This is a genomic window from Flaviaestuariibacter flavus (assembly GCF_004337505.1).
Lineage (GTDB): Bacteria > Bacteroidota > Bacteroidia > Chitinophagales > Chitinophagaceae > Flavisolibacter > Flavisolibacter flavus.
Map to the genome: position 1 here is coordinate 55947 of NZ_SJZI01000042.1, position 54799 is coordinate 110745.

Consider the following 54799-nt stretch of genomic DNA (forward strand, 5'->3'; position numbering starts at 1 on the left):
ATACAATGCCTTCAACCGGGAGATGGCCCTGTCCCTGCAGGCGCGCCTCGACGAATGCGCCGACGCGGCCATCCGATGCGTGTACCTGACGGGTGCGGGCAAGGCTTTCAGTGCGGGCCAGGATCTCGACGAGGTGGTAGCACCCGATGGCCCGGATATCATCAAGATCCTCGGCGAGCATTACAATCCTATCGTGCGCCGCCTCCGCCGCCTCGAGAAGCCGGTGGTAGCCGCGGTGAATGGTGTGGCCGCCGGCGCCGGCGCCAACATCGCCCTTTGCTGCGACGTGGTGGTGGCCGCCCGCTCCGCTTCCTTTATCCAGGCCTTTTCGAAGATCGGGCTCATCCCCGACAGCGGCGGCACCTACTTCCTGCCACGGCTGGTCGGCCTCCAGAAAGCATCGGCGCTTTTCATGCTGGGGGATAAGGTGGGAGCGGAGGAAGCCGAGCGCATGGGCATGTGCTACAAGGTGCTCGACGATGCCGGCTTTGCCGAAGAATCGCTGAAGATTGCGCAGACGCTGGCGGCCATGCCCACGCGTGGGCTCGCGCTGACGAAGCAGGCGCTCAACAACTCGCTGAGCAATCACTACGACGACCAGCTGCACGACGAAGAATTGCTGCAGGAAAAAGCTGGCGCCACCTACGATTACAAGGAAGGCGTGCAGGCATTCCTGGAAAAAAGAAAACCCGTTTTCAAAGGAGAATAGGGGAAGAGTGAAAGAACGCAGATTTTTTATGATCTGTTATGATGAAGGCCGATATCGGTACCAACATCCGCATAAATCATAACCGATCTGCGTATTCCACTTCGGTGGAATCAGCGTTCCGTCTCTCCCCGCATCTAAACGATTATCATGACAAATGAACTCGCCCGACAGGTAGTGGACCAGATGATGCGCAACGACCGCTTCAGCCAGTGGCTGGGCATCGAGGTGCTGGAGACGGGCCCGGGCTATAGCCGCATCCGCATGACCCTGCGCGAAGAGATGCTGAACGGCTTCGGGGTGGTGCATGGCGGCATCGCGTTCTCACTGTCCGACAGCGCCTTCGCATTTGCCTGCAACAATCGCAACAACCTATCGATGGCGCTTGATACCAGCATCAACTTCCTCAAGCCGCTGCAACCCGGCGACGTGCTCACCGCCGAAGCACGCGAGGTGCACAACGGCCGCAGCACCGGGCTTTACATTATCACCGTCACCAACCAGGAAGGCACACAGGTGGCGCTTTTCAAGGGCACCTGCTTCCGTACCGGCAAGCCGCTGGTGACGCCGGAGAATTCAATTTAGACACGCGGGAAACGCGGAATCATTGATAAAACGCAGAAGGCATCGCGCAAGCGATGCCTTCTGCGTCATTGTGAGCGAAGCAAACTCCTTAAGCAACGCACGCCTTAATAGGCCGCAGCAGGAGGAAGCGTCTTTCCATTTCTCCGTTCGCGGGCGACACGCTTGCCACGGAAGAAAAGATAGAGGTTCAAGAAGAGCATGACGCCCAGGTAGAAGGCGAAGCCGCCGATCTTGGTACTCAGCTCCTCGAGCAGCACGCGGCCGGTGGTGAGCTCGGGCCCGATCTCCATGATGTGCAGGGCGAAGCCGATATTGAGCAGGTAAAAACCCGTTTCGAAAAGCTTATTGGTCGCCAGCGCAATCTCGGCGCGGCCATTGAAAATATCCATCATAAACACCCGCGCATTTTTGAAAAGCGTGTAGGCCACATACCAGGTAAGCAGGATGACGATAGGCAGGTAGATCAGGTAGGCAGTAAAATTATACGAGTTCATATATCAGGATTTTAGTTCCATCATTTCGGGGCGCTTGCGGAAGAGAAACAGCACGCCCATATTGCAGAAGTGGATGCAGCCGAGGGTGAGCAGGATGCGCGCCGTCATCAGGGTCACCGATACGAGCAACTCGGTCCGGTTGTGCACGGTTTCCCAGTTGCGCAGCATGAGGGCGGCATAACCCAGGTTGAGCAGGTAGTAGCCGGTAAGGAGCAGCCGGTTGACCGCTTCCGCCAGGGCTTCGTCGTTGCGGAAGAGCGCCAGGAGGTAGAAACGGCCGTTTTTGTAAAAGCGCCATCCCACGTGTACCGTTACCCAGTAGGTAATCGTGAGGTACATCAGGTAAGCGATCGGGTTCATTTCCTGCGTTTGTAAAACAAAGCTATATCTGGAATTTTATATTTTCAAAAAATATTGAAAGTTTGATAAAATAATTTTCATTTGTCGCTTCATGCACTGGCTAATTTGCCTCTTCAACCCCGTCATTTGCAGGAAACCCTTTTCGCACTTTTTCAGCAGCACCCCGGCTGGGCCGTTGCCATCTCCTTGCTGGTCAGCACCTTAGTGGCGGTGCTGGGTTTGGTACCGAGCGTATTCGTTACCGCCGCGAACCTCGCGTTTTTCGGGTTTGGCGGCGGCCTGGCGGTATCCTTTGCCGGTGAGGCAGTGGGCGCGGTGATTTCCTTCCTGCTTTACCGGCGGGGCTTCCGGCAGCGTACCGCTGCCGCGCTTACGCGCTTCCCGCGGCTGGAGCGTTTAACCGCCGCACAGGGACGTGAAGCTTTTGGTCTCGTGTTGTCGCTGCGCCTGCTTCCTTTTGTGCCGTCGGGCCTGGTGACCTTCGCTGCGGCGGTGGGCCGTATTTCTACGGGATCCTTCATCCTGGCCAGCACCATCGGCAAAGCGCCGGCGCTGGTGCTTGAAGCCTACTCGGTTTACGAGGTCGGACGCTTCTCTGGCACCGGCAAGGTCATCCTGGTACTTGCTGCACTCGCGCTTCTTTTCTTCGTCATCCGGAAAACTTTCGCCCAGCCTTCGAAACCTTAAGAACCTCAAATACCTTTTTCAATGATCTACGAATTCAACGGCATCCGCCCCGTGATCCATGAGTCGGCTTTTATTCATCCACAGGCGACCGTCACCGGCGACGTACAGATCGGGCGCGACGTATATATCGGTCCGGGCGCGGCCATCCGGGGCGACTGGGGCCGCATCGTGATCGAAGACGGCTGCAACGTGCAGGAAAACTGTACCGTGCATATGTTTCCCGGGGTAACCGTCCTGCTGAAAGAGGGCGCCCACATCGGGCACGGCGCCATCATCCACGGCGCTACGGTTGGCCGTAACTGTTTGGTGGGGATGAACGCTGTGCTGATGGATGAGGTAGAGCTTGGCGATGAATGCATCGTAGGCGCGCTCGCCTTTCTCAAGCAGGGCGAGAAGATCCCGCGGCGCTCGCTGGTGGCAGGCAACCCGGCACGCATCATCCGCGAAGTTTCCGATGAGCAGATCGCCTGGAAGTCGGAAGGGACGCGGCTTTACCAGCAGCTGCCCCGCTGGTGCCACGACAGCCTGAAGCCCTGTGAGCCGCTCCGCCAATGGGTGGAGCAGGAACCGCTCGTCCGTAGCGAGTACAAACCCTTCAAAAAATAAATGGATGGACGGCGAGGAAACGCCGCTGAATTCTATCTAAATTAGAGTTCGTTAACACCAATTATTTAATTCAAAACCGCTGATAATGAACAAAACTTTACGCACCGGCGTTATCGCCGCCGTGCTGGCTGGCACCGCTTTCACCGCCAAAGCCCAGAACGAGCGCTTCGCATACGCCATCACCGATGCAACAAAGGACGGCTTCAACTGGAGCGTGCTGCGCAAGATCGACCTGAACACCGGTGAGTATGGACCGGTTCTGTTCAACGGCCTTGAAGGCAACGTTACCGTCTACGACGCCGCTACCAAAAAGCCCCTGACCCTCACGCCCGATGCCCGCTACGGCAACGCGCTCAACATCCCCTTCAGCACCGGCGTTGCCGCCGCGGCCTACGACCCGCAGCACGACCGCATCTGGTTCACCCCGATGTTCATCGACCAGCTGCGTTATATTGATCTGAAGACGATGAAGGTGCACTACGTTGCCGACAAAGCCTTTACCGGGCTCGGCAGCATGCACAATGCCGAAGGCAAGTGCATCACCCGTATGGTAATCACCCCCGACGGCACCGGCTACGCCATCTCCAACGACGGTAATACGTTTCTGCGCTTCACTACCGGCAAGAAAACGGAGATCCAGAACCTCGGCGCGCTGGTGGATGATCCCGCCAACGGAACCGTGTCGGTACACAACCGCTGCTCTTCTTTCGGTGGCGACATGATCGCCGACAACGAAGGCAACCTGTACGTTGTTTCCGCCCGCAACATGGTGTTCAAGGTGTCTACCGAAAACCGCGTGGCTACGCTGCTCGGTTCCATCCAGGGCCTGCCCGCCTCCTTCACCACTAACGGTGCCGTGGTAAACGCCGATGGCAACCTCGTAGTGACCAGCGCCGTTGACGGCAGCGGCTCTTATGTAGTGAGTCCCAAAGACTGGAGCGCACAGATCCTCAAGAACGGTGCTTTCCACAGCTCCGACCTCGCCAACAGCAACTACCTCGCTACCCGCCGCAACCCCAGCGTCATCGAAACGATCACGGGTGTGAAGTCGAACCTCTCCGACAACATCCAGGTGTATCCCAACCCGGTTACCCGCAATCGCTTCTCGATGCAGTTTACCAAGGTGCCTTCCGGCGATTACACGCTGCAGATCACCGATGCCAACGGAAAGACCATCCAGACGCGCCGCGTAAGCGTAACGATGGACAGCCAGGTGCAGGACGTAGCCCTGTCGGCCGCCAGTGCCCGCGGTGTTTACCTGGTACGCCTCGTAGACAACAATGCGAAGAGCGTTTACGAGCAGAAAGTGCTCGTTCAGTAAATAGCGACAAGCCAATTGCTTATATCGAAAGGCCTCCTTCACCGGGGGCCTTTCTTTTTGGTCTGCTTTTATAAGGTACTTTTGACGATTCAAACCCCTGATGATTGGAGAAGAGCAACTTTGTAGACCAGATCCGCATTTTCGCGCGCAGCGGCCACGGTGGCGCCGGCTATAAGCATTTCCGCCGCGACAAGCTGACCGCGATGGGCGGCCCCGACGGCGGCGACGGCGGCCGTGGCGGGCACATCATCCTGCGCGGCAACCGCAATCTGTGGACCCTGCTGCACCTGCGCTATTATAAGAACGTATTGGCCGAAAACGGCGAGCGCGGCGGCGACGCCAACCGTACCGGGCGCGATGGCGAGGACATCATCATCGAGGTGCCGCTGGGTACCATCGCCCGCGACGAAGAAACCGGTGAGAAGGAAGTCGAGATCCTCGAAGACGGCCAGGAGGTCGTGTGGCTTCCCGGCGGAAAAGGCGGCCTCGGCAACTGGCAGTTCAAAAGCCCCACCAACCAGGCGCCGGAGCATGCGCAGCCCGGCCTGCCCGGTATCGAGGGCTGGAAGGTGCTCGAGCTGAAGGTGCTGGCCGACGTGGGCCTCGTAGGCTTCCCGAATGCCGGCAAGTCGACCCTGCTCTCGGCGATCACGGCCGCCAAGCCCAAGATCGCCGACTATGCATTCACCACCATCACCCCCAACCTGGGCATGGTGGAGTACCGCGACGGCAAGAGCTTCTGTATCGCCGACCTGCCGGGGATCATCGAAGGCGCCGCCGAAGGCCGTGGCCTCGGGCATCGCTTCCTGCGGCACATTGAGCGTAACTCGATCCTGCTGTTCCTCATCCCCGCCGACAGCAAGGACCACCGTGAGGAGTTCAACATCCTGGTGCGTGAGCTGGAAGAATACAACCCCGAGCTGCTGCACAAAAGCTTCATCATAGCCATCAGCAAGAGCGATATGCTCGACCAGGAGTTGAAAGATGCCATTGCAGCCGAGCTGCCCGGCGATGTGCCGCACCTGTTCATTTCCTCGGTGACCAACCAGGGCCTGCAGGAGCTGAAAGACCTGATGTGGACCACGCTCAACAAACAAGCATAAGAAAAGCGCCTCCGGGCGCTTTTTTATTTCTTAAGAAGATTTTTGCAAGGTGATCCCGGTCAGGGCGCGCTGCGGCCATCCGTAGCACTGCGCCGGTGGAAGCCGCGCTTTTCGTGCAGGCGGGTGAAAATATGATTGATGCTGCTGCGCAGCTCGTCGAGGTGCGCGGGCGCCGAGCGGGCGTGTACGGCACGGCGGAACTCTTCGTTTTTCTGAAGGTAGAGTTCGTATAATGAAAAGAATTCGATTCGTTGCAGGCGGTCGTTCATGAGGGGGACTTTGATCTTAATTATCCAAAGGCCATACCTGTTTTTGCCAAAGGCCCGGAGCTTAGACCGCCGCTTCCGTTTTATCGGCGGGAGCGGAAAAAGCGTCGCTGCATTCGAAAGCGGGTCTTCCCGGCCACGGCCAGCCCTGAAAAATGGGAATTTTCGACCCCAATGGGAGCCGGGATTTTGTCTAACGTCCGTGGATCAATCAATAAACAAAGTGAAACTATGGCAGAGCTTAAGGTATCCTTCCCAGCCCGTTCTAAGGGTTTCCTAATAATAAATATCGCCTGTTTGACTTTTCGGGGGTGCTGGTACGTTAATTTTGTCCCTGCCAACTGAACCCCCTTAACGTATGATTTCCAAGTTCAATCAGATTTTTGACAACCACATCGCCCTTCGGGATCGTACCACCGGTTTCCGCATTTTCGTTACGATCCTGATCCTCTTTCACATCCTGGTGCTGATGATCGGCATCCCGATGAGCGGCCTGCTGCACATTGCGGCGCGCTGACATCCCGTGAAACAAATTCTTTCGAAAGGCAGGTGTATTCCTGCCTTTTTTCGTGCCCTTCGTTAAAAACGTCTTTGCCGCTCCGCCCGGCAATAACCGAACATTAAGTAGGTTTGCCCACCTTAAATGTTTTGCATATGAAGAAAATCTTTATGGCCGTATTGCTCCTGGTCTCCGTCAGCTTCCGCGCGGCGGCCGACGAGGGCATGTGGCTCCCGATGCTGCTGGGCCAGCAGGTTTACAACGACATGGTGAAGAAAGGCCTCAAGCTCACCAAGGAACAACTGTACAACGTCAACAAGGCGTCGCTGAAAGACGCGATCCTGATCTTCGGCAACGGCTGCACCGGCGAGATCGTGAGCAACCAGGGCCTCGTGTTTACCAACCACCACTGCGGCTACAGCGTCATTGCCGGCGCCTCCACCGTGGAGCACAACTTCCTGCGCGACGGCTTCTACGCCAAAAACTTCGGCGAAGAGATCCCGGGTGCCTCGCAGAACCTCACCGTGCAGACCCTGCTCCGCATCGACGACGTGACCGCGCGCGTGCTCGACTCGCTCAAAGGCCTCACCGGCCAGGAGCGCCTCACCCGCCAGGCCGCCGTCATCGCCACCATCAACCGCGAGATGAGCGACACTGCCAGCTTCATTGAAACGCGCATCTCGCCGTTGTTCAAGAACAACCAGTTCCTGGCCTTCCGCTACCAGCGCTACAACGACGTGCGCCTCGTAGGCGCGCCCCCCGAGAGCCTCGGTAAATTCGGCGGCGACACGGACAACTGGGAGTGGCCCCGCCATACCTGCGACTATTCCATCTTCCGTATTTATACAGGCAAGGACGGCAAGCCCGCCCGCTACAGTGCCGACAACGTGCCGATGAAACCCAAGTGGTACCTGCCCGTGTCGCTCAAAGGTGTAAAGGAAGGCGACTTCGCCATGACCTGGGGCTACCCCGGTTCTACCAACCGCTACGAGAGCGCCCTTGGCGTGAAGCTCGCCACCGACATCAACAACCCCACGCTGGTAAAGCTCCGCGACATGCGCCTCAAGTACATGTTCGAGGAGATGAAAAAAGACCCGGCCATCAAGCTGCAGCTGGCTTCCGACTATGCTTCCATTGCCAACTACTGGAAGTTTTACGACGGTGAAACAAAGCAGTTGCTGAAATACGATGTTTACGGACAGAAAAGCAAGAGCGAAGCAGCCTTCACGAAGTGGGCCGCTTCGAAGCCGGAGTACGCCAACATTTTCCGTGACCTTGAAACGGCATACAGCGAATGGCGCCCTTACGCCATGCACCGCCAGTACATCAACGAAGGCATCCTCGGCTCGCCCCTGCTCGCATTCGCCGCTTCGCTGCAGGGCCTTGAAACCCAGCTGGTGAAGCCCGGAACTTCTTCGGCCGACATCCAGAAGTCCGTTGCCGCCGCCGACCGCGCGCGCAAGAGTTTCCTCGCCGCGCACAACCGCACCTCCGACCGCAACATCGTAGCCGCCGTGCTCATGATGTACCAGCAGGATATCCCGAAGGACCAGCAGCCGCCGAGCCTTTTCGAATCGATCCGCAGCGAGTACGGAAAGCTCGATAACCCCGCTACCTACGACAAGTATGCGACGGCCGTGTTCAGCAACACGATGATCCTCGACGACGCAAAGTGGGCCGCCTTTGTGCGCAACCCGGATGCCACCGTGCTGCAGCAGGACCTCGCCTACAACCTCGCCACCACCTTCACGAAGAACTACAGCGCGAAGTACCTCCCGCGGTTCCAGCAGTTCACCGCGAAGAACAACGAGTGGGGCCGCCTCTACCTCAAAGGCATTATGGAGCAGAATCCCGCCAAAGCGAAAATGATGTACCCCGATGCCACCTTCACCATGCGTGTGAGCTACGGCAAGGTAGGCTCCTACTCGCCCCGCGATGCCGTGAAGTACGACTACGTGACCACCGCCCGCGGCCTGATGGAGAAGTATGTGCCCGGCGACTACGAGTTTGACCTGCCGAAGGAAGTGGTGGAGAAAGCAAAAGCCAAAGACTGGGGCCAGTATGGCGATGCACGCACCGGCTCGCTTGTAACCTGCTTCATCACCACCAACGATATCACCGGTGGCAACTCGGGCTCGCCCGTTATCAACGGCAACGGTGAGCTCATCGGCCTTGCCTTCGACGGCAACTACGAAGCCCTGAGCCATAAGCTCGCCTTCGACAAAGACCTCAACCGCACCATCTGCGTCGACATCCGCTACGTGCTCTGGTGCGTGGATAAGATCGGCGGTGCGTCGAATATCGTGAAGGAGCTTTCTATCCGTAAGTAGAAAGATTCAGGAAAGCTGTTTCAGGCCCCCGGCGGAAGCGTCGGGGGCTTTTTTTGACCCGGCGCTCCGGCAGCATGGCATCTTTTTTCCTGCTCATTGGTTATACGCACATGGCCAGCACTCCACTCATCATCCTCGCCGGCGCCACCGGCCACCTCGGCCGCCGCATCGCCCACCACCTGCGGGTGCGCGGTGCCTCTGTGCGCGCACTGGTGCGGACCGGTTTCGACCCCTTCGTGATTGGGGAGCTGAAGCACAAGGGCGTTACCGTAGTGATCGTTGACTATAACGACACCGGCGCCTTGGCCGCGCTCTGCGCCGGCGGCCACTGCCTGGTGTCGGCGCTTTCGGGCCTCGAAGACACCATCGTAGGCACGCAGACGCAGCTCCTGCAGGCCGCGCTGGCGGCACAGGTGCCGCGCTTCATTCCTTCCGACTACTGCATCGACTACAACCCGCTGCCCGGCGGGCGCAACCGCAACCTCGACCTGCGCCGCCGCTTCGCCGACCGCCTCAACGCAGCCCCCATCAAGGCTACCGGCATCCTCAACGGTATGTTCACCGACCTGCTTACCGGCCCCGCGCCGGTGATCCTCGACCGCTTTCACCGCGTGCTCTATTGGGGCAGCGCCACACAGCAGCTCGACTTCACCACCATGGAAAACACCGCCGAGTTCACTGCCGCTGCCGCCCTCGACCCCGACGCGCCGCGCTACCTGCGGATTGCCGGTGAAGTGGCCACGGCGCAGGACCTTGCCCGCGATGCCGCGGCGGCCAAAGGACATCCCTTTAAGCTATTCCGCGCCGGCTCCCTCGGTACCCTGCGCGCCCTCATCGCCGTCACCAGAAGGCTGGCGCCGCAAAAGACCGAGGTATTCCCTGCCTGGCAGGGCATGCAATACCTCCACGATATGTTCGAAGGCCGCGTAAAGCTGGGGCCGCTCGACAATGGCCGCTACCCCGGTGTACGCTGGACGGGCGTGACCGACGTGCTGCGGAAGGCAGGTGCCTGAGCTGCGGGGTGCCGGAATATACCGGTCCGTAATGCCGGGAAAAGCGGCTACTGCCGGCCGGGGTTGCCCACAGCGGTATGCCGTAACTTTATTGTGCGCTAACCGAACGTTATGGCAAAGCAGACACTGAATGAAAACGGCCGTTTTCTAGTCGGTGAAGAGGTGGGACTTGCCCTGGTTGCCGGTGGCATCCTTGCCTGTCTTTCTGTAGCCGGACTGATCGCTTACATCTATTCGCGCACGCTTCCCGGATTGTATATGACCCTGGTAATGGGCTTCTTTGCCATTCCCTTTCTGAAGAAAGGCATTCAAAACCGTGTGAGCATCCGCGTGGATCGCAGCGGTTTTTATTATTACGGTGAGCAACTGTTTACGTGGGACGTATTTCACCGCGCGCTGGTGGTGCAGGAAGATGTGTTCGGCTCCCTGCAGGACCACTTTTACCTCGTGCTCGAATATGAAAAGCCGGAAGGCCTTATTCGCCGCCGCATTCGGCTGACCAACACGCAAAACAAATCGGAGGAAGAAGTGATCGGAGCCATCCGTTTTTACAGCAGCAAGGCAAAGGGCGAAGAGCAGGCCTGAATCACGCCGGGGGCAGCGCCGCCGGCGATAAAAAAAGCCCTCCTTGCGGAGGGCTTCCCTATGAAAAGTAACCGTAAACTCTTTGGTGAGGTGTCTGTTGTTCTATTCGTCTATTGGTAACACGGTCTGCGCAATCCCTTTCCTAAAGTAGGTTGGCAGGCCAAGCGCTTACCAACTAACCCATAGTCTAATTATTGTATCTGTACATCGAAGCGTCCTTCGGTAACATTGATCGGGTCGGTTTTCCCGTTGATCTCTTTTGCGGTAAACGAGAAGGTCCCCGCTAAAATATGGTTGGCCTTGTCTACCCGGGTGATGTTGACGCTGCCGGTATTGGTTGACGAGGTGATGTATTCGTACTTAGGGGTCATGTTGCGCTCTACATAGTAGGCGTAGGCGCCGCTATGGTTGGGCATCTTGGCCGTATTGGCGTTGAGCACGTAGGTGCCGGGCCTGGTGATGTCTTTCAGAAAGATCTCGAACTCTGTTTCGCGGGGCGTGCTGCCGAGGTCACGGGCATGTATGACGTAGTCGTCTCCGCCGGCGAAGGAAGCTTCTACCGGTGGGGCAGAAGGCATGACCGATTTGCGGGGTGCCCACAATGTGCCGTTAACGGAAGCGCCGAAAGTGTTTTCGCCGCTATCAGTCGCGGCTGGCAGCTCGGATACTTTTTTGCTGCAGGAGGCAAGAAGGAGGGTGGCCGCGGCCATCGCGAACAGGTTTTTCATGGGCTTTGTCGGTTTGCCGCCTTTGTGCAAAAACAATGCAGTGTTTGCCGCCAACGCTTAGCTTTAACAAAAAGGAACGTTATGCCCGGAGCCCGCATCCGCACCATCCGCCTGTCGCCTCTCAATGTGCCGCTGAAAGAGCCCTTTGTGATCTCGCTCGGCCCGATCAACGCCGTCGAAAACGTCGTAGTACAGGTGGAAACCGACGATGGCCGAACCGGCTGGGGCGAATGCAGCCCCTACCGCACCATCAACGGCGAGAGTATTCACACCTGCCTTGCCGTTGGCCGCGAAATCGCGCAGGTGCTGCTCGGTCATGATGCCGACGATATTGTAGATGCGGTGCGCAAAATGGATCACCTTATCTATGCCAACACAAGCATCAAAAGTGCTTTTGATATGGCCCTGCATGACCTCGCCGCGCAGTATGCGGGCCTTCCGTTGTATGCTTACCTCGGCGGCAACCGCGAAAAAGAATTGCACACCGACATGACCGTTTCCATCGGTACGCCGGAGAAGATGGCCGCCGATGCGGCGCGCTTCGTGGCGGACGGGTTTCCTTATATCAAGGTGAAGCTCGGCCAGGAGCTGGAGCGCGACGTGGCCCGCATCCGTGCCATCCGCGCCGTGGTGCCGCACGAGATGCCCCTGCGCATCGATGCCAACCAGGGCTGGGCTAATGCCGACAATGCCATCGCGGTGCTGAAAGCGCTCGCGCCTTTCGGTATCGAGCATTGCGAGGAGCCCATCCCGCGCTGGCAGTTCATGGACCTGCACCGTGTTTCTACGGAAAGCCCCATACCCATCATGGCGGATGAAAGCTGCGGCGACGAGCACGACGCGGAGCGGCTTATCCGGTTAAAGGCCTGTCCTATGTTCAATATCAAGCTCGGAAAAACGGGCGGTATCTACAAAGCCCTGAAGGTGGCCGCGCTCGGCGAAGCCGCCCGGATGGAACTGCAGGTGGGCGGCTTTATGGAGAGCCGCCTTGGCATGACAGCTGCCGCACATCTCGCCTTAGCGAACAAAGCCATCCGGCACGTCGATTTCGATACGCCGCTGATGTTTACCGAAGATCCCATCGAAGGCGGAATCCATTACGGGCACGGCGGTCTTATAGAAGTGCCCGATACTCCGGGCCTGGGACTTCGGGTGAAGCCGGAGTGGCTGAAGGATGTCTGGACGATTTGAAAGCGGTAATGTGGTAATGTGATAAAATAAAGCGCTTCCCGAAGGACAGCGCTTTATTTTAGTATCGAACAGGTTTATCGCATTACCACATTACCGCATTACCGCATTACCGCATTATCACATTATTTCTCGTCTTTCCAATCCCAAAGGTGCCGGCACGCATACGTACGGTAGGGCGCCCATTTGGACGAGATGCGCTGCATGGCGAGCTTGAACTCTTTCTTATTGCCGTCGTCGAGCTTATACAGCTTTTTCATTGCTACCTGGATGCCGTAGTCGTCAACGGCAAATACGTCTTCGCGGCCAAGGGTAAACATGAGCAGCATTTCTACGGTCCACCGGCCCACGCCTTTTATCTGGGTGAGTAACTCAATCACTTCCTCGTCACTCATCTTACGCAGCTTTTTCTCATCGATCTTATTGTCGAGGAAGAACTGCGCCACGTTGTGCACGTATTGGGCTTTGGCGTTGCTGAGCCCGATGCCACGCAGCTGCTCGAAGGCTGTGTCGGCGATCTGCTGCGGCTTCGGCTCCTTGCCGCCGTAGAGCTCGAGGAAGCGGTGAAAGAGCACCTTGGCCACTTTGGTGGAGAGCTGCTGGCTCATGATGGAGGCGCAGAGCCGCAGGCACACGTTCTTGCGGGGTTGCAACTCCACCGGGTCCTGGCTGCGCAGCACGGTGGCCAGCTTACGGTCTTTGGAAAGATGCTCGATGTATTCCATGCCGCTAAAGATAGCACTCAGCTACCTCCGTAGCGAAAACGGTGCAGGTAACGAAGCACGGCTTCTTCGGTGCGTGCCTGGGCGATGAAGCCGGGGCCTTCGAGGTCGTTGCGGAGGGTGCGGTAAAGCCTGATGCAGGCGATCACGGCGTCTGTCAGGGAGGCGCGGTCGTGGCCGGCCACGGTAGCTTTCAGCAGCTCCTGGTCTTCGGCGGGAAGCTCCTGCTCGATGCGGCGCACGCCGCGCGGCAGCCCGCGGCGGCGCAGCTGCAGCAGCGGGCCGAGCGCCAGCTGGCGCAGACAGGAGAGAAAGTCGAGGGCTTCGAAGTATTCGCCGCGGCCGATCTTGAGCAGGGCATAATGGATCCAGGTCCAGAAGCGGTTTTCGATCCACTGCGGGTCGGGCTGCGGCCAGCGGGCCTCGCTGTTATTGATGGCGGCCTGCAGGCCGCCGTCGCGGTCGAAGAGCAGCACCGGCGTTTCGATGCGGCCCGCGCCGAATTCTTTGAGGGTGACGAACTTGATGTCTACGTGCAGCAGCGGGTTGTCGTAGAGGCAGATGAGCACGCGCGGCTCACCCACATGCTCGCCCGTAAAGCCGCTGAGCAGGCTGCCGAAGCGGGCTGCCACCCGCAGCATGGCCTGACCGTCGCCGCCGATCTTTTCGCGCGTTACCAGCACGAGGTCGAGGTCCGACCATTCGTCGAGGGTGCCGCTGATCCAGGAGCCCGCCGCGGCGAGCCCGAGCACGTCTTCGTCGTTACGTACAATGTCGGTCACCCGCTGCGCGAATTGTTGCTGGATCATGCTGCTTTGTTTAGCCCGCAAGAAAAATCATTTGCGCCAAGGTTGTTGCAGCTGGCACCGAAAATCAACGAACGGCTTTTGCCGACATTTGCTTCATGGAACGCCGCATCATTGCTACCAAAGACGGATCGCGTACAGTGGAAGTGCCGGAGTTAAAGGTGACCTATCATTCACGTCACGGCGCCATCGAGGAGTCGCGGCATGTGTTCCTCGATGCCGGGCTCAAAGACGCTTTCGCCCGTTTCCCGGAAGGACCCTTGTCGGTATTCGAAATGGGTTTCGGCACCGGCCTCAATGCTTTGCTCACCGCCATCGAAGCGCGGGAGCGCCGGCGTTTTATCCAGTATGTGTCCATCGAGGCCTACCCGCTGCCGGCTGCCGAGGCGGAATCGCTCGGCTACGGCGACGACCTGCAGGAGCGGGCCCTCTTCAGCGCCCTGCACGCGGCGCCCTGGGATATGGAAACGGAGATCCATCCGTGGTTCACGCTGCGCAAGGACATTGTGCTGCTCGAGGAGCTGCAGCTGCCTACCCGGTTTCATGTCATTTATTACGATGCCTTCGCACCCGCCGCGCAGCCGCACCTCTGGACCGAGGAGCGCTTCCGGCAACTATATGAACTACTTCTTCCCGGCGGCCTGCTCACTACCTATTGCTCCAAGACGGTGGTGCGCAAGGCCATGATGGCAGCGGGCTTTCATGTAACCAAGCCGCCGGGCCCCTGGGGAAAGCGGGAGATGGTGCGCGCGGTGAAACCGCGCGAATGACGAACAAGGAACAATGAACCGCGGTATATCGAAGGGATGGATCATAAAAAAGGGAAGTCAGATCAGACTTCCCTTCGTAATTCGCTATTCCTTGATCGATATTCTGCGGTTCAAGCTTGCCGTCAGGCAAGCGCCCAGCTCATTCCCCCGTCCTTCTCGTCCTTCAGCTGGATGCCGGCTTCGGCAAGCTGGTTGCGGATACGGTCGGATGTCTTCCAGTCTTTATTGGCGCGGGCTTCCTTGCGCAGGTCGATGAGGATGTCGATGACGCTCTTCAGCTTGCCGGAGGCGGCATCGTCTTCCTGGCGCAGGCCAAGGATGTCCTCCACGAACAGCTTCAGCTGCGACTGCAGCAGGGAAAGCGTTTCGGCCGAAAGGGTCTCCAATGGCAGTACTTTATCCTTGAATGAATTCAGCACCGGAACGATCTCAAAAAGGCTGGCCAGCACGCGTGCCGTGTTGAAATCATCGCTCATGAATGCTTCGAGTTCCGCCAGCAGGTTGCGGATCTTCTGATCGAGCTCCGCATCGCTTGCCGCACCGGCTGCCGGGAGCGTGATGCCCTGGAACCACGTGTGCGGCTCCATGAGGCGCTTCAGGCCTTTCTCCGCGGCTTGCAGCGCATCGTTGGAGAAGTCGAGCGTGGAGCGGTAGTGGGTCTGCAGGATGAAGAAACGCACCGTCATCGGCGCATAAGCCTTCTCGAGCTCGGGATGGTTGCCGCTGAACAACTCGGTGAGCTTGATCACGTTGTTGTAGCTCTTGCCCATCTTGCGCCCGTTGATGGTGATCATGTTGTTATGCATCCAGTAGCGCACGGGCGGCACGTGGTTGCAGATCGTGCTCTGCGCGATCTCGCTTTCATGGTGCGGAAACTGGAGGTCCATGCCACCGCCGTGGATGTCGAACTGCGTTCCGAGGTACTTGGTGGCCATGGCGGAGCACTCGATATGCCAGCCCGGGAAGCCTTCGCCCCAGGGGCTTTGCCAGCGCATGATGTGCTCGGGCGGCGCGGCCTTCCACAGCGCGAAGTCCTCTTTGTTGCGCTTCTCTTCCTGGCCTTCGAGCTCACGGGTGGTGTTGAGCAGCTCGTCGAGCACACGGCCGGAGAGCTTGCCGTAGTCGTGGCCGGCGGCGTATTTCTTTACGTCGAAATACACCGAGCCGTTCACCTCGTAGGCATAGTCCTGGCGAATGAGTTCCTGGATCATCCCGATCTGCTCCACGATGTGGCCGGTGGCCGTGGGCTCGATGGAGGGCGGGATGTTATTGAAGCGTTCCATGGCCCAGTGAAAGAGGTTGGTGTACTTCTGCACCAGCTCCATCGGCTCGAGCTTTTCGAGTACGGCCTTTTTGGAGATCTTGTCTTCGGCGGCGCGGCCTTCTTCCTCGAAGTGGCCGGCGTCGGTGATGTTGCGCACGTAGCGCACCTTGTAGCCGAGGTGGGTAAGGTAGCGGTACACCACGTCGAAGGTGATATAGGGGCGCGCGTGGCCCAGGTGGCTTTCGCCGCTCACGGTGGGGCCGCACACGTACATGCCCACGTGGCCGGGCGTAATGGATTGAAACTCCTCCTTCTCGCGGGAGTAGGAGTTATAGATCTTGAGTGTGCTCATAGCAATAAATAGGGGATGTGATCGTCAGGAAATAAAATACCGTTCCGGGAGCAGGGCTCAGCAACAACAACAGCAGCGGATGTACCGGTAGGCGATCATGAAATCAAAGATAGGGGTTCTGGGGTTTTGAGGTTCTATGGTTCTGAGGTTAGGTTGAAAGGTTGGCAAAACCAACCACAGAACCCTAAAACCATAGAACCTCAGAACCTTTTATCGCTTCCACTCCAGGTCCGCCACCAGCATATAGTGATCGCTCAGGTCGCGGGCGATGCGCCGGAACTGCAGCACCTTGAAGTCGCGGGTGGTGAAGATGTAGTCGATGCGGAGGGTGGGGGCCAGGGCGTTGTAGGTGCGGCCGATGCCGAAGCCTTTTTGCAGGAAAGCATCCTGCAGGCGGCCGCGGACGGTCTGGTAGGCGTAGGAGTTGGGCACGTCGTTGAGGTCGCCGGTGAAGACGATGGGATAGGTACAGCGGTCGAGGACGTCGCGCACGATGTCGGCCTGCACGGCCCGGATGGCCGTGGCCCGCTTCAGTTTACTCCAGAGGCTGAGCGAGTTGGGGATGAGGCTGTCTTCGCGGTTCTTGATCTTCTCGATGCGCTCGTAGTCGTCCTTCTCCAGCTTGTACGACTGCAGGTGGCTTGTATAAATACGGATGATGTTGCGTCCCCCCAGCACCACGTCGGCCCAAAGGAGCTTTTCGGGTGTTCCCGGGCGCGGGAAGGTGAGGTAGCCGGTGTCGATCAGCGGGTAGCGCGAGAAGATGGCCTGCCCGTACCAGTTCTTAAAACCTTCGCCGCGCGGGAAGTAGAAATATTTATAGCCGAGGGTGTTGCGGATGTAGCCCAGGTTGTCGTAAAATTCTTTTCCCGTGGCCTGCATGAATTCCTGGAAGCAGATGATGTCGGCGTTCTGCTTACGCAGCTGGTCGAGCATCTTCTGGCGGGTCTGGCTGCCTTCGTTGTTGTTGCGGCGCTGCTCGATAAAGCGGGCCACATTCCAATGCACCACGCGGAGGCTGTGTGCTCCCTTCCGGGGCGCGTAGCCGGCGCTCTGCGCGCCGCCGCCGCTGAAGGCAAAGAAAACCGCGATGCTGCGGAATCCAAGCAGCAGCGCCGCCACCGAAAGGAGGGCATAGCGCGGCTTGACGATCAGGGTAAAGACCAGGAAGAGGAGCAGCGTGCTCAGCGTGGCGGCGAAGCCGAGCCCCAGGACGGCAATGAACCACCAGCGCTGCGGGTTGAGATAGGGGGCGAGGCACGAAAGCAGGAACAGCAATACGATAATGCCGTTAATGATCAGAAATGTTCGCCGCGCGAGTAGCCGCGCCTTGCCTGCCATATACGCAAATTAAAGAAGATCTAAGATCTCGGATGTCAGATCTCGGATCGGTGCTGTGGGCAAAGTGGAGACGCGGTCAATTTTTAACGCTCAACAAACGACCTGATGTTGGCTGAAAGATCCAAAAGCAATGCGACCGGCTACTTGAGGATAGTAATTCTGATATCTGCGATCTGACATCTGAGATTTCTCAGATGTTGCCATCGCTGCTCGCGCGCTTCAGGATCTCCTTTTCTTCTTCGGTGAGGCTCTTGAAGCCTTTCTGGTTGATCTTGTCGAGGATCTCGTCTACACGTTGCTGGGTGTAGTTGCCCTGCTTGCGGTAGGGCGGCACGGTGGCTTTGTAGTAGAGCTCGTCTTTGCGTGCGCGCTTGCCCGGTGCGTCGGGGTTGAACAGGTTGGTGAGCCAGTCCCAGGCGCCGTTGAGGGGTGCGCTCCAGTCGTGGTCGCGGGAGGCCTGCGTCTGGAAAACAAAGCCCATGGCCGCCGCGGCGATGCGGGCCGCGTGGAGCCCGGGTGCCGTATAAGGAATGGTGGCCAGGTCGATGATGGCGTAGATCACCGTGAGCACCCACAGCGGGATGCCGCCGCGGATCATCGGGAAGATGCGGAAGTTGGGTGCCAGTACGGCGGTGGCCACGGCGATGGCCATCACCCCGTTGCCCGCGCCGAGCAGCATCAGGTTGCCCGCCCCGGCATGCAGCGAGGGAATGAGGTTCTCGATCAGCAGGAAGGCAATCGCGCCGGCGTAGGATCCGTACAGGAACAGCGGGATCAGCTTGCGGTAGCCGGTAAGATCCTGGTAAATATAACCGAAGGCCCAGAGCCAGAGCGCCGCCGAAAGCATCGGCAGCACACCGTCGTGGAGGAAGGGATGCGTTAGGAAGGTCCAGGGACGGGAGAGCAGCGTACGGAAGTCGGCGGGCATCGCCATGTAGGGAAACACTTCGGCGTGGTAGCGCGCCGACCCTTCTTTGGCGAAGGTGAACGTGTACACCACCTCGATGAACGCAAAAATGATGAAGACCATCAGCAGGATGGCAATGAGGTTCATCAGGGCGTTTCCATCCGCGCCTACGGTGAGCTTTTTTCGGTTTTGCTGGGAATAGTAGGCCATAGTGCAAAGTTAGGTTAGGGGCGGTTCGTCAATCGTGAATCGTCAATCGTGAGGCAACGCATGCGAGCGTGTTGCTGCCGGAGGGACGGCCTTCGGCCGTCATTGCGAGCGAAGCGAAGCAAACTCCGGGTTTACGCAGGGTAGTTATAGCCTGAAAAATTTTCGACCTAAAGCCCTTCTCCGGTTACGGTCAGTCTAAAGGTCGTGGAGTTTGCTTCGCTTCGCTTGCAATGACGCTTCGCGTCGGTTGCGCCCGTCAATCAGTACAGCTGCCGGCGGTTTGTCTTCTGCCAGAATAGTACAATTATAAAGCCAGTGAGCGCCCCGCCGAGGTGCGCAAAGTGGGCGATATTATCATTGGTAACGCCGAGCCCGCCGAGCACGTCGTAGGCCGCCATCAGCAGCACCACCCACTTGGCTTTGATGGGCACCGGGATGAACATGATAAACAGTTCTGTGTTGGGAAACAGGAAGGCAAATGCGGCAAAGAGACCCATAATGGCACCCGATGCACCCACCGCCCCGGCCAGTGCGCCCTGGTAGCGCTCAACGCCCGCCATGTCGTTGGCCTGCGCGGCCTGCAGCAGCTCCGTGCACCGGTAATATTGAATGGCAAGATGCATCAGGGCGGCGCCAACGCCGCAGGCCAGGTAAAACAGCAGGAAGCGCTTCGGCCCCCAAACGGTTTCGAGCAGCTTGCCAAAGGTCCACAGCGAGAACATATTGAACAGGATATGCCCGAAGTTGCCGTGGGTGAACATATGCGTTGCGATCTGGTAGGGCTGGAACGTACGGAACCCTTCCGGCAGGTATTGCAGGAGGCCCTTGGGCACCAGGGGCGCAAGCGTCAGGAAGTTATCGGTGATGTTGTACTGCGAATCGAGCATCAGCTGGGCAAAGAACACGATCGCGTTGATGATGATCAGGTTCTTCACTACGGGCGGCATCGCGTTGGGGCGGTAATAGTCGAAACGGCTCATGGCTTGCGGAGTTTGAGTTGCACCACGTTTTCGATGTGGTGGGTATGGGGAAACATATCTACGGGCCGTACGCGGGTCACTTCGTATTTGGCGTCGAGGCCGGCGAGGTCGCGGGCCTGGGTGGCGGGGTTGCACGAAACGTACACCACCGTCGGCGCTTCCATCTCCAGGATCTTCTGCACCAGCTTGTCGTGCATGCCCGCGCGCGGCGGGTCGGTGATGATGACGTCGGGGCGGCCGTGGACGGCGAAGAACTCGTCGTTGCACACGTCAATGACGTCGCCGGCGGTGAAGAAGGCCTTTTCGATGCCGTTGAGCGCGGCATTCTGCTTCGCGTCTTCGATGGCGTCTTCGATGAGCTCCACGCCCACGATCTTTCTGGCGCCGGCGCTGCAGAAGATGCCGATGGAGCCGGTGCCGCAATAGAGGTCATAAAGCACCTGCGAGCCGTCGAGCTCCGCGAATTCACGCGTTACCTGGTAGAGGCGCTCGGCCTGCTTCGTGTTGGTCTGGAAAAAGCTCTTGGGCCCGATCTTGAACTGGAAGCCTTCGAGCGCCTCGAGGGCGAAGCCGTTGCCCGTAACGGTTACCGGCTCCAGGTCGTGCAGGGAGTCGTTCCATTTGAGGTTGACGGTATACAGCAGCGTGGTGATCTCGGGGAAGTTCGCCTTTACATAATCGATCACCTTGTTGCGTTCCCGGGCGTTGTCGTTGCCGAACACGATGTTGACCATCAGCTCGCCGGTGGTGCAGAGGCGCACCTGCATGGTGCGGAGGGCACCTACGTGGGCGCGGATATCGTAAAAGGAAACGCCGTTGGCGCGCGCGAAGTCGCGGATGCCGTTGCGGATGCGGTTGCTGATGTCATCCTGCAGCCAGCACTTTTCGATGGCCACTACTTTTTCGAAGAAGCCGCGGGCGTGGAAGCCGGCAGCGCCGGGGGCGGGGTCGTTGTAGGATTCACCTTCGGGGGGCAAAGACCCACCCCCGACCCCTCCCAAAGGGAGGGGAGTCGCTCCCCTTTCCCATTGGGAAGGGGGCCGGGGGGATGGGTCTTCCTGGGGCGATGGCTCTTTCCGCATGGGCCGCCCCGGCGTAAACTCTTTCGTACTGAACGTATACTCCAGCTTATTCCTATAAAACTTATCCTCCGGCGCGCCCAGGATGGGCTCGAAGGGCGGCAGCTGCACCTTGCCGATGCGGGTCAGGTTGTCCATCACCTGCTGCTGCTTGTACTCGAGCTGCTTTTCGTAGGGCAACATCTGCCACTGGCAGCCGCCGCACACGCCGAAGTGCTGGCAGAAAGGCATCGTGCGGTTGGGGGCATATTGCAGGAAGCGCTCCACGTGGCCCTCGGCCCAGTCTTTCTTGCTTTTGCCGAGGCGGATGTCCACCACGTCGCCGGGCACGGCGCCCTCGATAAATATGACCTTGCCCTCGTGGCGGGCGAGCGATTTGCCTTCGGCGGCATAGGCCTCCACGGTAAGGCCTTCGATAAAGCGCGGCTTCTGTTTTCTTCTCACGCCTCAAAAGTACGGGAAGCGCGTGGCGCAACGGGCGGCAGCCCTACGATGGCGTAAGGATTGCTGCGCTCCCGGTACCCAAAGAATAACAGCATGGCAAAAGAACATCGGTCCAGGTGCCCCGTGCCCAGGGGTACCCTGCTCATCATCGGCGGGGCGGAAAACAAAGGCGAGGAGCAGGCGAAAAAGAAGCATACACCATCCGACTTCGAGCGCTTCGAGATCCTCAAGGACTTCCGCAAGCTGCTCGGCAAGAAAGAGCCGCGCATCGAGGTGGTGACCACCGCCAGCTCCGAGGGCGACGAATTGTTCAAAGACTACGTGAAGGCCTTCGGGGAGCTCGGCATGCGCCATGTGGGCCACATCCACCACGATTCGCGGAAGGCGGCACTCGACGACGAAGCCATGCTCGACCGGATACGCGACCTCGATGGCATCTTCTTCGCCGGCGGCGACCAGCTCAAATACACCTCCATCTACGGCGGCACTCCCTTCCTCACCCTCCTGAAGGAGCGGTATATCTATGAGGAGATCGTGGTGGCCGGCACCAGCGCCGGCGCCATGGCTATGTCCACGCCGATGATCTACGCCGGCAACGACGAGGTGCAGGAGCTCGGCGGCATGATCAAGGTGACCACCGGCCTCGAGTTCCTCAAGGATGTATGCATCGATACCCACTTCGTGCACCGCGGCCGCGTGGTGCGGATGGCCCAGGTGATCGTTACCAACCCCGGCTGCGTGGGCATCGGCATCGAGGAAGACACGGCCATCATTATCCGCAACGGGATCGAAGGCCAGGTGGTGGGCACCGGCACCATCATCGTGCTCGAAGGATTCGATATAACGGAAACGAGCATTGAAGACTTCACCAATGAAAAGCCCCTCACCATCCGCAACCTGAAGATGCACATCCTGTCGGCCGACGACGAATACCGCATCCCGCGGCGCAACCCACCGCATGTATAACAGGATGCCGTTGCGCAAAAGGAGAACCGAATGCGCCTGCCGGTGAAATTCCCGAAATTGGGTGCATGAAACTCCAGCTCCTGGCCGCGCTGCTGGCGGCCGGCTTCTTTGCTTCCTGCAACGGTAGCGGCGAACAAAAGGCCGACAGCGCCCTGCGCCTCCTGCGCGCCCAGCAGCCCGGCGCCTACGTGGTGAAGAGTAAAATTTATATGGGCTGCATGCATTAATCCACTTCCCAAAAAAGAGTTCCGCTCCGCGCACAGGCAAAAGACGCGCGGCCCTGACACTACTACCATGAGAACAATTGACGAAAAGCTGCTGGCGGCATACGATGAGAAAACCCGGAAAGGTTACCCCCTCGGCGAGGTGCGGCAGGACCTCCTTGAGTTGGGCTATACCGATGCCGAGGCGGCGGCCTTCATGAATGCGCTCGGCGCGCGCATCGCGCAAAAGGTGGCCCACCGCGAGCAGCGCCTGCAGGCCACCGCGGCGCTCCTCCTCGTTGCCTGCGGCGTGGTGCTGACGGCCTTCGGCCTCGGCACCGGCGCCTGGTTCATCCTCGTGGGGCTCGTGTGGTGGGGCGTTGATTTTGCCCGCCGCAACCGGCCCCGCAGGCGCTGAATTCGCTATGCCCCGGTCACTGCTGAAAGCAACTGGGGTCAGATCCTGATCGCAGGCGATCAGGATAACAGCAGGCGTGGGATATCTGACAGGGCGGCCCGGCTGCTGTTCCCGGGCAGGGAAGTGCTACACGGGCCGCCCGTCGCACACTCCCGGTTTCCTGTCATCCTGATGCGCAGCATCAGGATCTCGCTCCTCGGATTTAGAGCAGGTAGCAACACGCAACGTAAGCATGATTGACTTCCTGATCTTAAAAGCCGTGAAGCAGGCTGCCCGCAGCCGCGCCCGCGCGCTCCCGCAACGCCGGACCAAATGCAATTACATCAAGGAGGAAACTTCGAACAGGAATGTATTTCTGCCTGTCCCTCTGCGGTTAAATTCCCAAACGCTCCTGCTCCGTTGTTTACGATCTGATTGAGGTAGATTCTGATGGGGCCAGATAAAAGAAAAGCCCCGGCAAGCGCCGGGGCTTTTTGTAGTTCTACGGATCCGCGTGCGGGTTATTACGCCGCGCCGGTGGTGCCGGCAGCCGGTGTGGCGGCAGGGCGTGTGGGGTTGTCGCGGATGACGCGCGCCGCGGTGTAGGCCGCGAACAGCTCGGGGTGCTTTTTGCGGAGGCCGCGCATCAGCGGGTCGAGGCTTTCGTGGAGGAGGATGTTGACCTGCGAGAAGAGGTCTTTAAGGGTAACCGTGCTGGCGGCCCGGTGCTGGATGGCGCGTTGCGGCGCGGGACTGCTCTCGTCGAAGCGGCCGATATTGGCTTCGAGGTCGGTGAGCGTTTGTGCATCCATGCCCCAGTCGGAGGTGAGCACCGCTTCGCGGCCGCGGGCCTCCACGAGGATGCGGCGGGCGAGGATAGGCAGCTCGCCGTCGCGTACCGATTGTAAATAAGAAGGCGCGAAAGACACCAGTGCCTTAAGGCTGTTGTCGCCGCCCTCGTTGGCCAGCGAAAGCAGCAGCCCGCTCACTTCCCCGAGCGCCTCTTCCACCTGCTTGCGGTATCCTTCTTTTGTTCCGGCGGCGCCGCCGCCGCCGATGCGGAGGCCGGCCATTTCGGCGATGCTTTCTTTGAGCTGGCCCAGCCGCGCCGCATGCCGCCGCAGGGCCGCGATGGTAGTGACGACGCGGGCGTACTCGTTAAAAACGGAAACGGTTGTTTGCACCATGTTGAACTGGCATTCCTGCCGCTTGTTCAGGGGTTTGATGGGATTCATAACGCAGTAAAATTTTAAGGGTTTTCAATACGGCGTCTTCCAGGGGCTGTGGTGTTGGTTTCAGGGGTAATGGCGCTCCGGGTGGTGTATTTGCAGTCGGTTGTCTTAAAGTTAGCGAAAGGGGGCCGAACCGGCAAGCGCCCGCGGCCGGCACCTACCTGAAAACTGCAAATTTTGAGCGTAAGTGATTGATAGATACTTAGATAAAAAATCAATTTCGCGTTTCGTCCGGGCCTTGTCGGCTGTCGTTTAGGCGTTGTCGGCTGCCATCCAGGCAGTGTCGGCTGTCTTCCAGCCGATGTTCGCTCGCGTTTAGACGTTGCTCGCTGCCGTCTGGGCAATGTTAGCTGTCATCCAGGCATTGTGCGCTGCCTTCCGGGCGTTGTGCGCTTTCGTTTAGGCGATGTTGGGTGGTTTTTGGAGGTTGTTTGATGTTGTTTGGGCGTTCTCCGATGGCATCTGGGTGATGTTTGGTGCGGTTTGGAGCTTGCCGGTTGTCAGCGAGGTGAAGTGCCGGGTGATTTCAAGCGGGGTTGTTGTGGACCAGAGATTGGCTTGCGGAAACAGGATTCTTGTGTTGCCACTTGGGAACCGTCCAAACGGTATTACTACGGGAAGCCAGGGGCGGGGTTGGATAGGCGCAAGGGGCGGTGTATCTTGTGGCGGATAAATAAATGTTGTGCGAAACGCCGGAGCTCAATCGGCACATGATAATAAGTTTCTCAGAAACACATGTATAATTGATTAATGAAAGCCAAAGCTGTAACCGCAAAAAAAAAGAATACCCAGAGGGCGGAAATGGAACCTTTACCGACCAAAACGCTAAATCGAGGACTAGGTGCTGCTAAGAAGGCAAAGAATGACGAGTTCTACACCCAGTACATTGACATCCAAAAGGAGATCGAAGCTTACCTTGAGTTTAACCCTGACACCTTTCGCGAAAAGGTTGTATACTGCAATTGTGACGATCCATTCGAAAGCAATTTTTTTAAATACTTTGCTACGAACTTCAATAGGCTCGGCCTAAAAAAACTTGTCGCCACCAGCTACGACGGCTCACCAATTGCTGGGCAGGGAACTTTGTTTCCGGAATATGAAGGGGTGGATGGTAATCGCGAGAAGCCTCAAGCGCTTGCTGTTATCCTCGACCACGTGAAAGACGAGGACGGAGACGGCGCAGCGAATATGACCGATGTTGAAATTTTCCTTAAGCGAAACAATGCATCTAGGATTGCATTGAAAGCAGACAATAGATATCCGGGAGGTGACTTCCGTAGCAGTGAATGTATTGCATTGCTCAAAGAGGCTGACATCGTAGTGAGCAACCCGCCATTTTCGCTTTTCCGTGTGTATGTTGCCCAGCTTGTGGCACATCGCAAGAAGTTTTTAATCATCGGGAATACAAATTCAATCACGTACAAGGAAGTCTTCCCGCTTATTAAGGACAACAAAATGTGGCTAGGCTGCACAAACTTCAACGTCGGTATGTTTTTCGAGGTGCCAGATACCTGGACGGAATTTCATCACATCGACAAGACTACAGGTAAAAAGATCGCGCGAGTTTCGACGTCGTGCTGGTTTACAAATTTGGACCATGGTCGCCGTCACGATCCTTTACATCTTATGACTATGGCCGACAACTTGCGGTTCAGCAAGAACCTAGGTGGAAAGGCAGCTTACGATCGGTACGACAATTACGACGCAATTGAAGTTAGTACATACAAAGAGATTCCAAGCGACTACGAAGGAAATATGGGTGTTCCAATTACGTTCCTTGACAAATACAACCCGGAGCAGTTTGAGATTTTGGCAATTACACAGTCATGGGATGGCAATGCCTCGAAGATCTATCCAAAGCAAATTCAAATCAGCAAAGACGGGAGACGATCAGAGGTTACGAAACTGAACGATGGCGCTGCAATTAAGATTACAAATGCTCCAAGCGATGAAACATACTACAAAGTCGGCGATGACCTCTACATTAAAACTTATTGCCGTATAATTATACGTCATCGCAATAACCTAAAACCAAAACTATAATGAATACAACTTTGAAGACCGAGATCACTGTCGCCGACATCTGCGATGGATTTGTATACAACCAATTAGAAGGTAAAGGGCTCTACGGTTTGGGTGGAAAACTTACGATTCAGCCGGAATATCAACGGAATTACATCTATGCGGATGGCGGAGGGAAAAAAGAAGCTGCCGTCATTGAATCATTGCTTAAAGGATACCCCCTTGGACTAATTTATTTCAATACGGTTTCGAATGACAGGTTTGAAGTTTTAGATGGCCAGCAGCGAATCACTAGTATTGGACGGTTTGTTACCAATAAGTTTGCTATCATAGACAATGGCAATCCGAAGAACTTTGACAGCCTTCCCCGTGATCAACAAGATAAGATAAAGGGTTCCAGACTGCTGATTTATGAGTGTGAAGGCACAGAAACCGAGATAAAACAATGGTTTGAAACTATTAATATCGCAGGCGTGCCGCTCACGCCCCAAGAATTATTAAATGCCATCTATTCGGGAACGTTCGTTACCCTAGCGAAGGCTGAGTTCAGCAACAGTCAAAATGCCAACATTCAAAAGTGGAGTGCGTATGTTAAGGGCAGCGCAAACCGGCAGGAGTTTCTGGAAAGGGCACTAGAGTGGGTGAGCAAAGGCGACATCGGTGCTTACATGAGCGCTCATCGTAATGATAGCAACATTAAGGAATTGAAGAACTATTTCAATAGTGTGATCGACTGGGTTTCCACTGTCTTCAAGGACGTGAAAAAGGAGATGCAGGGACTGGAGTGGGGTAGGCTATACGAGCAGTATCATTCCCAGTCATACAAACCAGATCAGGTGTCTGCCGATGTAAAGCAATTATATTCCGACTTCTACGTAAAGAAGAAGCGCGGAATCTTTGAATTCATTCTCGGCGGTAAACAAGAAAAGAAGCTTTTGGAAGTTCGCTTGTTCGAAGAAGCCACAACACATTCGGTTTATGAGAAACAAACGAAAGAGGCAAAGGCAAAGAGTAAATCTAACTGTCCACTTTGCGCTGTGGGTCATGACGCAAATAAGGAAAGAATTTACGAGTTCAACGAAATGGATGCAGACCATGTTTCTGCGTGGAGCAAGGGCGGCGACAGTTCGGCTAAGAACTGCCAAATGCTATGCATTACCCACAATCGCGCCAAGGGAAATAAGTAGGATTGGTATGCTATTGCTTATGTCGCGTAGCAACTATGGTTCGACCGCACGGAGAAAAGCCCCTTCCGTTAGCTGCAACCAAGGCTGCGCATAAGCCGTAGTACCCGGCGACACTTTACACGCCTGCTCTCCGGATAAATAGCCAACTGCCTACACGCACTTAAGCGACGAGTCATGTAGATTTCAGACAGCCCAACCCCGCCCGTTCGCTCCCGGTACAAAAAAAGCCGCCTTTATTAACGTTGGTTAACGCCGCCCATATGGCTTTCCCTATGAAGGGGTGAACAGAGGAAATAACTTTCCTTTTCAACAAACTAAAACCCCGATTATGAAAAAGCTTCTGATCCTGACACTGATCGCCGGCACCTTCACCGCAACCGCGGCCAATGCCCAATCCAGCCAGACAGCCATGGCAGAGCCCGCCAAAGAAAGCGCGAAGCCGCAGTCCACTGCCGCCGCGCAGAACCCGAATACCGACAAGGCCGCCATGCTGGAGAAGATGAAAGAGCAATTCAAGCCCGGCATGATGGCGAAAACCGGCCTTACCGCCGCGCAGGTAGACCGCGTGCTCGAAATCAACCTGGAGATGCGCATGACCGCCGCCCGCGAGCTGCGCGACCTCAACGAAGCCGACCGCAGCGCCCGTATCGCAGAACTCAAAGCCGAGAAGCAGAAGAAGTTCTCCGAGATCCCGCTGACGGCCGACCAGATCAAATCGGTTGACGACTTTTACGCGGAGTTCGCCAGGAACAACCCGCCCAAGGGGCACTGATACTGCCGGTGTATTTGTATTGAAGAAAGCTGCCTTCGGGCAGCTTTTTATTTGCGTTGAGCCGCCCGCACGGTAGCCCTGGTTCCTGATCTTGAAATAACTTTATGGTTGCCGGCCGCCTGCTGCGCCGGAAAAAACAGCAACCACTTATGTCTATCACCAAAGAATCCGAGCTGGTCGGGATGCAAAAGGCCAGCGAAGCCGTTGCCTGCACGCTGAAGGAAATGCGCAACTACGCGCGGCCGGGGATGAGCACCGAAGAGCTGGACGAATTCGGCGCCGGCATCCTCGAGGGCTTCGGGGCGAAGTCGGCGCCCTACCTCACCTATGGCTTTCCCGGCTGGACCTGCATCAGCGTCAACAACGAGTTCTGCCACGGCATCCCCTCCGGCAGCCGCATTCTCCGCGAAGGCGACCTGGTGAACATCGACGTTTCGGCCGAGCTCGGTGGCTACTGGTCGGACAACGGCGCCTCCTTTGTGCTGGGCGAAGACCTGCAGGGACATCAGGCGCTGGTGGATGCCTCGAAAGACATCCTGCGGAAGGCCATCGCGCAGATCCGCGGCGGCGTGCGGATCGCCGACATCGGGCACCTCATCGAAACCGAAGCCCGGAAGCGCGGCTACAAGGTGATCAAAAACCTCACAGGCCACGGCGTGGGCCGCAGCCTGCACGAGGAGCCGGCAGAGATCGCCAACTTCCGCGACCGCTTCAACACGGGCCGGTTCAAAAAGAACTCGGTTGTGGCCATCGAAACCTTTATTGCCACCACGTCCACTTACGCCGAAACGCTGGGCGATGGCTGGACCATGGTGGGGAACAAGGGTGGCTTTATGGCGCAGCACGAGCACACCATCGTGGTCACCGACGGGCAGCCGCTCATCCTCACCGCGATAAACGGCATCTGGAACGGACCGGTGCCGCAGGACAAACACAAAAACATCATTGATCGTATGAATACCAGCGATATCCATAATGAGCGGATCGCGAAGATGACCTTCGCGTCGGTTTACCCGCACTATGTTGCCAAAGTGGAAAAGAAAGGGCGGACAAAAGAAGAACTGCACCAGGTGATCAGCTGGCTCACCGGCTTCAACGAGGAGCGGCTGCGGGCGCTCATCGCGGAGAAGGCCACCTTCGAGACCTTTTTCCGGGAGGCCACGCTGCATCCCAATGCGTCGCAGATCACGGGCACGATCTGCGGGTATCGCATCGAGGATATTGAAAATCCGCTGACCCGGCAGGTGCGTTACCTCGACAAGCTGGTGGACGAGCTGGCCAAGGGCCGCAAGATGGAAAAGATCCTGCGCGGCGCATAGACGGCAGCCGGTCGCTGATCGGCCCGCTTGAGATACCTTTACCCCGTGCACCTTCCGCGCTGCATTAATCAACCAACTATTGCCATGAAAAAGTACCTGTTCCTGCTGCTCCTGCTGCCCCTCGCCGGTATCGCTCAAAAGAAAGACTACCGCGTTGATAAAATGCTGTGGCAATACGAGAAGCCATCCGCCTATCAATACCGCGTTGACAATTTTGCGCAGGCACAGGCCCTGGGCGACAGCATCGTCCGGGAAAGCGGGCAGACTCCCGAAAAGCCCGACAAGGAAGTGATCCTGCTGGCCGCTTCGCTGAAGCCGGAAGAGGATATGAACATCATTGCAGTCAGCTTCAAAGCCAACGGAAATATTACAACATACACGCTGAAGGGATACGTGCAGCGGATGATGGGCTACCTGAAAGAAGTGTATGGAAATATGGGCACGACGGTGAGCCTGAGCACCGAGGAGCTCACCGTAGACGGCATCCCGTTTATTGCCCTCCACAATAAGATCCGCAATGAGAGCGGCCGCGCGTATTGGACAACAACGTTCATTGGTGAAGTGAGCGGGAAAGAGTTCAATTTCACCACCGCCTATGACAAGGAAGCGGAAGGAAAGGTGATCGAGGACTCGTTCCGCGCATCTGCCTTCCGTGCCCGGCGCTGAGGCGAATTTCATTCCAAAACAACGAAAGCATTATTGATGACTGCAACTCGGAGACATAGTTTCGCGGTCGTTCTGCTGTCGGTGATAGCAGCCTGCAACGCCGCGCCGCCCGCTGACTATACCGGCTATTATTACCCGGCGGATAAGCCTGCGGAGGTAGACAGCAACGAGGTGCTCCGGGTAACCCGTCTTGATGATACGGCATATGTTTTCAGCGTTGCCGGCAACAGCGGTGTGGGTAAGGTGGATGATGATGTCGTCACCGGGGAGCTCAAAGGAATGCGTATCGGGAAGGCGCCTTTCACCTTCCGGAAAGGGAAGCTCGGGAGATACGAGTTCCGCGCATTCGGCAGCAGGGTGGAGCTGGTGAAGCTAAGAGCGCTGCCCTGAAACAAACGAAAAGGTCCCGGCTGCTGCCGGGACCTTTGTATTTCTACGGCTTAGTAGCGCTATCCGCGCTCATGTTGACCAATCATAAGAAACCTGCGTTCTTCCGCTCACTGCCAATTAGAACGTCTTCGGCTTCCCGCCCTTGCCGCCGTCGGCAAACTTCGGGTTGAGCTTCATGTTGTAGAAGATGAAGGAATACATATCGGCGGTTGTTTCCAGTGCCTTTTTGAGGTTGGAGGCGCCGTGGCCCGAGTTGACGTCCACGCGGATCAGCGTGGGGTTGGGGCCTTTGTGCAGGGCCTGCAGGGTGGCGGCGTACTTGAAGGAGTGCGCGGGCACCACGCGGTCGTCGTGGTCGGCGGTGGTGATGAGGGTAGCGGGATAGTTGACGCCCGGCTTCAGGTTGTGGAGGGGCGAGTAGGACAGCAGGTTTTTGAAGTCGGCCGCGTTGTCGCTCGAGCCGTATTCGGCCACCCAGTTCCAGCCGATGGTGAACTTCTGGAAGCGCAGCATATCCATCACCCCTACCTGCGGCACGGCCACGCGGAAGAGATCGGGACGCTGGTTCATCACCGCGCCCACCAGGGTGCCGCCATTGGAGCCGCCGGTGATGGCGAGCTTGCCCTTGTTGGTATATTGCTTGTTCACGAGGTATTCGCCGGCGGCGATGAAGTCGTCGAACACATTTTGCTTTTTATCGCGCATGCCGGCCTCGTGCCATTTTTCGCCATACTCCGATCCGCCGCGCATGTTCACGAGTGCATACACACCGCCCTGTTCCAGCCAGCCGATGCGGGTGGCCGAGAAGGAGGGGTTGGAAGCCACGTTGAAGCCGCCATAGCCATACATCAGCGCGGGTGCCGAGCCGTCGCGCTTCGTGCCTTTCTTATACACGATGAACATGGGCACCCTGGTGCCGTCCTTGCTGGTAACGAACACCTGCTCGGTCACGAAGTCTTCGGGGTTGAAGGGCAGCTCGGGCTTGCGGAAGAGCGTGCTTTTGTCGGAGGCGATATCGTACTTGAAGATGGTGCTGGGATAGGTCATCGAGGTGAAGGTGAAGAACACCTCGGTGTCTTCCTCCTTGCCGCCGAAGCCGCCCACGGTGCCGAGGCCCGGGAGCCTGATCTCGCGCTCCTTCTTTCCGTCGGGGCTGAAGACGTACACGCGGCTCGTTACGTCTTTGAGGTAGGTGACGAACAGCTTGCCGCCGGCGGTGCTCACGCCGGTGATGGCCTCGGATGTTTCGGGTACCACGGTCTGCCAGTTGGCTGGGTCGGGGTTGGCGGGATCAACGGAAACGATGCGGTAGTTCTTGGCGCCGTTGTTGGTCGCCAGCAGGAAGCGGCCGTTGTGCTCGGTGATGAAGCTGTAGCTGTCGTCGGTGATCTCGCGGATGAGGGGCTTGAAGCTGTGGTCATCGCTGCGGCTGTCGAAGTACATCAGGCTGTTGCCGGCTTTGGCCTTGCCGCGGTCGGAGATGTTGAGCAGCACGTAGCGCTCGTCTTCGGTGGTGAAGGCGGTATGAAAGCGCTGCGGGTTGGCTTTGTCTTCGTAGATCAGCACATCTTTTTCCTGCGGGGTGCCCACGAGGTGAAACCATACCTGGTGGTTCTCATTTTTGGTGGAAAGCTCCTTGCCCGCTTCGGGCTTCGGGTAGCGGCTATAGTAGAAGCCGTTGCCCTGCCAGGAGGCGCCCGATACTTTCACCCAGGCGAGCGAGTCGGGGAGGTATTGCAGGGTGCGCATATCCATTACGTGGAAGCTGCGCCAGTCGGAGCCGCCCACCGATTTGCCTACCACGGCATAGTTGCCGTCTTTGGAAAGAGTGAAGGTGGCAAGGCCCGTGGTGCCATCGGCCGAGAAGGTGTTCGGGTCGAGCACGGTCTCGGGCACGCCGTTGAGGCCCTTCTGGCGGTAGAGCACGCTCTGGTTCTGCAGGCCGTTGTTCTTGTAGAAATAATAGTATTCGTTGTTGCGGAAGGGCGAGCTGTACTTGGCATAGTTGTTCAGCTCTTCGAGGCGCTTCATCCATTGCTTGCGGTAGGGGATCTGGTCGAGGTAGCTGAAGGTGACCTTGTTTTGCGCGGCTACCCACTGCTTCGTCTCCTCGCTGCGGTCGTCTTCGAGCCAGCGGTAGGGGTCGGCGATCTTTTGCCCGTGGTAGTCGGTAACGGTGTCTACCTTACGCGTGATGGGATAGGAGAGGAGCGGTGCCTGTGCGGCGGCCCCCAGCGATGCAAGGGCGGCTAGGGTAAAAAGCAAAGGTTTCATAGCAAGAAAAGTTTGAGTTTCTTAAAGATAGGCAAAGCCGTGCGGCATTTGGAGCCGCTTGTATAAATTCGGGAAGTCGGGTCACACAATTGTTTTCGCTACCAGGCGATACTGTTTCGAGCCGAAGCCAAAACTGCAAGCACATGAAACTGTTCTTTATCCTTCCCGCTTTGTTGCTCACCGCCGTGGTACATGCGCAACCTGTAGAAGTAACGCGCACCGATACCCTGTGGTGTCCGAATGACACCTTTGCGCTGCGGTTTAAAGGAGACAGTGCACGCGATTATTTTACGGCGAGCCGTAAGGATAAGGTCAGCCCGGGCACCGATGCCGCACCGGGAGAATATGCTGTTTTATACTATGGTAAGGACAGTCTCCGGCTTATTTACCATAACCGGCTCCCTTACGCTCATATATTCTATGTTCATTTCGCTTCGCCGAAAGGCAGGACCACACTTCGTTTTCACTTCAACGAACTAAGCAGCTATTTCCCGGCTTCCTACCGCGGGCAGCATCGCGGAAAGAGCCAGGTTGATGTTCCGGAGGCTTACGAGCTGGCCAACATTATCTGGACGCTCTCGCCCAGCGGTCAGCGGGCAACCGATCTGAATAAGCAAGGACCCTACTATCAGCGCGTGCTCGATTATTTCAGGCCCTTTCTGCGGCACCCGGTTTTCAAGGCGCTCAATTTCCCCGACTCGGTGTACAGTCAGAAGTATTACGATTTTCGCGAGAACAGCTTTGCGTTCAACTTCGCCAACTCCCGGGCCGCGACGCCGCTGCTGTTCAATGGGCCGTATTATTACGTATACGGCAACGAGCTGGCCGACAGCAGCCTCTTTGGAAAATTGCGCCCGCTCGTGGAAGATTTTGCGCGCGTGTCGCGCTTCCGGGATTTTTATAAAAGTAACCAGGGCTATTACGCGCAACAGGTACGGCGGCAGGAGCAGCTGTTGCCCCTGACGCAGATGTGGCATTGGCTCGAGCGGGAGTTCCCGAAGCGCAAGTTCCAGTCGTACCGCGTGGTCTTTTCGCCGCTTATCGGGGGCTCGCACAGTACCCAGCAATATGCTACCTACGAGCCCGGCGGCTGGTACCAGGAGAGCGTGATGTTCATCTGCGGCCCGGATCGCTACGACGCAGATGCTTCTCTGTCCGAAAAGCAAAAGGAAGGACTCCTGTCGGGCGTTGTTTTTACCGAGATCGATCACAACTATGTCAATCCCACTACAGGCAACTACCGGAAGACGGTGGACAGCATTTTCGCCAACCGCACGGCATGGACGCGTCCGGGTGCGGGTACCGATTTTTACGGCAGCCCTCTGAGTATTTTCAATGAGTACATGACCCACGCGCTTTTTTGCCTGTATGTGCAGGAGACGTACGACCCGGCGACGGCGGGGTTCGTTATTGCAAAGCGCGAGGACCTGATGGTGGATCGCCGCGGGTTCACACAGTTCCGTGAATTCGACCGCGAGTTGCTGCGCCTGCGCGCGGCCCATCCCGGCCGGGTGGTGACTGATCTTTACCCGCAGGTGCTCGCCTGGTGCCGTAGCTACAACCGGGTAGAAACGGCTCCTTCCTCGCCTTCGCACTGATCTTTCAATCAAATCCTGTTAACGGTGTCCGGTGGTGACAAGCAGTTGAACAACCTGAACGGCATACCTTTAGAGCAACACAAGCTTCCATGAAACAATTGCTCCTCATTTTTTCGCTCGCGCTTGCGGGCACCGCCTCGGCACAGCAAAAAGTTGCCCCCGACTCGCTCCGTACCGTGGAGGCCGCCTGCGGCCAGTGCCGCTTCGGGCTGCCCGGCAAGGGCTGCGACCTTGCCGTCCGCTTCGGTGGCAAGGCTTATTTCGTTGACGGCACTTCCATCGACAAGCACGGCGACGCCCATGCTGCCGACGGTTTTTGCAAGGCGGTGCGCCAGGCCAGGGTGAAAGGCTCCGTGGTAGACGGCCGCTTCAAGGCCACGCATTTTGAGGTGCTGCCTGCTGTGAAAAAAAGCTGATGGAAATGGATGGCGCCGAAGTCCGGGTTCGCCTGGCTACCGCAGCCGACCTGGAAATTCTCCGCAGCTTTGAGCAGGGCATCGTAGCGGCCGAGCGTCCCCTCGACCCGACACTTCGCCCCGACCCGCTACATTATTATGACCTCGAATCCTTGCTGGAGAATCCCCATGTCGACCTGATGGTGGCCGAACATGACGGCCGCCTCGTCGGCTCGGGTTATGCCCGGGTGGAAGCGTCGCGGCCTTTTGTATTGCCCGAATATTATGCGTACCTCGGTTTGATGTACGTGGATCCTGCCTACCGCGGCCAGGGTATTAATGCGCTGATCCTGGAGCATCTGAAAGTGCTGGTCCGTGCCCGCGGCATTACCGAGCTGCGGCTCGAAGTATATGCCGGCAATGAGCCGGCCATCCGGGCCTACGAGAAAGCGGGCTTTGAAAAGCTGCTGGTTTGGATGCGGCTGGAGATAGAGCCTTAGAGGCATCGTTTCAGTGCCGGCCATTGTCTTATTGAAAAGAAGGTTTATGAAAGCCCTGACTCTTTCTTTCCTCCTCCACGCTGGCCTTGTTTGCGCCCAGGAACCCAAAATTCATCCCGACCAGGAGCGGGCGCTCCGGGTGTTCGCTAACGAGTATGTGCGAACCTCTTTTCCCCGTTATCCACTGGCCATCCAGGTAGCAGGCAACGAAGTGCGCTACGATAGCATGACCATCGTCGTCAGCGTGGCGGCAGAATACCGCGCCCTGTTTACAAGCGGCGTTTTCCAACCGGCGGTGCTGGCCGGCGGCCGCGCTTTTGTCGGTTTCCGTCCGCGGGGCGACAGCACCGGCTTCTACAATACCCGGCGAACCACCGTTTCCGACCTGGCGTCCCTGCCCGGAGCCCTGCCCGACAGCCTGCGCCGCTATACGTTTCTATCCTGGTCGCCCGGCTTTGCCAATCCCACTCTTTACGTGCTGGAGCTGTCGAACCCGAAGGGGAAGCGGGGCGAGTCATTCGAAAGCTTCCTGAAGGGAGCGCAGGTCACCTTCTGTCGCTTCGTGTCAATTCTGATCTGAGCCGGCCACCCGGGCTACCGGGAAAAGGGTCCGGAGGCCTGGTGTTGAATCCCCACGCGCTTCTTTTCAGCCTGATGCCGCTCGCAACACTTTGAGTGCCATTCCGAAGTCAATCCGGGCCCTTCACAAAACTGTGACCCGCATCCCGGCGTTTGTCCAGGCCCCTTCAGAACAGGCTGGAGCCTCCGGATCGCATCGCCCTCAAACCCTAAAACCCAGAACCTCAGAAACCCAGAACCTTTTCAGGTTTGTTTTAACCCTTTCATCCAACCCTTTTGGGCTATTTTTACGACTAAACTGCGTAAAAGCTCCCGAACGACATGAAGCGCACCATCATCCCCATTCTCGCCCTGTTTCTCTCCGGCGCCGCGGCCGCGCAACCGAAGCCTGCCGCCAAAAAGCCGGCGGCCCGCGTGGCGGCCTCCAACTCGCTGGGCGTGCCCGGCACCGGCGGCTACGAGATCAGCGTCACCCTCAAGCCCTTTAAGAACCAGTATATCTACCTGGGTCATTATTACGGCAAGCAACTGCCTATCATCGACTCGGTAAAGCTCGATGGCAACAGCACCGGCGTATTCCGCGGCAAGGAGCCCCTCGGCGGCGGCATCTACCTGGTGGGTTATCCCGACCGGGCGCACAACTTCGAGATCCTCGTAGACAAGCAGCAGAAATTTGCAATAGTGGCCGACACTGCTACGGTGCCCGAAAAGCTGCAGTTCACTGGCTCGCCCGACAACACCCAGTTTCATGAATACCAGCAGGCCATGAGCGCCGCCGGCCGCGAGGCCGACGCCATCATACGGCAGCGTACCGCCAACCCGCAGGACTCGGTGCGCCTTACCCGCCAGCTCGAAGACATCAACGACCGCGTGATGGCCTACCGCGGCAAGATCATGAGCGAGTCGCCCAACAGCCTGCTGGCTACCCTGCTGAAGGTGATGAAGGACCCCGAGTCGCCGATCAAAAAGCCCGTCACCCGCGAAGACTCGCTGCACAACTACCGCTACTATAAAGCGCATTATTTCGACGGCGCCAACTTCTACGACGAGCGCCTCGCCCGCACGCCCTTCTTCGAAAGCAAGGTGGACCGCTATTTCGACGGGCTCATTTATCCCTCCGCCGACTCGGTGATCCGCGAGATCGACAACGTGATGGCCTATGCCGGCATCAACAAGGAAATGCAGAAGTTCTTCCTGCTCAAGTTCGTGAACCGCTACATGAACATGAAGTATATGTGGGAAGACAAGGTGTTTGTGCACCTCTATGAAAAATACTTCGCCCAGAAGAACTACGAGTGGCTCAGCGACAAGGGCAAGAAGATCATCCAGGACCGTGCCTACAGCCTGATGGCAAATATCTTCGGCGACCCGGCCTCCGACATCGAACTGCCCGACTCCAACGGCAAAAAGCTGCGTCTTTACAATGTGCAGGCGCCCTACACCCTGCTGGTGATCTGGGATCCCACCTGTGGTCACTGCAAGGAAACCCTGCCCAAGATCGATACGCTGTACAACACGAAGTGGAACAAGATCGGGTTGAAGATCTTTGCCATGGCCAAGGAAACCGACGGCACGCGCAAGGACTGGACGAACTTCATGAACCAGAAGAGCCTCGACAATGGCTGGACGCATGTATACTATTCGAAGGAAGCCGAGAAGGAGCGCGTGACTGCCAACATTCCGAGCTATTCGCAGCTTTTCGACGTGCAGTCTTTCCCGACGATGTACCTGCTTGATAAAGACAAGCGTATCATTGCCAAAAAGGTGACCGAAAAGCAGGTAGATGAGATCCTCGCGCTCCGCGAGAAAGAACAGAAAACCGGAGCTCCCAAATAAGCTTATGATGATCCGACGCATTCTCTTTGCCGCGGGGCTGCTGTGCGCCGCCGGCGGCGCCTCGGCGCAAACGCTCTTTACCTATGGCCGCGACACGGTGACCGTGCCCGAGTTCAGGGCGGCCTGGAAAAAGAACAATACAGCCAAAGGCAACGGCGCCCTCAACGACTACCTGGAGTTGTATATCGCCTCGCGCCTCAAGATCCGCGAGGCCAAGCGGCTTGGCTACGATACCCTGCCGCAGATGACCACCGACCTGCAGAACCTGCGCGAGCAGCTGCTGCCGACCTACCTCAACGACCTCGCCGGTGTGGACGCGCTGGTGGCCGAAGCCCGCGAGCGCTCGAAAAAAAATATCCGCCTGTCGCACATCTTCATCGCCGCGAAAGAAGGCGCCGACACCACCAGCGCCTGGAAGCGCGCGCAGGAAGCCCTGGCGCTGCTGCAGAAGGGCACGCCCTTCGCCACGGTGGCACGGCAATACTCCGACGATCCTTCGGTGAAAGAGAACGGCGGCGACCTCGGCAACGTGGGTGTGTTCAGCCTGCCCTATGAGCTCGAGAACCTGGCCTGGCATACACCTGCCGGCAAGGTGTCGGCGCTCCATCGCTCGCGTGCCGGCTATCATATCCTGAAGAACAACGGCGAGCGCCCCGACGGCGGTACTTTCCGCGGCGCGCAGATCCTGCTGGCTTTCCCGCCGGGCGCCACCGACGCCGACAAAGCGGTCATTAAGAAGCGTGCCGACTCGCTTTATACGCGCCTCCTCAAGGGCGATGATATCGGTAAGCTGGCCGGGCGCTTCAGCAATGACGTGGTGTCGGCCGCCAATGGCGGACAGATGCCGGAGATCAATGCGGGACAATACGATGCGCGTTTTGAAGACAAGGTGTTTGCGCTTCCGAAGGACGGCGCCATCACGCCGCCTTTCCTTACCAGCCACGGCTGGCATATTGTAAAGCGTCTTTCCCTGAAGCCGCGCAGCACGGGCGACAGCGCACAGGTCGCCCAGTCGCTCCGCGAGCGCGTGGAAGCCAGCGACCGTATGAATACGGTACGCGCAGCGCTGGTGGCCAAGGTGCGCGCGCAGGCCGGCTACCGCGAGCTCAATTTTTCCAGGGCCGACCTGCAGGCTTTCACCGATTCGCTGCTGGATTATAAGAAGCCGGGACGCACGTTGTCGGTGGAGAGCACCACGCCGCTGCTCGCCATCGGTACGAGCACGATTTACGCGGCCGACTGGATCGCTTATGCGGGCAACAACCGCTTCCGCTCCGACGGCACGGGCACGAAGCCTTTCGACGAGCTGTGGCGCGAGTTTGCCGATGCCTCGGCCATCAGCCAGTACAAGGCCAACCTAGAGCGCTACAATCCCGCCTTCCGCGCGCAGATGGAGGAGTTCCGCGACGGCAACCTGTTCTTCGAGATCATGCAGCGCGAGGTGTGGGGCCCGGCACAGTCGGACAGCGCCGGCCTCGAGCGCTATTACAACGCGCACCGCAGCCAATACACGTGGAAGCAAAGCGCCGACGCGGTGCTCTTTTATACTTCCGATGCTGCCACCGCCAAAGCTGCCCGCGCGGCCATCGCCAAGGCGCCCGCCAACTGGCGCACCACCCTGTCGGCCTTCGACGATAAGGTGGCTGTCGACTCCAACCGCTTTGAGCTGGAGCAGATCCCCAACCCCGGCAAAGCCGTGCTGAAACCGGGTCTTGTTACCGAAACACTGGTAAACAATACCGATGGATCTGCATCTTTCGGCCTTGTGCTGAAGCTGCACCCCGCCAACCAGCCGCGCACCTTCGCTGAAGCCCGCGGCCAGGTGATCACCGATTACCAGAAAGAGCTCGAAGACAAATGGGTGAATGCGCTCCGGGCGAAATACCCGGTGACGATCAACCAAAAAGAACTATTGGAACTGATGAAGAAGTAATCGAAAGAGGCCGCCCGACGGGCGGCCTCTTTCGTCATTGCGAGCGGAGCGAAGCAAACTCCCCGACCTGAAGGCTGACCGCAGCCAGTAAGAGCTTTCGATTGCAAACGCTTACAGTCTCGACCATCCTGCGTAAATCAGGAGGTTGCTTCGCTCCGCTCGCAATGACGCTACGCGTCGCTTCGCACGCCTCGCTTCGCACACCAGCCAGTACGAACAAAAAGTAAGGGTCGTTTCACAACGACCCTTACCAATTAACTAATAGACCAATTTACCAATTACCAATCTACACGATCTCCTTCACCACGTTGGAGATCACGTCGGGCTTGCCGAGGGTGTAGTAGTGCAGCACCGGCACGCCGGCGGCCTTGAGTTCTCTGGATTGCTGGAGCAGCCATTCGGTGCCCACCTGCTCCACGTCGGCATCGGTTTTACAGGCCAGCACGGCACTGGCGAGCGCTTCCGGAATGTCTACATGGAAGGTGCGGGGAATGATAGTGAGTTGCTTTTTGGTCGTGAGCGGTTTGAGGCCCGGGATGATGGGCACATTGATGCCGGCGGCGCGGCAGGCCTCCACGTAGTCGAAATACTTCTTGTTGTCGAAGAACATCTGGGTGGTGACATAGCAGGCGCCAGCATTCACTTTGGCTTTAAGGAATGCGAGGTCGGTGGTCATGTTGGGCGCTTCAAAATGCTTTTCGGGGTAGCCGGCAACGCCAACGCAGAAGTCGGTGTGGGTGGCGTTCTTGAGGTCTTCCTCCAGGTACTGGCCGTTGTTCATGCGCATCACCTGCTCCAGCAGCTCGATGGCATAGTGGTGTCCGCCCGGTTCGGCCATAAAGACGCCCTCGTTCTTCGGCGCGTCGCCGCGCAGCACTAGCACATTGTCGATGCCGAGAAAGTGCAGGTCGATGAGCGCGTCTTCGGTTTCCTGCTTGGAGAAGCCGCCGCAGATCAGGTGAGCCACCGCGTCGACGCCATAGCGGTTTTGCAGGGCGGCGCAGATGCCTACGGTGCCGGGACGCTTGCGTACCTGCACTTTTTCAAAGCTGCCGTCGGCCCTGCGTTTGAAGGTGGATTCGCTGCGGTGGTAGGTAACGTTGATGAAGGAGGGCTTGTACTCCATGAGGGGGTCAAGATGCTCCCAGAGCGACTTGATTCCCTTGCCTTTCAGGGGCGGAAGGATCTCGAAGGAAACCAGGGTCCGGTCTTTACCCTGCGCGAGGTGCTCGGTCACTTTCATACGGTCGCGAAGGTACGGCAGAGAAATGTCTGATGTCAGATGTCGGATGTCTGATTTCCGGGAAACCGTTTCGGGACGGGCTTGCCGCGTTAAGGCTTTGGCAAAACAGCCGCTGTGCGCCCGCCAAGCCCTATTTTTGGCCAAAGCTTTCATCTTGTCTATCCGCATCCATACCAGCGAGCTCGTCAAACGCTACCGCGCGCGCACCGTGGTCAACCATGTGTCGATCGAGGTGCGCCAGGGCGAGATCGTGGGCCTGCTGGGGCCCAACGGCGCCGGCAAAACCACGACCTTCTACATGACGGTAGGCCTCATCAAGCCCGACGAAGGCGAGGTGTTTCTCGATGATACCAACATCACCCAGTTGCCCATGTACAAGCGGGCGCAGATGGGCATCGGCTACCTGCCGCAGGAGGCTTCCATCTTCCGCAAGCTCACCGTGGAAGAAAACATCACTTCCGTGCTGGAGATGACGGGACGTCCGAAGCGCGAGCAAAAGGAAAAGCTCGAGGCCCTGCTCGACGAGTTCCGCCTGCAGCACGTGCGCAAGAGCAACGGCGACGTGCTCTCCGGCGGTGAGCGCCGCCGTACCGAGATCGCCCGCGCCCTGGCCGTGGATCCCAAGTTCATCCTGCTCGACGAGCCCTTCGCGGGTATCGACCCCATCGCGGTGGAAGACATCCAGATGGTAGTAGCCCGCCTCAAGCACCGCAACATCGGCATCCTCATCACCGACCACAACGTAACGGAAACGCTTTCCATCTGCGATCGCGCCTACCTGCTTATCGACGGTAAGATCTTTCGCCACGGCACTGCAGAAGAGCTGGCGGATGACGAGCAGGTAAAGCGCCTGTACCTTGGCCGCAACTTCGAGCTGCGGCGCAAGGATTACCTGCTGGAAGAAGCCGGCGTACCTAATCCGAGTAAGGGCTCAGGTCCCCTTTCGCCCGAGGGAGACATAGCCCCTCCAGAGTTACGCTCGTAACCTTTGCTCCGCCCGGTAATACCGGAAGGGGAGAGTAAACAAAAGACCCGGATCGCAAAGCGATCCGGGTCTTTTGTTTGAGTATAGCCTGAACCGAAAACGTCATCATACCGGTATGAATGGTTTTCAATCCTTCTTCACGGGAGATGCGCTTGCAGCCCGGCGCGATGACGCTGGAAATCCTGATCAGGTTGCAGGTTTCGATACCGGCCTGCCGGAGCGCTTCCTCGAAAGAGCGCAGCTCCTTTTCGTGCACGCCGATCCCCTTGGTCAGAAAGTAGCGGGTAGGAATCAGTTTCATGACTGATCTTGCGTAAAACTCATGCCGGCAATGGCATTTCGTAACTTTCCGCATGACCTGCACCATCCGGACCGCCACGGTTGCCGACGCTGAGCTTATTGCCGATATCAGCCGGCAGACCTTTTACGACACCTTCGCGCCCGACAACGACCCGGCGGACATGCAATTGTTCCTGGAGCAGCAATTCACCCGCGGCCGCCTGCTCCTTGAGGTTGGTCGTCCGGGGCTCACATTTCTTATTGCCTCTGTCAATCGCTCTGTTGCAGGTTATGTGAAGCTGCGCGATGCCCGCCCGCCCGCCGGCGTCGGGGGCGCGGCACTGGAGATTGCGCGGCTGTATGCACTCAAAGATTTTATCGGTAAAGGAGTTGGAGCCGCGCTGATGGGCGAGAGCCTGCGTATTGCCGGCGCGCTGCAGAAAAAGTGGGTGTGGCTTGGTGTATGGGAACGCAACGCCCGGGCCATTGCCTTTTACGAGCGCTGGGGATTCGAAAAGTTCGGCGAGTGTGATTTCCTGCTTGGCAGGGATGTGCAGCGTGACTGGCTGATGAAGCGGAGCCTGGGGTGAGTAAACCGGTTAATTGGTGAGGCGTTCATGACCGGTTGAAAGGTAGCTGGTTGAAAAAACGCTCCAGCAGGAAGGCGAGGAGCTTGTTGTCCATCTTGTCGATCGGGTGCGGTGTTGCCGGCAGCACGCCAAGCTGTGCACCCGGGATGGCCCGCGCGGCAGCAGCGGTTTCTTCAAGGGTTACCATATTGTCGCGGTCGCCCACCAGCAGCAGCACCGGCAGCTGAAGTGCGGCGAAAGTCGTGTTGTCGAGCAGTGGCTTTTCGCCAAGCCGCTGCATCAGGCCTGCCGTGTTGTGCACTACTTCTTTCCAGTTGAGCGGCGCATGGAGCGTGCGAAGCGCTTCGGCGAATGCCGGCACTTTTTGCTCCATCACATCGGGGTTGAGCATTCGTATTTCGCGTGCGGCGCCCTCGGGTGTCCAGTGCATTTTAGTGGCCAGGGTGACGATGCCGCCGATGAGTCCGGGCTCCTGTGCCGCGCGGTGCAGGGCCGCGTACCCGCCCATGCTGTAGCCGAAAACGAGCGGCTGCTCCAGCCGCTGTTGCCGTATATAATCGCCGATGAAGCGCGAGCAGGCTTCCATCGAAAGGTCCTCGCTGGCCTGGCCCGCATGACCCGGAAAGGCGGGCGTATGAACAGCATACCGACTTGAAAAGGCACCGGCAAGCTGGTGCAGCTGGGCCGGTGCGCCGAGGGCGCCATGCAGCAGGAGGAGCGCGCGCATAAGGAAGGGTTTTGGTGTGGGCAAAGTTATTGTAACGCAAGCGGTGGACATAAAACGGACGATCATGAAAAAAATAGTCTTTTGCGCCTTTGCGGCGCTGGCAATGGCGGCATGCGGTAATGGTGCCCTGGACGGGAAGGCGGAGACCGATACTACAACATTGCCGGCCGACACCGGTTATATGGATGCGATCAACGATACGGCACAGCATGTGAATACGCCCACCGGCACTTATCCCAACGATACCATCGCCCAGCATCATGTAAAAGGGGATGTGCGCTCTTCCAGCCCGACATCCACCGGCTCGCGGGGTACCACTCCGGGAAATGACACGGTGCGTCAGAAGCAATAACGAAAGGCTCTGAGGTTTTAAGGTTTTGGGGTTCTATGGTTTTGGAAATCGCGAAGGCATGGCGTAGGAGGCGCTACGCCTTTTCTTTTCGTGCATCGCCGGCGCGGTGGCCATCCTGCTCGCCAATAAGGCGCTCGGCAAGCTGTCGCAACTGAACGCTTTCTTTGAGCGGCTCGTAAAAGGCGGCCGGAGGCGGCTCTACGGCGAGGGGCGGTTCTTCGAGTCTGAATTGCGCAACGCCTCGGTCACGGAAACCGATATCCGCGAACAGTTGCGGCTGCTGCTCAACACCGGCCAGCTCGATGAGGTGACCGGAATATTTGTAGAGAAATCCGGCAAAATAAGCTTCACCCGGAAGTGACTCTTCCGTGCCCACCCGGCATGCGCGCGGTTTGAGTGCGTGGCACGGTTGTTTTAACTGCAATCGAAATTCCTGGTTACATGGTCAAGCTTTTTTGTTCGGAAGTGCAGGTAGAAGAGAACACCTTCGAGACCCTGATCTCCGTATTCAGCCGCTACGAAGGCACGTCTTTCGTCATCAATATCAAAGACCTCCGCATGGAGTCTTCCAAATCAAACGAAGAAACCCAGCGCCTGCTCGCCGAAGAACTCCAGGAAGCGATCTCGCGTTTTTATTCGAAGACACAGGCCGCGCAGTTGCGCGCGGTATGAACAGAATATCGAATTTGAAATATTGAATATCGGCGCTGTCCCCCTATCGGCGCGTTCTGCAATCTTTCGATTTGAACAATTGTTCGCACTTAATGTATCTATTCTGATAAGGCCCCGACGACACTGTCGGGGCTTTGCATTTCAATATCCGTTATCCGAAATTCGATATTCGTTATTCTTAGTGTATTTAAGACACAGTGCATTACTTTAGCCCAAAGTCTTGCAATATGTTTTTACGTCTCTGCTCCCTGTTGCTGTGTGCGCTCACGCTCGGTGCCCAGGCACAAACCGGCCTGGTCAACGGTCATCCCGCCTGGATCAATAACGGCAATATCTATGAAGTCAATGTGCGGCAATACACGCCCGAAGGCACTTTCAAAGCCTTTGAGAAGCACCTCCCCCGGCTGAAAGCGATGGGCGTGCAAACACTCTGGTTCATGCCCATCCAGCCCATTTCGGTGAAAGACCGCAAGGGTAAGCTGGGGTCTTATTATGCCATTGCCAACTATATCGCCATCAACCCGGAGTATGGAACCCTGGCCGACTGGAAGTCGCTGGTGAAAAAAGCGCAGGGTATGGGTTTCAAGGTGATCATCGACTGGGTGGCCAACCATACCGGCGGCGACCATTACTGGCTGACGAAGCACCCGGATTTTTATGTAAAAGACCCGAAGACGGGCCAGCCCCTGTCGCCCTTCGACTGGACCGATACCCGCAAGCTGGATTACAAGAACCCTCGCCTGCGCGACAGCATGATCGCCGACATGAAGTACTGGGTGCGCGAAAGCGGCATCGATGGCTTCCGTTGCGACGTGGCTTCTGAAGTGCCGAAGGATTTCTGGAGCCGGGCCATCCGCGAACTGCGAGGTATGAAGCCCGTCTTTATGCTGGCCGAAGCCAACGAGGCCTGGCTGCACGAGGCTGGCTTCGATGCTACTTACGGCTGGGACGAGTTTTCGACCATGAAGCGCGTGGCTGCCGGCGAGCGCGGTGCCCGCTCCATCGACAGCAGCCGCCTTAAAATTGCCGCCTACCCCAAGGGCGCGCTGCGGATGATCTTTACTTCCAACCACGACGAGAACAGCTGGAACAAGGCCGACTATGCCACGATGCCCGGCGCCGTCCACGCGCCCTTCGCTGTTCTGACCTTCACACAGGAGCATACCGTGCCGCTCATCTACAGCGGCCAGGAAGAGCCGTTCCTCGACTCGCTCAGCTTCTTCTATAAAGACACGATCGGCTTCCGCAAGTACGCGCGCGCGCCTTTCTACAAGCAGCTCACCGAGCTGCGGCGCAGCAACCCGGCGATGGCCTCCGACGCGCAATTCATCAAGCTGCAAACCTCCAACGACGATGCGCTGTATGCCTTCGAGCGCCGCAAGGGCAAGAGCAAGGTGCTGGTGATCCTCAACCTGAGCGCCCGCCCGCAGCAGCTTAGCTGGAAAACGCAGCCTTCGCAGGCAAGCTGGTACAATGTGTTCGGCTATATTACCGAGCCGGTCGACAAGGGCTTCAACATCGAGCCCTGGGGCTATGCGGTGTATGAGGTGAAGTAGTCGTGAATCGTCAAACGTGAAACCGCAATGACGGGCTACGCCCGTCGCTACGCACGATATCGGCAGCTTCGTACCTTTTCACCATGGAATGGCAACAGCAGTTGACAAACATGCGTGCGCATGCCGAAAGCGGCGCGTTGAAATCCTATGAAGGACGTCGCGATGCGCTGGAGCGGCTGCGCCGCTCGGTGCTCCGCCACGAGTCGCTGATCAACGAGGCCCTGATGGCCGACCTCGGCAAGAGCGTGGAGGAAACCTGGGTGACGGAAACCGGCTTCCTGCTTTCTGAGTTGCGGCATACGCTGAAGCATCTCAAAGGCTGGATGAAGCCGGAGCGCGTGAAGACCAACCTGCTCAACCAGCCCTCGAAGAGCCGCATCTACAAAGAGCCGCTGGGTGTGGTGCTGATCATCGGTCCCTGGAACTACCCGCTGCAGCTGCTGCTGGCCCCGCTGGTGGGCGCGCTGGCCGCGGGCAACTGCGCCGTGCTGAAGCCGAGCGAGCTGGCGCCGCGCACCTCCGATGCCGTGCGGCGCATCGTGGAAGATGCGTTCCGGCCGGAAGAAGTGCTGGTGCTGGAAGGCGAAGGCGCCGGGCTGCTCCCGCCGCTGATGCGCGGCTTTCGCTTCGATCATGTGTTTTATACCGGCAGCACCGCGGTGGGGCAAAAGATCTATGCGATGGCAGCCGAACAACTGGTGCCGGTGACGCTCGAGCTCGGTGGAAAAAGTCCCTGTGTGATCGAAGCCGATGCCGACCTGCGGGTGGCCGCCCGCCGTATTGCGGTGACCAAGTTTTCCAACGCAGGACAAATGTGCGTGGCGCCCGATTATGTGCTGGTGCACGAGTCGGTGAAAGCCCCCTTCCTGGAAAAGCTGAAAGAAACCATTCTGCAATTCTTTACCAATGACCCGGCACGCAGCGGGCATTACGGCAAGATCGTCAATGCGCGTGCCTTCGCGCGGCTGAAAGGCTACCTCGACGAAGGCAGCATACTCTTCGGCGGGCGGCATGATGCGGCGCAGCATTATATCGAGCCCACGCTGGTGGAAGTGCCCGACATCGATGCCGCGATCATGGGTGAAGAGATCTTCGGACCACTGCTTCCCATACTTACCTGGAGCAACTTCGAAGAGGCCCGCGCTATCATCCGCAGGAATGCCGACCCACTCGCCTTTTATGTTTTCACGCAGAGCGTCGAAAAAGAACGCCGCTGGATCGAAGCCGTGCCCTTCGGCGGCGGCTGTGTCAACAATGCCTCCTGGCACCTCACCAATCCCAACCTGCCTTTTGGCGGGCGCGGCAACAGCGGCATCGGCGCTTACCATGGCAAGGCTTCTTTCGACACGTTTACGCATCATAAATCAGTGATGAAAACGCCTACCTGGTTCGACCCTGATTTCAAGTACCCGCCGTTCAGGGGGAAGCTGGGGTTGTTTAAGAAAGTGATCCGGTAATAGATGGCAGATGTCAGATGTTTGATGTCAGATGTGCGATTGTTCTTGCGCCATTCCCGATTGCCGTTTCCCGACCTGCCTGCACCTAATTTTGCCCCATGATGACCTTTCGCCAGCGCCTGTTGCGCCTATTGTATCCTGCTTACATTAAGCTGGGCCGCTTTTTCGGACGCCACCGCACTGTTCTCAGCAATAGCGGCCGCGTGCCGCCCGCTGTACCGATTTATGCGCAGAAGGTGAAGCTTGCCAACGGGCAGGAGCTGCCGCTGGAGCGCTTTCGCGGGCGAAAGCTTTTGTTGGTGAATACGGCTTCGGACTGTATTTATACGGCCCAGTACCAGGAGCTGCAGGAGCTGATGGCGCATTACGGCGACGGCCTTGTGGTCATCGCATTTCCATCAAACGATTTCAAGGAGCAGGAGCGTGGCGGCGACGCGGAGATCAGCAACTTCTGCCAGATGAATTACGGCGTCACCTTCCCGGTAGCGCACAAGGCGTCGGTACGCAATGGCGCCGGCCAGCAGGAAGTGTTCCGCTGGCTCACCGATAAAAGCCAGAACGGCTGGAACACGAAGCCGCCCTCCTGGAATTTTTCCAAGTACCTCGTGAATGAACAGGGCGTGCTGACGCATTATTTTGATCCCGCTATCTCTCCCAAACACCCGGAGCTGCTGCGGGCTATTCACCACGGGTGAAATCTCAGATCTCCGATCGCAATTGATGAAACAGATCCTCGATCTGACATCTGACATCTGCCATCGTTACTGGCGCTCATAAGCGCCAAGGTCGGGCAGCGTGCCGACACTGCGGGGCTTGCCATCGAGGTCGATGAGGAGCGGCGTGGTGCTGCCTTTGTCGATGGCGGGGGAGCCTTCGGCAAGCCGGAAATTGTAGATGCGCGCGCCGTTGTCGACGGAGTCGAACAGGGGTTCCTGGTTGTTGATGGCGCCGGTGACAGTGGCGGGCGAAGGTGTGTTGCGCACGCGCCAGAGCACCTTGTCGAATACCGCGTTGAAGGTGGCGCCCTGCTTTGCCAGTTCCACCTCGTTATTCACGAAGCCGTTGGCTTCTCCCCAGAAGATGCAGTTGCGGAAGATGCCGTTGAAAGGCGCCGTGCGGCCAAGCCCGTCGAAGTCGGTGGCAACAAGCACGGGTTGCTTATGCACGTTAAAGCTGTTGCTGTAAGATACCGATGTGCAGTGTGTGAACCGGTAGTCGCCTCCGCCGGTCAGCTGGATATTGCTGCCTGAATTACTTACAAGAAGATTGTCGGCGATGACGGAGCTGTTGCTCGCCAGCAGGCCCGCGTCGTAGGCGTTGTCGATGATGCACTGCCGGAGTGTGAGCTGCGTGGCCGGCGCGGGGCCGCTGATGGCGACGCCCTGGAAGGCGTTGCGGATAACGGCGTAGGTGAGCTCGTTGTTACGGCTTGCGCCGGAGAAAAAGATCCCCGGCCAGGAGGCGGGAAAGTCGCGGTAGGGCAGGTCGAGGCGGTCGCCGGTGAACAGTACGCGGGTGCTGTCGTAGCGGTCGCCGGTTACTTCGAGGCGGCCATGCACGATCATGGGCGCATCGCCGTGGAAATACACGCGGGTGCCTTCGGTGATGCGGAGCGTTGCTGCCGTATCAACGGTGACGCTGCCGAGGATCACGTAGGGCAGGGTATTGTCCCAGGTGGTATTGCCCTGCACATGGCTGTTGCGCAAAAAGCGTGCATTCTGGCCGTAGGCATCGAGCTGCACGTAGCTGCGGTTGCCATTCCAGTTGATCTCGATGGAGTCCTGCACGATGAAGGGAAGGTTGCTGCCGTTGGGTTGGATGGTGACGGTAACGAAGACATAGAGCGAGTCGTTACCCGCGAGCTCGAGGTCGCGCACCTCGGGGCCGGGGATGCCGTCGACATTGATGCGGAAGGGCGAGGCCGCGCCGCCGGCGAGGCGGACCGAAGAAATACGGACGCCCGCGCTTTCATCGTTGAAGATCTTGATGACACCCGATGTGGATCCGGCACTTGTAAAGACCGTATCGAAGTGCAGCGTGTCCACGTTCGTACGCAGCGGTGCTGCGGCGCTGTTGGTGAAGCGGTCCTTACGACAGGCAATCAGCGATCCGATAAGCAGCAGGCACAATACCAGGTAGTGCGCGGGTTTCATGAGGGGAAGATAAAGAATGCGGTAATGTGGTAATGCGGTAATGTGATAATGGGGCATCAATTCTGATCGTCATTGCGAGGGACGGAACGAAGTGGAGGACCGAAGCAATCCCTACAGCTATGGCATTGCTCTATGCCGAAGCAAGGGAGTTGTCCCATAGATGGGAAGGTTGCTTCGTCGCTACGCTCCTCGCAATGACGGCGTTGAAGGGCCTCCTCGCAATGACGGCCGCAACGGTGCTTATCCCGCCGCAATGCAAAGGGTGGCAATACTCAAGCTCACGCCTGGTACTGCCAGCAGGGCACGGCCGCAGGCTTCGAGGGTGGCGCCGGTGGTTACGACGTCGTCGATGAGGAGGAGGTGCTTGCCGCGCAGGCGGTCGGGGTCAGAAACGAGGAAGCGGCCCTCCATATTCTGCCAGCGTTCGATGCGGCTTTTGCGGGTCTGGGTGTCGGTGGCGCTGGCGCGCTGCACGGCGTCGGACCACACGGGGCGGCCCCAGGCGGTCTCTATGCCCTGGCAGAGCGCGGTGGCCTGGTTGAAGCCGCGGGCGCGCTCACGCGAGGGATGGAGCGGCAAGGGCACCAGGGCGTCTACCGGTGCGAAGCGGCCGGCCGCGGCGAGGCGGGCGCCCATGATGCCGCCAAGGTAGCGGGCAAGGTCCTGGGCGCCGTCGTACTTGATGCGGTGCATCAGCGACTGGATCATCGACTCCTTGGTGAAGTAGAATTGGGCCGTTGCCTCCAGCAGCGGCAGGCGGCCCCAGAAGAGGCGGTCAACGGGATTGACGCGGTGGCGCTCGAAGCCCGTGTGGGGCAGGAGGGCCTGGCAGCGGAGGCAGAGCCACTGGCTGGCGGCGAGGCTGTCGTTGCCGCAGCCGGCGCAGTGGTGGGGATAGGCCAGGTGCAGTAGGGCATCCGAAACGTCTTTCAGGAAGCGGAGCATGGCGGTAAGCTAGCAAGGGGGACGGGCCTGGCCATGAGGATTTCAACAGGAATTGGTGGGTTTTTCCCGGGGTTGATGCCGGGGTGGGCAGGCGCCGCCGCTATGCGGCGCATCGCTACAAGCATCGCTGCACCGACCTGCTCCCCTCTCCCTCCGGGAGACGGGTTGGGGGTGAGGGGAAGGGAGCACCCGCCAACGGCGGTTCAGGGTCCCCGACCCGCATACTAACGGCGGCATCACTGCCAACCGGGGGCATCCTTCGACTCCGCTGCGCTCCGCTCAGGATGACAAGGTGCGGGCGCGCCTTTAAATCAGACGTCAGACATCCGACTTCAGCGATTCCTTTCGCGCCATTGCTGGCTGAAGCTCTTTTTCGGGAAGTGCAGGGGGCTGCGGTGCTTTTTCCAGTCGGGCACGAAGGTGTTGACCACCCAGCCTTTGATGCGGCCGGAGGCGAGGTCCATAAGGGAGCGCTTGAGCATGGCCATTTTCCAGAAACGCCAGGCGGTGCGTTCGCCGAAGGTGTAGGCGCCGCTCTCCACCGCTTCGGCGCGGTTGTCGAGCAGCAGCTCGTGCAGGTTGATTTTGACGGCGCATACCTCGGTGCAGTTGCCGCACAGCGAGGAGGCGTAGGAGAGATGCTTGTATTCGCCGAGGTCTTTGAGGTGCGGGGTGATGACCGAGCCGATGGGACCGCTGTAGGTGGTGCCGTAGGCGTGGCCGCCGATGTTCTTGTACACGGGGCAGGCGTTGAGGCAGGCGCCGCAGCGGATGCAGTAGAGGCTTTCGCGCTGCTTCGGGTTCTGGAGGATGTTGGTGCGCCCGTTGTCGAGCAGGATCACGTACATCTCCTCGGGGCCGTCTTCTTCCTCACGGCGCTTTGGGCCGGAGATGATGGAGTTGTAAACGGTCATGCGCTGGCCGGTGCCGTAGGTGGCCAGCAGGGGCCAGAAGAGCGCGAGGTCGGTGATGGAAGGCAGCACCTTTTCGATACCTACGATGGCGATATGGGTGCGCGGGTAGGAGCAGGAGAGACGCCCGTTGCCTTCGTTTTCGGTAACGGCGATGGAGCCGGTATCGGCAAGGATAAAGTTGGCGCCGGTGATGCCGATCTCGGCCTGGCGGTATTTTTCGCGAAGCTTTTCACGCGCAACGAGTGTCAGCTGCTGCGGCGTGAGGTGGGGCGGCGTGCCCAGCTTGTCGGCGAAAAGACGGGCTACGTCCTCCTTGCTCTTGTGCATGGCGGGCGTCACGATGTGGTAGGGCGGCTCGTCGTCGAGCTGCTGGATGTATTCGCCCAGGTCGGTCTCCACGCTTTCGATGCCGTGCTTGTTGAGGAATTTATTGAGGTGCAGTTCCTCGGTCACCATGCTCTTGCTCTTGACGATGGAGCGGCAGTCTTTTTCGCGGGCGATGCGCAGGATGTGCTCGTTGGCTTCCTCGGCGGTTTCGGCCCAGAGCACCTTGACGCCGTTTTTGGTGGCGGCGGCCTCGTAGGTCTCCAGTTGCTTGTCGAGGGTTTCGATGGCGCGCCACTTCACATTCTTGGCGCGCTCGCGGGCGAGGTGCACGTCGGTAAACTGCTGCTTGCCTACGGGTACCACGGCATTGTAGCGGGCAATATTGAAGTTGATCTTGCGGCGGTGTTCCTTATCGGCCGCTTTGATCGTGCTTTTGGCGTGGAAGGTGGATGCTTGGTCGGACATCAGGCTTTGTTGGCGGCTTTAGCGTCGAAATGGGCGATGGCGATCTGGTGGAGGGTTTCGTAAAATTCCTTGCCGAAGCGGCGCTCGATGGGCTCCTGGAGAAACTGGTACACCGGCATCTTGGCTTTTTTGCCGAGGCTGCAGGCAGGGCGGCAGAGCGTTTCGCGCGGCTCGTAGTTGACCATGGTATAGCTCTTTCCCTCCGTGATGCGGATGGGGAAGAGGTGGCAGGAGATGGGCTTTTTCCAGTCGAGCTTGCCTTCGAGGTAAGCGGCTTCGATGCCGCACTTGATGATGCCGTGCTCATCGCGGAAGCCGTAGGCGCATAAGCCGCCGTCGATGGTGGGCGTCACCCAGCCAAACTCGCGGTCATAGATATAGCGGCCCTGCCGCTTCAGCTCGGCCTTTCCTTCGGGCGTGAGGTAGGGCTCGAAGGCCTCGAAATGCTTGTCCAGCTGGCCTTTCTCCTCTTCGGTGAGCGGGGCGCCGGCGTCGCCGTCCTCGCAGCAGCCGCCCTTGCACTTGGCAAGGTCGCAGATGAATTTCGCTTCCACCACCTCGTCACTCACCAGTATGTTGTCAATCGCGATCAAATCAGGAATTTTTGCAAAGTTAGGAAATCAGCGCCGCAAGCGGCGGAGAGAACGAACGCGTATTCCGCTTGCGGAATAGGCGGATTGCTTATGATTTGTTATGATTGGCTGACGCACGCATCTAAAACTGCGTCAATCAAAAAAATCATAAAAATCTGCGTTCTTTCTCTTCTTCGGCGGCTAGCGCCACTGCAGCGTGTTGATCAGGTGCTCCACATCCTGGCGGAGAAAATCGCTCACCGGCTTCAGCGAGTCTTCGTTGGGCGTGGCGTTGAAGTAAAGCGCGCCGCGGAGGAAGTGCCTGGTGGAATCGGTGAGGAAGAACTGGGTGCCGGTGGCCGTGTTACCGCGTAGCGTGATGAACACGCCTTCGATGCCGTTGGGCGATACGAAGGGCTTGTGGTCGATGGCGGAAGCCTTGTAGGTATGTTGCTTGTAGGAAAGCTCGTAGGCGTCGGCAACGAGTGAGTCGAACTTGTTGCGACCGATCTCCTTGTAAGAAAGGTGGATGCGCCCGCCGAACTGCGGGAAGTCGATGTTGAGCCAGTACGGGTTTTCGGCAAGCTCGTCGAAGAAAAGGGTATCGCGTACCACCTGCCCGTATTTCGGGTATTCGAATGTATATGGGAACCCGGGCTGGTCGAAGCGCACGTATTCCTTCTTCGGTAGCTCAATGCGGAAGTAGCCGCGCGGCTTTACCGTGTAATCGCTGTTGCAGGCGGCGATGAGAAGGGAAAGAAACAGCAAGGGGGCGAGGCGCTTCATGGGTGCAAGTTAAGGCTGCTGCGCAGCGGGAAAGAAGGAACGCAGATTTTTTATGATCTGTTATGATGAACGCAGATATCGGTACCAACATGCGTGCAAATCATAACCGATCTGCATATTCCGCCTGCGGGATCAGCGTTCCTTCTCTTCGCGCGTCACTTTAACGCTGGTGATGCGGTTGCGGCTGATCTCGAGCACGGTGAACAGGTAGTTGCCCGCGCGCACCGAGGAATTGATCTCTGGAAAGGCGCCGGCGATCTCGAGTACGAGGCCGCCCACTGAGTCGCTCTCGCCCTTGTAGGAGTCGAAGGTGTCGAGGGGCAGGCGCATGGCGCGGCACATGTCGTGGAGCATCAGCTTGGCGTCGACGATCCAGGTGTTTTCGTCCACGGCCTTCACGCTGGTTTCTTCTTCGTCAAATTCATCGCGGATGTCGCCGATGATCTCTTCGAGAATGTCTTCCATGGTGACGATGCCCGAGGTGCCGCCGAATTCATCCACCACTACGGCAAAGTGAATGCGCTTGGCCTGGAACTCCTTCAACAGGTCTTTGATGTATTTGTTTTCGGGCACGAAGTAGGGCGGGCGGATCAGCAGGTGCCAGTCGAAGGTGCCGCCCTCGTTGAGATGTGCCAGGAGGTCTTTGGTGTTGATAATGCCGACGATATTATCGAGGTTGGTCTTGTAAACCGGGAGGCGCGAATAGTGGAGCTCCTCTACGCGGCGCACCACGTCGGCAAAGGGCAGGGTGTGGTCGAGGCCGTTCACTTCCATGCGGAACTTCATGATCTGCCGCACCGTGATGTTGCCGAACTTGACGATGCCCTTGAGGATGTTCTTTTCCTCGATTGTGCTTTCGGCGGAGTTTACCTCGATGGCGGCGTCGAGCTCGCGCATGGAAGCGCTCTGGTGCTCGTGCACGCCCGAGCGCTGCGCGATGCCGTCGGCAATGCCCACCATCTGCAGCGATACGCGGCGCAGCAGCAGGTGAAGAAACTCCACCACCGACGCGGCGAAATAGGCGAAGCGCAGGTTGTGCTGGGTGGCCCACACCTTCGGCAGGATCTTTCCGATCAGCACGAGGATAAAGGCTATGGATACGATCTTGATCAACCACTGAAGCCAGGCCGGGTGCAGGGCCTGCAGGGCCGGCGTAAGCAG

57 protein-coding genes (2 of these 57 only partly in view) are annotated in these 54799 nt (G+C 58.1%); 35 read left to right on the plus strand and 22 right to left on the minus strand.

The genetic code is table 11. The features are described 5' to 3' along the window. Positions 1 to 709: the 3' portion of an enoyl-CoA hydratase-related protein gene (locus EPD60_RS08225; protein WP_207896566.1), read on the plus strand. 65 nt of this gene lie to the left of the window's left edge; the window shows 709 of its 774 coding nt (coding positions 66-774); its start codon lies beyond the left edge, outside the window; it ends in the stop codon at positions 707 to 709. Positions 710 to 856: 147 nt separating this feature from the next. Then, positions 857 to 1291 carry a hydroxyphenylacetyl-CoA thioesterase PaaI gene (gene paaI / locus EPD60_RS08230; RefSeq protein ID WP_131448677.1) on the plus strand — a complete coding sequence of 145 codons (435 nt, stop codon included), beginning with the start codon at positions 857 to 859 and terminating at the stop codon, positions 1289 to 1291. Positions 1292 to 1395: 104 nt separating this feature from the next. Here paaI and EPD60_RS08235 read toward each other — a convergent pair whose 3' ends face one another. Together EPD60_RS08235 and EPD60_RS08240 are read right to left on the minus strand one after the other, a co-directional pair. Continuing rightward, a complete protein-coding gene (locus EPD60_RS08235) occupies positions 1396 to 1785 on the minus strand; it encodes a hypothetical protein (RefSeq protein ID WP_131448679.1) in 390 nt (129 codons plus the stop codon). Between the two features lie 3 nt (positions 1786 to 1788). Further along, positions 1789 to 2145 (minus strand): hypothetical protein, encoded by a 357-nt coding sequence (locus EPD60_RS08240; RefSeq protein WP_131448681.1) that lies wholly within the window; start codon positions 2143 to 2145, stop codon positions 1789 to 1791. Between the two features lie 126 nt (positions 2146 to 2271). Between EPD60_RS08240 and EPD60_RS08245 the strand changes: the two genes are divergently transcribed. From EPD60_RS08245 to obgE, 4 genes are all read left to right on the plus strand, one after another. Beyond that, the gene (locus EPD60_RS08245; RefSeq protein ID WP_131448683.1) at positions 2272 to 2832 is read left to right on the plus strand and encodes a TVP38/TMEM64 family protein; all 561 of its coding nucleotides are present in this window, start codon (positions 2272 to 2274) and stop codon (positions 2830 to 2832) included. A gap of 21 nt (positions 2833 to 2853) precedes the next feature. Beyond that, positions 2854 to 3438 carry an acyltransferase gene (locus tag EPD60_RS08250; RefSeq protein ID WP_131448685.1) on the plus strand — a complete coding sequence of 195 codons (585 nt, stop codon included), beginning with the start codon at positions 2854 to 2856 and terminating at the stop codon, positions 3436 to 3438. 85 nt (positions 3439 to 3523) lie between these two features. Next, on the plus strand, positions 3524 to 4759 hold the full coding sequence (locus EPD60_RS08255) for a T9SS type A sorting domain-containing protein (protein WP_131448687.1): 1236 nt from the start codon (positions 3524 to 3526) through the stop codon (positions 4757 to 4759). Positions 4760 to 4863: 104 nt separating this feature from the next. Continuing rightward, positions 4864 to 5862, plus strand: a complete 999-nt coding sequence (gene obgE, locus EPD60_RS08260; protein WP_131448689.1) for a GTPase ObgE — start codon at positions 4864 to 4866, stop codon at positions 5860 to 5862. Between the two features lie 59 nt (positions 5863 to 5921). On the opposite strand, the gene EPD60_RS08265 is transcribed toward obgE, so the two are convergent. Then, complete coding sequence (locus EPD60_RS08265; protein ID WP_131448691.1) at positions 5922 to 6131, minus strand: hypothetical protein; 210 nt, start codon at positions 6129 to 6131, stop codon at positions 5922 to 5924. 355 nt (positions 6132 to 6486) lie between these two features. On the opposite strand from EPD60_RS08265, the gene EPD60_RS16945 reads away from it, so the two are divergent. The 4 genes from EPD60_RS16945 (at position 6487) to EPD60_RS08280 (ending at position 10555) form a co-directional block, all read left to right on the plus strand. Beyond that, on the plus strand, positions 6487 to 6645 hold the full coding sequence (locus EPD60_RS16945; RefSeq protein WP_165871477.1) for a hypothetical protein: 159 nt from the start codon (positions 6487 to 6489) through the stop codon (positions 6643 to 6645). A 137-nt stretch (positions 6646 to 6782) separates the two neighbouring features. Further along, on the plus strand, positions 6783 to 8957 hold the full coding sequence (locus tag EPD60_RS08270; RefSeq protein ID WP_131448693.1) for a S46 family peptidase: 2175 nt from the start codon (positions 6783 to 6785) through the stop codon (positions 8955 to 8957). A gap of 74 nt (positions 8958 to 9031) precedes the next feature. Then, positions 9032 to 9970, plus strand: coding sequence for an NmrA family NAD(P)-binding protein (locus tag EPD60_RS08275; protein WP_207896567.1), 939 nt, complete (start codon positions 9032 to 9034; stop codon positions 9968 to 9970). Between the two features lie 111 nt (positions 9971 to 10081). Continuing rightward, positions 10082 to 10555, plus strand: coding sequence for a hypothetical protein (locus EPD60_RS08280; protein ID WP_131448695.1), 474 nt, complete (start codon positions 10082 to 10084; stop codon positions 10553 to 10555). A gap of 191 nt (positions 10556 to 10746) precedes the next feature. Here the strand turns inward: EPD60_RS08280 and EPD60_RS08285 are convergent, their stop codons facing one another. After that, entirely contained in the window at positions 10747 to 11283 is a 537-nt protein-coding gene (locus tag EPD60_RS08285; RefSeq protein WP_131448697.1) for a Riean_0653 family protein, read from the minus strand. Positions 11284 to 11364: 81 nt separating this feature from the next. On the opposite strand from EPD60_RS08285, the gene EPD60_RS08290 reads away from it, so the two are divergent. Then, the gene (locus tag EPD60_RS08290) at positions 11365 to 12474 is read left to right on the plus strand and encodes a dipeptide epimerase (protein ID WP_131448699.1); all 1110 of its coding nucleotides are present in this window, start codon (positions 11365 to 11367) and stop codon (positions 12472 to 12474) included. Between the two features lie 122 nt (positions 12475 to 12596). On the opposite strand, the gene EPD60_RS08295 is transcribed toward EPD60_RS08290, so the two are convergent. After that, a complete protein-coding gene (locus EPD60_RS08295; protein WP_131448701.1) occupies positions 12597 to 13196 on the minus strand; it encodes a DNA-3-methyladenine glycosylase family protein in 600 nt (199 codons plus the stop codon). 17 nt (positions 13197 to 13213) lie between these two features. Continuing rightward, a complete protein-coding gene (locus EPD60_RS08300) occupies positions 13214 to 14002 on the minus strand; it encodes a nucleotidyltransferase domain-containing protein (RefSeq protein WP_131448703.1) in 789 nt (262 codons plus the stop codon). A gap of 95 nt (positions 14003 to 14097) precedes the next feature. Between EPD60_RS08300 and mnmC2 the strand changes: the two genes are divergently transcribed. Further along, positions 14098 to 14769, plus strand: coding sequence for a tRNA (5-methylaminomethyl-2-thiouridine)(34)-methyltransferase MnmC2 (gene mnmC2, locus EPD60_RS08305; protein WP_131448705.1), 672 nt, complete (start codon positions 14098 to 14100; stop codon positions 14767 to 14769). 122 nt (positions 14770 to 14891) lie between these two features. Here mnmC2 and cysS read toward each other — a convergent pair whose 3' ends face one another. The 5 genes from cysS to rlmD form a co-directional block, all read right to left on the minus strand. Then, positions 14892 to 16385 carry a cysteine--tRNA ligase gene (gene cysS, locus EPD60_RS08310; RefSeq protein ID WP_131448707.1) on the minus strand — a complete coding sequence of 498 codons (1494 nt, stop codon included), beginning with the start codon at positions 16383 to 16385 and terminating at the stop codon, positions 14892 to 14894. Between the two features lie 210 nt (positions 16386 to 16595). Further along, positions 16596 to 17726, minus strand: coding sequence for an endonuclease/exonuclease/phosphatase family protein (locus EPD60_RS08315; RefSeq protein ID WP_131448709.1), 1131 nt, complete (start codon positions 17724 to 17726; stop codon positions 16596 to 16598). Between the two features lie 190 nt (positions 17727 to 17916). Next, entirely contained in the window at positions 17917 to 18843 is a 927-nt protein-coding gene (locus tag EPD60_RS08320; RefSeq protein WP_131448711.1) for a rhomboid family intramembrane serine protease, read from the minus strand. 260 nt (positions 18844 to 19103) lie between these two features. Then, complete coding sequence (locus EPD60_RS08325; RefSeq protein WP_131448713.1) at positions 19104 to 19823, minus strand: rhomboid family intramembrane serine protease; 720 nt, start codon at positions 19821 to 19823, stop codon at positions 19104 to 19106. Beyond that, entirely contained in the window at positions 19820 to 21346 is a 1527-nt protein-coding gene (gene rlmD, locus EPD60_RS08330; protein ID WP_131448715.1) for a 23S rRNA (uracil(1939)-C(5))-methyltransferase RlmD, read from the minus strand. Before rlmD ends, EPD60_RS08325 begins: the two co-directional genes overlap by 4 nt. A gap of 93 nt (positions 21347 to 21439) precedes the next feature. On the opposite strand from rlmD, the gene EPD60_RS08335 reads away from it, so the two are divergent. The 3 genes from EPD60_RS08335 (at position 21440) to EPD60_RS08340 (ending at position 22933) form a co-directional block, all read left to right on the plus strand. Beyond that, positions 21440 to 22312, plus strand: a complete 873-nt coding sequence (locus EPD60_RS08335) for a cyanophycinase (protein ID WP_131448717.1) — start codon at positions 21440 to 21442, stop codon at positions 22310 to 22312. Between the two features lie 65 nt (positions 22313 to 22377). Next, positions 22378 to 22539 carry a hypothetical protein gene (locus tag EPD60_RS16950; protein ID WP_165871478.1) on the plus strand — a complete coding sequence of 54 codons (162 nt, stop codon included), beginning with the start codon at positions 22378 to 22380 and terminating at the stop codon, positions 22537 to 22539. 67 nt (positions 22540 to 22606) lie between these two features. Further along, the gene (locus EPD60_RS08340) at positions 22607 to 22933 is read left to right on the plus strand and encodes a hypothetical protein (RefSeq protein ID WP_131448719.1); all 327 of its coding nucleotides are present in this window, start codon (positions 22607 to 22609) and stop codon (positions 22931 to 22933) included. Positions 22934 to 23436: 503 nt separating this feature from the next. On the opposite strand, the gene EPD60_RS08345 is transcribed toward EPD60_RS08340, so the two are convergent. Then, the gene (locus tag EPD60_RS08345; RefSeq protein ID WP_131448721.1) at positions 23437 to 24147 is read right to left on the minus strand and encodes a hypothetical protein; all 711 of its coding nucleotides are present in this window, start codon (positions 24145 to 24147) and stop codon (positions 23437 to 23439) included. A 747-nt stretch (positions 24148 to 24894) separates the two neighbouring features. On the opposite strand from EPD60_RS08345, the gene EPD60_RS08350 reads away from it, so the two are divergent. The 6 genes from EPD60_RS08350 (at position 24895) to EPD60_RS08375 (ending at position 30500) form a co-directional block, all read left to right on the plus strand. Continuing rightward, complete coding sequence (locus tag EPD60_RS08350) at positions 24895 to 26187, plus strand: adenine-specific methyltransferase EcoRI family protein (protein WP_131448723.1); 1293 nt, start codon at positions 24895 to 24897, stop codon at positions 26185 to 26187. Continuing rightward, on the plus strand, positions 26187 to 27353 hold the full coding sequence (locus EPD60_RS08355) for an HNH endonuclease family protein (protein ID WP_131448725.1): 1167 nt from the start codon (positions 26187 to 26189) through the stop codon (positions 27351 to 27353). The genes EPD60_RS08350 and EPD60_RS08355 overlap by 1 nt, the downstream gene beginning before the upstream one ends. 328 nt (positions 27354 to 27681) lie before the next feature. Beyond that, positions 27682 to 28125 (plus strand): hypothetical protein, encoded by a 444-nt coding sequence (locus EPD60_RS08360; protein ID WP_131448727.1) that lies wholly within the window; start codon positions 27682 to 27684, stop codon positions 28123 to 28125. A gap of 149 nt (positions 28126 to 28274) precedes the next feature. Beyond that, entirely contained in the window at positions 28275 to 29444 is a 1170-nt protein-coding gene (gene map / locus EPD60_RS08365) for a type I methionyl aminopeptidase (RefSeq protein WP_243647788.1), read from the plus strand. An 84-nt stretch (positions 29445 to 29528) separates the two neighbouring features. Then, on the plus strand, positions 29529 to 30110 hold the full coding sequence (locus EPD60_RS08370) for a hypothetical protein (protein WP_131448729.1): 582 nt from the start codon (positions 29529 to 29531) through the stop codon (positions 30108 to 30110). Positions 30111 to 30146: 36 nt separating this feature from the next. Continuing rightward, on the plus strand, positions 30147 to 30500 hold the full coding sequence (locus EPD60_RS08375; RefSeq protein WP_131448731.1) for a hypothetical protein: 354 nt from the start codon (positions 30147 to 30149) through the stop codon (positions 30498 to 30500). A 117-nt stretch (positions 30501 to 30617) separates the two neighbouring features. On the opposite strand, the gene EPD60_RS08380 is transcribed toward EPD60_RS08375, so the two are convergent. After that, positions 30618 to 32774, minus strand: a complete 2157-nt coding sequence (locus EPD60_RS08380) for a prolyl oligopeptidase family serine peptidase (RefSeq protein ID WP_131448733.1) — start codon at positions 32772 to 32774, stop codon at positions 30618 to 30620. Between the two features lie 143 nt (positions 32775 to 32917). Between EPD60_RS08380 and EPD60_RS08385 the strand changes: the two genes are divergently transcribed. The 6 genes from EPD60_RS08385 to EPD60_RS08410 all read left to right on the plus strand — a co-directional run bounded on the left by EPD60_RS08385 (position 32918) and on the right by EPD60_RS08410 (position 39615). Next, positions 32918 to 34372, plus strand: coding sequence for a DUF4932 domain-containing protein (locus tag EPD60_RS08385; RefSeq protein WP_131448735.1), 1455 nt, complete (start codon positions 32918 to 32920; stop codon positions 34370 to 34372). 89 nt (positions 34373 to 34461) lie between these two features. Beyond that, on the plus strand, positions 34462 to 34788 hold the full coding sequence (locus EPD60_RS08390) for a DUF6370 family protein (protein WP_131448737.1): 327 nt from the start codon (positions 34462 to 34464) through the stop codon (positions 34786 to 34788). Beyond that, complete coding sequence (locus EPD60_RS08395; RefSeq protein ID WP_207896568.1) at positions 34788 to 35267, plus strand: GNAT family N-acetyltransferase; 480 nt, start codon at positions 34788 to 34790, stop codon at positions 35265 to 35267. The genes EPD60_RS08390 and EPD60_RS08395 overlap by 1 nt, the downstream gene beginning before the upstream one ends. Before the next feature lie 46 nt (positions 35268 to 35313). Beyond that, positions 35314 to 35847, plus strand: a complete 534-nt coding sequence (locus EPD60_RS08400) for a hypothetical protein (RefSeq protein ID WP_131448739.1) — start codon at positions 35314 to 35316, stop codon at positions 35845 to 35847. A 320-nt stretch (positions 35848 to 36167) separates the two neighbouring features. Further along, entirely contained in the window at positions 36168 to 37682 is a 1515-nt protein-coding gene (locus EPD60_RS08405; RefSeq protein WP_131448741.1) for a TlpA family protein disulfide reductase, read from the plus strand. Between the two features lie 4 nt (positions 37683 to 37686). After that, the gene (locus EPD60_RS08410) at positions 37687 to 39615 is read left to right on the plus strand and encodes a peptidylprolyl isomerase (RefSeq protein WP_165871479.1); all 1929 of its coding nucleotides are present in this window, start codon (positions 37687 to 37689) and stop codon (positions 39613 to 39615) included. Between the two features lie 286 nt (positions 39616 to 39901). Here EPD60_RS08410 and metF read toward each other — a convergent pair whose 3' ends face one another. Continuing rightward, positions 39902 to 40858 (minus strand): methylenetetrahydrofolate reductase [NAD(P)H], encoded by a 957-nt coding sequence (gene metF, locus EPD60_RS08415; protein WP_131448745.1) that lies wholly within the window; start codon positions 40856 to 40858, stop codon positions 39902 to 39904. Positions 40859 to 41012: 154 nt separating this feature from the next. On the opposite strand from metF, the gene lptB reads away from it, so the two are divergent. Beyond that, positions 41013 to 41843 carry an LPS export ABC transporter ATP-binding protein gene (lptB, locus tag EPD60_RS08420; protein WP_207896569.1) on the plus strand — a complete coding sequence of 277 codons (831 nt, stop codon included), beginning with the start codon at positions 41013 to 41015 and terminating at the stop codon, positions 41841 to 41843. Here the strand turns inward: lptB and EPD60_RS17385 are convergent. Beyond that, entirely contained in the window at positions 41773 to 42210 is a 438-nt protein-coding gene (locus EPD60_RS17385) for a pyruvoyl-dependent arginine decarboxylase (RefSeq protein WP_131448749.1), read from the minus strand. The two genes, lptB and EPD60_RS17385, sit on opposite strands and share 71 nt — an antisense overlap. Between EPD60_RS17385 and EPD60_RS08430 the strand changes: the two genes are divergently transcribed. Continuing rightward, a complete protein-coding gene (locus EPD60_RS08430; RefSeq protein WP_131448751.1) occupies positions 42197 to 42712 on the plus strand; it encodes a GNAT family N-acetyltransferase in 516 nt (171 codons plus the stop codon). The two genes, EPD60_RS17385 and EPD60_RS08430, sit on opposite strands and share 14 nt — an antisense overlap. Before the next feature lie 25 nt (positions 42713 to 42737). On the opposite strand, the gene EPD60_RS08435 is transcribed toward EPD60_RS08430, so the two are convergent. Next, positions 42738 to 43439 carry an alpha/beta fold hydrolase gene (locus tag EPD60_RS08435; RefSeq protein WP_165871481.1) on the minus strand — a complete coding sequence of 234 codons (702 nt, stop codon included), beginning with the start codon at positions 43437 to 43439 and terminating at the stop codon, positions 42738 to 42740. Positions 43440 to 43503: 64 nt separating this feature from the next. Between EPD60_RS08435 and EPD60_RS08440 the strand changes: the two genes are divergently transcribed. The 6 genes from EPD60_RS08440 (at position 43504) to EPD60_RS08465 (ending at position 48171) form a co-directional block, all read left to right on the plus strand. Continuing rightward, a complete protein-coding gene (locus EPD60_RS08440; RefSeq protein ID WP_131448755.1) occupies positions 43504 to 43791 on the plus strand; it encodes a hypothetical protein in 288 nt (95 codons plus the stop codon). A 106-nt stretch (positions 43792 to 43897) separates the two neighbouring features. Continuing rightward, positions 43898 to 44152: a YetF domain-containing protein gene (locus tag EPD60_RS08445; protein WP_131448757.1), complete on the plus strand. Its 255-nt coding sequence runs from the start codon at positions 43898 to 43900 to the stop codon at positions 44150 to 44152. An 80-nt stretch (positions 44153 to 44232) separates the two neighbouring features. Then, entirely contained in the window at positions 44233 to 44463 is a 231-nt protein-coding gene (locus EPD60_RS08450) for a hypothetical protein (RefSeq protein ID WP_131448759.1), read from the plus strand. A 227-nt stretch (positions 44464 to 44690) separates the two neighbouring features. Beyond that, a complete protein-coding gene (locus EPD60_RS08455) occupies positions 44691 to 46019 on the plus strand; it encodes an alpha-amylase family glycosyl hydrolase (RefSeq protein ID WP_131448761.1) in 1329 nt (442 codons plus the stop codon). A gap of 83 nt (positions 46020 to 46102) precedes the next feature. Next, positions 46103 to 47476 (plus strand): aldehyde dehydrogenase, encoded by a 1374-nt coding sequence (locus tag EPD60_RS08460; RefSeq protein ID WP_131448763.1) that lies wholly within the window; start codon positions 46103 to 46105, stop codon positions 47474 to 47476. Positions 47477 to 47574: 98 nt separating this feature from the next. Further along, positions 47575 to 48171: a glutathione peroxidase gene (locus tag EPD60_RS08465; RefSeq protein WP_243647790.1), complete on the plus strand. Its 597-nt coding sequence runs from the start codon at positions 47575 to 47577 to the stop codon at positions 48169 to 48171. A gap of 66 nt (positions 48172 to 48237) precedes the next feature. Here the strand turns inward: EPD60_RS08465 and EPD60_RS08470 are convergent, their stop codons facing one another. The 6 genes from EPD60_RS08470 to gldE all read right to left on the minus strand — a co-directional run. Further along, positions 48238 to 49629, minus strand: coding sequence for a choice-of-anchor Q domain-containing protein (locus EPD60_RS08470; protein WP_131448765.1), 1392 nt, complete (start codon positions 49627 to 49629; stop codon positions 48238 to 48240). Positions 49630 to 49869: 240 nt separating this feature from the next. Next, on the minus strand, positions 49870 to 50574 hold the full coding sequence (locus EPD60_RS08475; protein WP_131448767.1) for a ComF family protein: 705 nt from the start codon (positions 50572 to 50574) through the stop codon (positions 49870 to 49872). A gap of 332 nt (positions 50575 to 50906) precedes the next feature. Next, on the minus strand, positions 50907 to 52280 hold the full coding sequence (locus EPD60_RS08480; protein WP_131448769.1) for a LutB/LldF family L-lactate oxidation iron-sulfur protein: 1374 nt from the start codon (positions 52278 to 52280) through the stop codon (positions 50907 to 50909). Further along, positions 52280 to 52873 carry a DUF3109 family protein gene (locus EPD60_RS08485; RefSeq protein ID WP_131448772.1) on the minus strand — a complete coding sequence of 198 codons (594 nt, stop codon included), beginning with the start codon at positions 52871 to 52873 and terminating at the stop codon, positions 52280 to 52282. The genes EPD60_RS08480 and EPD60_RS08485 overlap by 1 nt, the downstream gene beginning before the upstream one ends. A 180-nt stretch (positions 52874 to 53053) precedes the next feature. Beyond that, positions 53054 to 53638 (minus strand): gliding motility lipoprotein GldD, encoded by a 585-nt coding sequence (gldD, locus tag EPD60_RS08490; protein WP_165871482.1) that lies wholly within the window; start codon positions 53636 to 53638, stop codon positions 53054 to 53056. A 132-nt stretch (positions 53639 to 53770) separates the two neighbouring features. Next, positions 53771 to 54799, minus strand: partial view of a gliding motility-associated protein GldE gene (gene gldE / locus EPD60_RS08495; RefSeq protein ID WP_165871483.1) — the 3' portion only. It continues 306 nt past the right edge of the window; only the last 1029 of its 1335 coding nucleotides appear in the window; the start codon falls outside the window, past its right edge; the stop codon is at positions 53771 to 53773.

What these genes read in the sequence shown, in the direction of transcription:
- EPD60_RS08405 (WP_131448741.1), top strand. Translation starts at nt 36,168, where the DNA reads ATGAAGCGCACCATCATCCCCATTCTCGCCCTGTTTCTCTCCGGCGCC.
- EPD60_RS08350 (WP_131448723.1), top strand. Translation starts at nt 24,895, where the DNA reads ATGAAAGCCAAAGCTGTAACCGCAAAAAAAAAGAATACCCAGAGGGCG.
- EPD60_RS08390 (WP_131448737.1), top strand. Translation starts at nt 34,462, where the DNA reads ATGAAACAATTGCTCCTCATTTTTTCGCTCGCGCTTGCGGGCACCGCC.
- EPD60_RS08320 (WP_131448711.1), bottom strand. Translation starts at nt 18,843, where the DNA reads ATGGCCTACTATTCCCAGCAAAACCGAAAAAAGCTCACCGTAGGCGCG.
- EPD60_RS08430 (WP_131448751.1), top strand. Translation starts at nt 42,197, where the DNA reads ATGACCTGCACCATCCGGACCGCCACGGTTGCCGACGCTGAGCTTATT.
- EPD60_RS08295 (WP_131448701.1), bottom strand. Translation starts at nt 13,196, where the DNA reads ATGGAATACATCGAGCATCTTTCCAAAGACCGTAAGCTGGCCACCGTG.
- EPD60_RS08480 (WP_131448769.1), bottom strand. Translation starts at nt 52,280, where the DNA reads ATGTCCGACCAAGCATCCACCTTCCACGCCAAAAGCACGATCAAAGCG.
- EPD60_RS08400 (WP_131448739.1), top strand. Translation starts at nt 35,314, where the DNA reads ATGAAAGCCCTGACTCTTTCTTTCCTCCTCCACGCTGGCCTTGTTTGC.
- EPD60_RS08270 (WP_131448693.1), top strand. Translation starts at nt 6,783, where the DNA reads ATGAAGAAAATCTTTATGGCCGTATTGCTCCTGGTCTCCGTCAGCTTC.
- EPD60_RS08240 (WP_131448681.1), bottom strand. Translation starts at nt 2,145, where the DNA reads ATGAACCCGATCGCTTACCTGATGTACCTCACGATTACCTACTGGGTA.
- EPD60_RS08300 (WP_131448703.1), bottom strand. Translation starts at nt 14,002, where the DNA reads ATGATCCAGCAACAATTCGCGCAGCGGGTGACCGACATTGTACGTAAC.
- metF (WP_131448745.1), bottom strand. Translation starts at nt 40,858, where the DNA reads ATGAAAGTGACCGAGCACCTCGCGCAGGGTAAAGACCGGACCCTGGTT.
- EPD60_RS08375 (WP_131448731.1), top strand. Translation starts at nt 30,147, where the DNA reads ATGACTGCAACTCGGAGACATAGTTTCGCGGTCGTTCTGCTGTCGGTG.
- EPD60_RS16945 (WP_165871477.1), top strand. Translation starts at nt 6,487, where the DNA reads ATGATTTCCAAGTTCAATCAGATTTTTGACAACCACATCGCCCTTCGG.
- EPD60_RS08285 (WP_131448697.1), bottom strand. Translation starts at nt 11,283, where the DNA reads ATGAAAAACCTGTTCGCGATGGCCGCGGCCACCCTCCTTCTTGCCTCC.
- EPD60_RS08435 (WP_165871481.1), bottom strand. Translation starts at nt 43,439, where the DNA reads ATGCGCGCGCTCCTCCTGCTGCATGGCGCCCTCGGCGCACCGGCCCAG.
- paaI (WP_131448677.1), top strand. Translation starts at nt 857, where the DNA reads ATGACAAATGAACTCGCCCGACAGGTAGTGGACCAGATGATGCGCAAC.
- EPD60_RS17385 (WP_131448749.1), bottom strand. Translation starts at nt 42,210, where the DNA reads ATGGTGCAGGTCATGCGGAAAGTTACGAAATGCCATTGCCGGCATGAG.
- EPD60_RS08360 (WP_131448727.1), top strand. Translation starts at nt 27,682, where the DNA reads ATGAAAAAGCTTCTGATCCTGACACTGATCGCCGGCACCTTCACCGCA.
- EPD60_RS08335 (WP_131448717.1), top strand. Translation starts at nt 21,440, where the DNA reads ATGGCAAAAGAACATCGGTCCAGGTGCCCCGTGCCCAGGGGTACCCTG.
- EPD60_RS08380 (WP_131448733.1), bottom strand. Translation starts at nt 32,774, where the DNA reads ATGAAACCTTTGCTTTTTACCCTAGCCGCCCTTGCATCGCTGGGGGCC.
- EPD60_RS08280 (WP_131448695.1), top strand. Translation starts at nt 10,082, where the DNA reads ATGGCAAAGCAGACACTGAATGAAAACGGCCGTTTTCTAGTCGGTGAA.
- gldD (WP_165871482.1), bottom strand. Translation starts at nt 53,638, where the DNA reads ATGAAGCGCCTCGCCCCCTTGCTGTTTCTTTCCCTTCTCATCGCCGCC.
- EPD60_RS08345 (WP_131448721.1), bottom strand. Translation starts at nt 24,147, where the DNA reads ATGAATCCCATCAAACCCCTGAACAAGCGGCAGGAATGCCAGTTCAAC.
- EPD60_RS08385 (WP_131448735.1), top strand. Translation starts at nt 32,918, where the DNA reads ATGAAACTGTTCTTTATCCTTCCCGCTTTGTTGCTCACCGCCGTGGTA.
- mnmC2 (WP_131448705.1), top strand. Translation starts at nt 14,098, where the DNA reads ATGGAACGCCGCATCATTGCTACCAAAGACGGATCGCGTACAGTGGAA.
- EPD60_RS08325 (WP_131448713.1), bottom strand. Translation starts at nt 19,823, where the DNA reads ATGAGCCGTTTCGACTATTACCGCCCCAACGCGATGCCGCCCGTAGTG.
- EPD60_RS08235 (WP_131448679.1), bottom strand. Translation starts at nt 1,785, where the DNA reads ATGAACTCGTATAATTTTACTGCCTACCTGATCTACCTGCCTATCGTC.
- cysS (WP_131448707.1), bottom strand. Translation starts at nt 16,385, where the DNA reads ATGAGCACACTCAAGATCTATAACTCCTACTCCCGCGAGAAGGAGGAG.
- EPD60_RS08450 (WP_131448759.1), top strand. Translation starts at nt 44,233, where the DNA reads ATGGTCAAGCTTTTTTGTTCGGAAGTGCAGGTAGAAGAGAACACCTTC.
- EPD60_RS16950 (WP_165871478.1), top strand. Translation starts at nt 22,378, where the DNA reads ATGAAACTCCAGCTCCTGGCCGCGCTGCTGGCGGCCGGCTTCTTTGCT.
- EPD60_RS08455 (WP_131448761.1), top strand. Translation starts at nt 44,691, where the DNA reads ATGTTTTTACGTCTCTGCTCCCTGTTGCTGTGTGCGCTCACGCTCGGT.
- EPD60_RS08315 (WP_131448709.1), bottom strand. Translation starts at nt 17,726, where the DNA reads ATGGCAGGCAAGGCGCGGCTACTCGCGCGGCGAACATTTCTGATCATT.
- EPD60_RS08355 (WP_131448725.1), top strand. Translation starts at nt 26,187, where the DNA reads ATGAATACAACTTTGAAGACCGAGATCACTGTCGCCGACATCTGCGAT.
- EPD60_RS08440 (WP_131448755.1), top strand. Translation starts at nt 43,504, where the DNA reads ATGAAAAAAATAGTCTTTTGCGCCTTTGCGGCGCTGGCAATGGCGGCA.
- EPD60_RS08470 (WP_131448765.1), bottom strand. Translation starts at nt 49,629, where the DNA reads ATGAAACCCGCGCACTACCTGGTATTGTGCCTGCTGCTTATCGGATCG.
- EPD60_RS08460 (WP_131448763.1), top strand. Translation starts at nt 46,103, where the DNA reads ATGGAATGGCAACAGCAGTTGACAAACATGCGTGCGCATGCCGAAAGC.
- EPD60_RS08265 (WP_131448691.1), bottom strand. Translation starts at nt 6,131, where the DNA reads ATGAACGACCGCCTGCAACGAATCGAATTCTTTTCATTATACGAACTC.
- EPD60_RS08275 (WP_207896567.1), top strand. Translation starts at nt 9,032, where the DNA reads ATGGCATCTTTTTTCCTGCTCATTGGTTATACGCACATGGCCAGCACT.
- EPD60_RS08395 (WP_207896568.1), top strand. Translation starts at nt 34,788, where the DNA reads ATGGAAATGGATGGCGCCGAAGTCCGGGTTCGCCTGGCTACCGCAGCC.
- EPD60_RS08255 (WP_131448687.1), top strand. Translation starts at nt 3,524, where the DNA reads ATGAACAAAACTTTACGCACCGGCGTTATCGCCGCCGTGCTGGCTGGC.
- EPD60_RS08465 (WP_243647790.1), top strand. Translation starts at nt 47,575, where the DNA reads ATGATGACCTTTCGCCAGCGCCTGTTGCGCCTATTGTATCCTGCTTAC.
- EPD60_RS08290 (WP_131448699.1), top strand. Translation starts at nt 11,365, where the DNA reads ATGCCCGGAGCCCGCATCCGCACCATCCGCCTGTCGCCTCTCAATGTG.
- EPD60_RS08475 (WP_131448767.1), bottom strand. Translation starts at nt 50,574, where the DNA reads ATGCTCCGCTTCCTGAAAGACGTTTCGGATGCCCTACTGCACCTGGCC.
- EPD60_RS08250 (WP_131448685.1), top strand. Translation starts at nt 2,854, where the DNA reads ATGATCTACGAATTCAACGGCATCCGCCCCGTGATCCATGAGTCGGCT.
- EPD60_RS08410 (WP_165871479.1), top strand. Translation starts at nt 37,687, where the DNA reads ATGATGATCCGACGCATTCTCTTTGCCGCGGGGCTGCTGTGCGCCGCC.
- map (WP_243647788.1), top strand. Translation starts at nt 28,275, where the DNA reads ATGTCTATCACCAAAGAATCCGAGCTGGTCGGGATGCAAAAGGCCAGC.
- EPD60_RS08340 (WP_131448719.1), top strand. Translation starts at nt 22,607, where the DNA reads ATGAGAACAATTGACGAAAAGCTGCTGGCGGCATACGATGAGAAAACC.
- EPD60_RS08370 (WP_131448729.1), top strand. Translation starts at nt 29,529, where the DNA reads ATGAAAAAGTACCTGTTCCTGCTGCTCCTGCTGCCCCTCGCCGGTATC.